Origin of the sequence: Pseudomonas sp. 91RF (genome assembly GCF_003576265.1) — a bacterium.
Classification (GTDB): domain Bacteria; phylum Pseudomonadota; class Gammaproteobacteria; order Pseudomonadales; family Pseudomonadaceae; genus Aquipseudomonas; species Aquipseudomonas kribbensis.
Genome location: NZ_QWFC01000038.1, coordinates 1 through 55,946, shown reverse-complemented (window position 1 = coordinate 55,946; position 55,946 = coordinate 1). Strand labels below are relative to the sequence as shown.

Genomic DNA, 55,946 nt, shown 5'->3' with positions numbered 1-55,946 from the left:
ATGCCGTTGAAGAAGCGTTTTTCGTGACGCACCGTCTGGCGGATCGGCACACCCGTGATCAGCGCCGATTTACGCTCGGCGGCGAAGGTGCCCATCATGTTCAGGTAGCCCTCGGCGGACTCCTTCAGCACCGGGACGGCGGTTTCCGGCCAGATCAGCAGATCCACCGGTTTCGAACGGAAACTCAGGTCGCGGTACAACGCCAGTTGCGCGTTGAGCTGCGCCGGGTCCCATTTCATGCTTTGTTCGACGTTGCCTTGAATGGCGGCAACGGTCAGCGGTGCGCCGGACGGACTGGTCCAGGCGTGGCCTTTCAAGGCAATGCCCGCTACCCACGGTCCAACCAGCAGCACCAGACCCGCGGCGATAAAGCCTTTGCGACCGGTTTGCAGCAGGCGCGGTGCGTTGTAGATCAGCGCAGCGGTCAGTGCCAGGACGAACGACACCAGCCACATGCCGCCCACCGGCGCGAGCCCGGCCAGCGGACCATCAAGCTGGCTGTAACCGGAATACAGCCATGGGAAACCGGTGAGGAACCAGCCACGAAACGCTTCCTGGCCAACCCACAACGCCGCGAAGGCCAGGGCATCGGCCAGCGGCGCCTCGTTACGGCGCAGCCAGCGCGCCCACAGCCATGCTGGCAGGGCGAAGAACCAGGCAATGGCCGCGGTGAAAATCAGCATCAGGAACCCGGCCAGCAGCACCGAAGCGCCGCCGAAGTGGTGGATGCTGTAGTAGATCCAGCTGGTGCCGGCGCCGAACAGGCCGAAACCGAAGCACCAGCCACGGCCGAGAGCCTGGCGCGGGCTCAGCTCGCGCAGGCCGGCATAGAACAGGCCGACCGCCAGCAGGGCCAGCGGCCAGAGGTCGAACGGTGCCAGCGCGAAGGTGGTAATTGCACCGGCCGCCACGGCCAGCAGGTTACCGGGCCAGCCGGGGCGGGTTGTCCAGCGCATTTCAGTCCTTAGAATTAACGAGCAATGGGCGTCAGTCGCAGCAGATGAATCCGACGGCTGTCGGCGTTCAGGATGCGGAAACGATAGGCGCCGATTTCAGTGATTTCGTTGCGTTTTGGCAAGTGCCCGAACGCGCTCATCACCAGCCCGCCGACGGTATCGAACTCGTCGTCGGAGAATTCACTGTCGAAGAACTCGTTGAAGTTCTCGATCGGTGTCAGGGCCTTGATCAGGAAATCACCGCTGGGCAGCGGCTTGATGTAGCTGTCTTCTTCGACGTCGTGCTCGTCTTCGATGTCGCCGACGATTTGCTCGAGCACGTCTTCGATGGTCACCAGACCCGCCACACCGCCGTATTCGTCGATGACGATGGCCATGTGGTTGTGGTTGGCGCGAAATTCACGCAGCAACACGTTCAGACGCTTGGACTCCGGCACGAACGTGGCCGGGCGCAGCAGATCCTTGATGTTGAAGCTGTCGCCGTTCTCCTTGAGGATCAGCGGCAGCAGATCCTTGGCCAGCAGCACGCCCATCACGTCGTCATGGCTTTCGCCGATGACCGGGTAGCGCGAGTGGGCCGAGTCGACCACGGCAGGGAGGAATTCGCGGGGTGTCTGGGTCGCCTTGATGCTGATCATCTGCGAGCGCGGCACCATGATGTCGCGAACCTGCAGGTCAGCCACCTGGATGGCGCCTTCGACGATGGCCAGCGCTTCGCTGTCCAGCAGTTTGTTCTGATGTGCATCGCGCAGCAGCTCCAGCAGCTCCTGGCGGTTCTTCGGCTCGTGGGCAAAAGCCTGGGTCAGTTTACCCAGCCAGGACTTCTGCCCGTTGCTCGATCGATCTTCGCTCATAGCGATTACTCTGAATCCTTTGTTGTAACGATAGGGGATGTTTCGGTTTCGTCGTCCGCGTACGGATCGGGATAACCCAATTCGGCAAGCAACTCGCGTTCCAGTGCTTCCATTTCCTCGGCTTCCTCGTCATCTATATGGTCGTAACCAAGCAGATGCAAGCAGCCGTGAATGACCAGATGTGCCCAGTGGGCCTTCAGTTCCTTGCCCTGTTCGGCGGCTTCGCGCTCAACCACGGCCACGCAGATCACCAGATCGCCCAGCAGCGGGATGTCGAGAAACTCGTCGGGCACCTCGGCGGGAAAGGACAGGACGTTGGTCGCGTAATCCTTGTGGCGCCAGGTGTGATTCAGTTCGCGGCCTTCTTCTTCGTCGACCAGACGAATGGTCATTTCCGAATCGGCGGTGCGCTGGCGCAGGGCCAGTTCGCACCACTGGCGAAATTCGGCTTCGGTCGGCGCAGACGCTTCGGTCGCGATTTGCAGGTCAAGCTCAAGCATCGTGGCGAGTGTCCTTTGGCGCTTCATCGGCCAAACGCGTCTCGAAGCGCTCGTACGCTTCGACGATGCGTTGCACCAACGGATGGCGCACCACGTCTTTGGGCTGGAAGTGGGTGAAGCTGATACCCGGCACATCCTTCAGGACTTCGATGACGTGATGAAGTCCGGACTTGGTGCCGCGCGGCAGGTCGACCTGGGTGATGTCGCCGGTGATCACGGCTGTGGAGCCGAAACCGATCCGGGTCAGGAACATTTTCATCTGCTCGACGGTGGTGTTCTGGCTTTCGTCGAGAATGATGAAGCTGTTGTTCAGCGTACGACCGCGCATGTAAGCCAACGGTGCAACTTCGATCACCTGACGTTCGATCAGCTTGGCCACGTATTCGAAGCCGAGCATTTCATAGAGGGCGTCGTAGAGCGGGCGCAGGTACGGGTCGATCTTTTGCGACAGGTCGCCGGGCAGGAAGCCGAGTTTCTCGCCCGCTTCGACCGCCGGACGCACCAGCAGGATGCGGCGGATCTGCTCGCGTTCCAGCGCATCCACGGCGCAGGCCACGGCCAGATAGGTCTTGCCGGTACCGGCCGGGCCGATGCCGAAGTTGATGTCGTTGCCGAGGATTTCCTTCACGTAGCGCAACTGATTCAAGCCGCGTGGGCGAATCATGCCTTTCTTGGTGCGCAGGGCGACGGAGGCTTCGGCGGGGGCGTGGTTGTCCAGTTGCTCGACGGCCGATTCCTGGAGGAACAGGTGAACCGTATCCGGCGACAGCTCTGAACCCTTGGTTTCCCGGTACAGGCGGCGAATCAGGTTTTCCGCGGAAGTGGTGTGCTTGGGTTCGCCGATCAGCTCGAACTGATTGCCGCGGTTGCGGATCTCGATGGCCAGGCGCTGTTCGATCAGGCGCAGGTGTTCGTCGAACTGCCCGCACAGATTGGCGAAGCGGCGAGCCTCAAAAGGCTCGAGGATGAAACGATGAGGTTCTATGGGTGCGTTCAAGGTCGTATTTAGCCGCCCTGGGGCAATTGGGATGAAATCAAGGATAACGCCAGTGGCGTGGGTGCGAAAGCTCTTAAATAAATGCAGTTCCTGTGGGAGCGAGCCTGCTCGCGATGGGCGTGATGCGGTTCATCTGACAAACCGCGCCATCGTTCATCGCGAGCAGGCTCGCTCCCACAGTTGAACATTAGTGTTACTGGATCAGCGAGCCGCGCAGCGAGTGCGGTTGCGCCGCATCGATGTGCACGTCGGCGAACTGACCGATCAGGGTCGGATTGTCGCAGCGGAAGTTGACGATACGATTATTCTCGGTGCGCCCTTGCAGCTCGCCCGGGTCTTTCTTCGAATAGTCGGTCACCAGAATCCGCTGGACCGAACCGACCATTTGTCGGCTGATCTCGAAGCCTTGCTGATTCAAACGGTGCTGCAAGGCGTTCAGGCGTTCTTTCTTCAGTTCTTCCGGGGTGTCGTCGGCCAGATCGGCCGCCGGAGTGCCCGGGCGCTGGCTGTAGACGAACGAGTAGGAAAAGTCGAAACCGACGTCGGCAATCAGCTTCATGGTCTGTTCGAAATCTTTCTCGGTTTCCCCCGGGAAGCCGACGATGAAGTCCGAGCTGATGCAGATGCCCGGTACGGCAGCGCGCAGTTTGCGCAGCTTGGATTTGTACTCCAGTGCCGTGTGGTTGCGTTTCATCGCCGCCAGGATCCGGTCCGAACCGGACTGCACCGGCAAGTGCAGGTGCTTCACCAGCTCCGGTACTTCGGCGTGGGCCTGGATCAGGCTGTCGGAGAATTCCAGCGGATGCGACGTGGTGTAGCGGATGCGGTCGATGCCGTCGACGGCCGCGACGACGCGGATCAATTCGGCCAGATCCGCCAGACGCCCGTCATGGGTCTGCCCGCGATAGCCATTGACGTTCTGCCCCAGCAGGGTCACTTCGCGCACGCCGTTCTCGGCCAGGTGAATGATCTCGGCGATCACGTCGTCGAACGGCCGGCTGACCTCTTCGCCGCGGGTGTAAGGCACCACGCAGAACGTGCAGTACTTGCTGCAGCCTTCCATCACCGACACATAGGCGCTCGGGCCGTCGATGCGTGGTTCGGGCAGGTGGTCGAACTTTTCGATTTCCGGGAACGAGACGTCCACTTGCGGCAGCTTGCTGATGCGCGCGGCGTCGATCATTTCCGGCAGGCGGTGCAGGGTCTGCGGGCCGAACACCACGTCAACGTACGGGGCGCGATCACGGATCGCCGCGCCTTCCTGGCTGGCCACGCAACCGCCGACGGCGATGACCATCTCCGGGTTGGCCAGTTTCAGTTCGCGCCAGCGGCCGAGCTGGGAATACACCCGGTCCTGGGCGCGTTCGCGGATCGAACAGGTGTTGAGCAGAATCACGTCGGCGTCTTCTGCCCGCGCCGTGACTTCCAGGGCCTGGTGTTCGCCCAGCAGATCGACCATGCGCGAGCTGTCGTACTCGTTCATCTGGCAACCGTGGGTTTCGATGTAAAGCTTCTTGGCCATGGAATAGGGTCGTCACGTGGTTCAAAGAACCGCGCATTATAGGGAACATGTCCCCAGGTTCCTACCGTTGCGCGTCCGGTGGCTATGCTATAGTTCGCGCCCTCATTTTTACCCCGATGTGTTGTCCGCCCGCCATGACCAAACGCGAAGCTCCAATCTACAAGGTGATTTTCCTCAACCAGGGCCAGGTGTTCGAAATGTACGCCAAGCAGATCTATCAAAGTGATCTGTGGGGCTTCCTGGAAGTGGAAGAGTTCGTCTTTGGCGAGCGTACCCAGGTGGTCGTCGACCCGAGCGAAGAGAAGCTCAAGGCACAGTTCGAAGGCGTGGTGCGCAGCTTTGTGCCGATGCATTCGATCGTGCGTATCGACGAAGTGGAACGCCTCGGCACGCCGAAAATCAGTGAAGCCCGTGGCGGTGTTGGCAACGTGATGCCGTTCCCGGTGCCGATGCCTGAGAAGTAAAGTCCAGACCTCATCGACTTCATCGCGAGCAGGCTCGCTCCCACAGTAGATCTCCAGTGTTCAGAGGATCTCTTGTGGGAGCGAGCCTGCTCGCGATGGGGCCAGTATGATCAGGGCAGTGGCGAGAACGGCGTACGCCCGTCGGCGCTCTGCAGTTCCATCAGGTATTTACGGAAAATTTGCCCGAGCACCTGGGTTGCGGTTTCCAGGTCTTCGCGGGACATTTTTTCAGACACTTCGTCGGCGGTGTCGAGTGCGTCTTCGGCGCCGTTGACCGCGGCCATCTTCAGCACGATGTAAGCCTGAATGTTGTTGGCCTGCACGCCTTCACCGTGGAAGAACATGGTGCCGAGCTTGAATTGCGCCTGAGCGTGACCTTGCAGCGAGGCCTTTTCGAAATAGCTCAGGGCTTGATTGAGGTCGCGCGGCGCATTCTTGCCGTCGTAGTAGAACTCACCCAACTCGTATTGCGCTTGCGCATCCCCTTCATCCGCTGCCTTTTGGCAGGCGGCGAGGGCCTGCGTGACATCTTGCGGCTGAGTATTGAGGGTGCAGCGACCCATCGCCGGGATCAACAACGAGTTGCCGCCTGCTTGTGCATGTGCGAGCAGCGGCTGAAGGAGCAACAGGCAGCCCAAGGCAAGGGTGCGGCCGGTGCGGTTCATGGGAATCGACTTACCTCTGAAGGGCGCGCGGACCCGTCGAGGGATCCAATAAGCGCGCATTATGAAATAAGCAGGGGCCACCTTACAAAGTCTTTACTCGATTTTCTGCTGTGTGGGGAATATATCACCCGGTTTGCGGGAGATTTTTGGCAGAAGCGTCGGAGAAAACGCTGGAATGTAGGTGAAAGCTGACGCTGGCAATGGCCAACGTCAGCGATCAAGCCATTACTTCAGTTTGGCGAACGCGCGCTCGGCGGCGTCGAGGGTCAGTTTCAGTTCGGCTTCGCCGTGGGCGATCGAGGTGAAACCGGCTTCGAATGCGCTCGGTGCCAGGTACACGCCACCTTCGAGCATCAGGTGGAAGAAACGACCGAACAGCGCCGCATCGCTGGCCATCACGTCTTCGAAAGTAACGATGTCGTCAGCGCCGCTGAAGTACAGACCGAACATGCCGCCAGCCTGGGTGGTCACGAACGGAATGCCCGCCGCGTCAGCGCGCTGCTGCAGGCCGTCGAGCAGGCGAGTGGTGTAGTCGGTCAGCTCGGCGTGGAAACCCGGACGACTGATCAGGCGCAGGGTGGTCAGGCCGGCGGCCATCGCCAGCGGGTTGCCCGACAGGGTGCCTGCCTGATAGACCGGGCCCAGCGGTGCGATGCGCTCCATGATCGAACGCTTGCCGCCGAAGCAGCCGACCGGCATGCCGCCGCCGATGATCTTGCCGAAAGTAGTCAGATCCGGAGTCACGCCGTAGTAAGCCTGGGCGCCGCCGAGGGCGACGCGGAAACCGGTCATCACTTCGTCGAAAATCAGCACCACGCCGTGCTTGTCGCACAGGCTGCGCAGGCCTTCGAGGAAGCCCGGTGCCGGCGGCACGCAGTTCATGTTGCCGGCCACCGGCTCGACGATGATGCACGCCACATCCTGGCCGACTTCGGCGAGCATTTTTTCAACCGCATCGATGTCGTTGAACGGCAGGGTCAGGGTGTGTTTGGCGAACGCTGCCGGTACGCCGGCCGAACTTGGCACGCCCTGGGTCAGTGCGCCGGAACCGGCCTTGACCAGCAGGCTGTCGGAGTGACCGTGGTAGCAGCCTTCGAACTTGATGATGCTGTCGCGGCCGGTGAAACCACGGGCCAGACGGATCGCACTCATGGTCGCTTCGGTGCCGGAGCTGACCATGCGCACCATCTCCATCGACGGCACCAGCGAGCAGACCAGATCGGCCATCTCGGTTTCCATCGCGGTCGGCGCGCCGTAGGACAGGCCGTGTTGCAACTGGTTACGCACCGCGTCCAGCACGTCCGGGTGGCTGTGGCCGAGGATCATCGGGCCCCAGGAACCGACGTAATCCACATAACGCTTGTTGTCTTCGTCGGTGACGTAGGCGCCTTCGGCGTGCTTGAAGAACAGCGGTGTGCCGCCGACGCTCTTGAACGCGCGAACCGGCGAGTTCACGCCACCGGGAATGTGTTTCTGGGCGTTGGCAAACAGGGTTTCGGAACGGGACATGATCGGGCTCTCAGACTTTTAGTAATTCGTTGAATGCGCGGGCGCGGCGGGTCACTTCGGCGGTGCTGTCGGCGCCGAACAGGCCATGGACCACGGCCAGCAGATCGACACCGTGGGCTACCAGCGGCGCGGCGTTGTCGAGGGTGATGCCGCCAATCGCGCAGATCGGCAGGTGCAGAGTGCGTTTAGCCTCGTCGAGCAGGTCCAGGCTGCAGGTCGGCGCACCGGGTTTGGTATTGGAATTGAAGAAACGGCCGAAAGCGACGTAGCTCGCGCCTTCTTTGGCGGCCTGTTCGGCCAGTTCGAGTTGGGCGTGGCAGGTCGATCCGATGATCGCTTTCGAACCGAGCAGGGCGCGGGTCGGCGACAGCGGGCCGTCGGTCTGGCCCAGGTGGACGCCGACGTTCAGGCGTGCGGCCAGTTCGGCGTCATCGTTGATGATCAACTGGGTCTTGTAGCGTTCGCACAGATCACGCAAGGCCTCGGCCTCACGCAGGCGCCGGGCTTCGTCGCTGCTCTTGTCGCGGTATTGCAGCAGGGTGACGCCGCCTTCCAGCGCCGCCTCCACGTACGGAAGAAACTTGCCGGCCAGCAATGGACCGTCGGTAATGGCGTACAGGCCACGTAGTTTCATCAGGCAGACCTCACGACGTTACGAGCAGAAATCCAGCGGCAGGCGACGCGGCACGAACTGGCCTTTGCCCAGCTGTTCGGCATCGCGCAGGGTGCGCCAGGTGTAATCCAGCGCGGTACGCACGGCGCTGGCCAGGTTTTCGCCCTGTGCCAGTCGACCGGCGAGGGTGCTGGCCAGGGTGCAGCCGGAACCGTGGTAGCTGCCGGGCAGGCGCTGGCACTTGAAGGTTTCGCGCAGGCCGTCACGGCTGTACAGGCGATTGTGGATTTCGGTTTCGTCGCCGTGGCCGCCGGTGATCAGCAGGTTTTTGATGAACGGCAACAGTTTTTCAGCGCACTCGTCCGCGGTGCCATCTGGCAGTTCGGCGAGGATCCGGGCTTCGGGAAGGTTGGGAGTGGCAATGATCGACAGCGGCAGCAGGCGTTCGCGCATGGCGTAGCCGACTTCGTCCTTGCCCAGGCGTCCGCCACCACCGGCGCGCAGCACCGGGTCGCAGACCACTGGCAAGTGCGGGTGCGCCTGGAGCAGTTCGACAATGGTGTCGACCATTTCCAGGGAACCGAGCATGCCCAGTTTCACTGCCGCGACTTCGGAGTCGTTGAGCACGGCATTGGCCTGGGCCAGTACCCACTCACGGTCGAGGACGCGAAAGTCAGTGACGTTGACGGTGTCTTGCACGGTCAGGGCGGTGACGGCCGGAGCCGCATGGCAACCCTGAGCGAGCAGGGCTTCGATATCTGCCTGCAAGCCGGCGCCACCACTGGGGTCGTGGCCGGAGAGACAGAGGACAACGGGGCGGGAGCTGTAGATATTCATGGTGCGCGAGCTTACCACCAAACCTGTTTTTCGGGTGTTGTGGCACAGCGTTCGGCCGATAACCTCGATAACCGGATCCGCAAGGGTTGTAACAATCTGACCAAGCCAACAGCTCTAGCTCGGCGTTTTGCTCTGAAATGCCCGTTCTAGAGCCTTTGTCAGAAAAATTTCCATGGTGCTCAATGGCCATCAACGGCTATGCTAGAGTGGATCCAAACCAATAACAGGTAATACCGGTTTTACGTCATCTCAAAGGGAATGGGGGGCTTCCTGACACAACCGGACAAGCCACGCTGGGGCTTCAATGCGCTATTTGTTGATGTTGCTGTTCTGTTTGCCCCTCCTGGCAAACGCCGTCGAGTTCGACGAGTTCACCCAGAGCCTCCCCCTGGGTCGATCCCTGCAAGTGTTCGAAGACCCGAGCGGTCAGGCGAGCATTGCCCACGTCCGCGCGCAGGCCGCTGCCGGACAATTCAAAAAACACGATAAAGCCACGCTCAATGCCGGTTACTCGCGCTCGGCGTTCTGGCTGAAGATCGACCTGCATTACCGCCCGAGCAATCCGGCGGCGCAGCGTACCTGGCTGCTGGAGCTGGCCTATCCGCCGCTCGATCACCTCGATCTGTATCTGCCCGATGCCGCCGGCGACTATCGCCTGGTGCGCCAGACCGGGGACGCGTTGCCGTTCGCCAGTCGCGAGATCCGGCAGAACAACTACCTGTTCAACCTCACGTTCAAGCCTGACCAGCAGCAGACCGTCTATTTGCGGCTGTCCAGCGAAGGGTCTATCCAGGCGCCGGTGACGTTGTGGTCGAGCACCGCGTACCTCGAAGACCAGCCGGTGCGCCTGTATGTGCTGGGCCTGATTTATGGCGTGCTGTTGGGGATGCTGGTCTACAACCTGTTCATTTACCTCAGCGTGCGCGACACCAGCTATCTCTACTACATCTTCTATATCGCGTCGTTCGGCCTGTACCAGCTGTCAGTGAATGGCGCGGCGGTCGAGTATTTCTGGCCGGACAATCCATGGTGGACCAACGCCTCGACGCCGTTCTTCATCGGTTGCGCGGGGTTGTTCGGCAGCCAGTTCGCCCGCAGCTTCCTGCAGACCAAAAACCACAGCCGCTGGCTTGACCGTCTGTTGATTGCCCTGATCGCCTTCGGCGCGCTGGTGATGGGGCTGTCGCTGATGACCAGTTACGCCCTGGCCCTGCGTCTGGCGACGACCCTGGCGCTGACCTTTACCGTGGTGATTTTCGCCGCCGGGATCCTCGCCTGGTGGCGCGGTCTGCGCGTAGCCCGCTATTTCATCATCGCCTGGTCGGCGTTTCTGCTCGGCGGGATCGTCAACACGATGATGGTTCTGGGTTTGCTGCCGAACGTGTTCCTGACCATGTACGCCAGTCAGATCGGCTCGGCCATCGAGGTGGCGCTGCTGTCGCTGGCGCTGGCCGACCGGATCAACGCGATGCGTGAGCAACAGGCGCAGACATTGTTCGACGCTGGCCAGAAACTTGAAGTGCTGAACCAGCAACTGGCCCACAGCAACAAGCTCAAGGACGAATTCCTCGCGACCCTGACCCACGAACTGCGCACGCCGATGAACGGCGTGATCGGCTCGCTCGAGCTGATGCAGACCGTCGAACTGGACCCGGAACTGGAGCAATACCAGCAGACCGCCGCCGGTTCGGCCCGGGACATGATGCGCATGGTCAACGGCATCCTGACCCTGACCGAGTTGCAGGCCGGCAAGCTCAAGGCAACGCCGGGAAGTTTCAGCTTGCGGGCGGTGGTCGAGGCGCTGCGCGTGCAGTTCGACGGCAATGCGTCGAGCAAGTCGCTGGACTTCAAGGTCGACGTGCTGCCGACCCTGCCGGACCGACTGCATGGCGACAGCGTCAAACTCGCGCAATGCCTGGAATGCCTGCTGGACAACGCGATCAAGTTCACCCGCGTCGGCGGTCTCGCCCTGCGGGTCACCGGCAAACCGTCGACGGACAATCGCCTGGCGTTATCCTTTGCGGTGATCGACACCGGCATCGGGTTTACCGATCTGGGCGAGGCCACGCTGTATCAGCGCTTCTTTCAGCTCGACGGCTCGATGACCCGTGAGTACGGCGGCCTGGGCGTCGGTCTGGCGATCTGCCGACAACTGGTGGAATTGCTCGGCGGCAAACTCACGCACCGTTCCGAGCCGGGACGCGGCAGCCGTTTCCAGCTGGACGTCGAGTTCGAGTTGCCCGCCGTCGAAGCCGCGCCGACGCTTGTTCGCGATGCCATTCGCGCACCCCAGGACTGCACGGTGTTGCTGGTGGACGACAACAGCGTCAATCAATTGGTGATGCGCGGGATGTTGCTCAAGCTCGGTTTCCGCGTGCGCACCGCCGACCACGGTGCCGCAGCCCTCGAATGCCTGCAGCGCGAAGCGTTCGATGCGGTGCTGATTGATTGCCAGTTGCCGCCGCTCGATGGTGCGTCGCTGTGTTGCCAGATCCACGACCTGCCGGGTTGCGCCAACCTGCCGGTGTTCGTGATCGCGCTGGGGGCGGATCGAGAGCATTGCGCCTCCGCCGGCTCGATCGATTACCTGAGCAAACCGGTGAAATTCGAAGACTTGCAGGTCGCCATGCAGCGGCGGGTATTGAGTTGCTGACAGGGTGAAAGCGCCGGTATTTAGGCCGATATGACACTTTGATCGGTCCGGGGGCGGTGCTTAACTGAAGCTCTGGCCGATCAAGGAGCCCCGTCATGAACCTGCACCAGTTCGCCGAAACCCACGAAGTGACCAACCAGCCACCGTCGCTGGACGGCACCAACCTGTACCGCATCGACCTGCCGCTGCAGGAGTGGTCGCGGCGGTTCGGCGCCGGCTGGGCCGAATCGCGGATCGATGCCTACGGCGCATTGGCCGGCGGGCCGCTGATGGAGGCCGGGTTCCTCGCCAACCAGAACAAACCGGTGTTCGCCAGCCATGACCGCTACGGTCATCGCATCGATCTGGTGGAGTTTCACCCGGCGTATCACGAGCTGATGCGCACGGCCATCGAACATGGCCTGACGTCGTTGCCCTGGGCTCATCCACAGGACGGCGCCCATGTTGCCCGCGCGTCGATGTCCTATCTGCACAGCCAGGCCGAGGCCGGCAGCGGTTGCCCGTTGACCATGACCTTCGCCAGTGTCCCCGCGATGCGCTTGCAGCCGGATCTGGCCGAACAGTGGCTGCCGAAAATCCTCGCCACCGAATACGACCCGCGCAATGTCGGCATGGCCCACAAGGCGGGCGTGACCATTGGCATGGCGATGACCGAGAAGCAGGGCGGCACCGACGTGCGGGCCAACACCACCAAGGCTTATCCGGTCGGCGCCAGTGGCCCGGGCCAGGCTTATGAGCTGGTCGGCCACAAGTGGTTCTGTTCGGCGCCGATGTGCGATGCGTTCCTCACGCTGGCGCAGACCGACAAGGGCCTGACCTGTTTCCTGCTGCCGCGCCATCGCCCGGACGACACGCGCAATCAGTTCTACATCCAGCGTCTGAAAAACAAACTCGGCAACCAGTCCAACGCCTCCAGCGAAGTGGAGTTCCGTGGTGCGCTGGCGTGGATGGTCGGCGAAGAAGGGCGCGGCGTGCCGACCATCATCGAGATGGTGGCCATGACCCGCTTCGACTGCATGGTCGGCTCCAGCTCGCTGATGCGACAGGCGCTGACCCAGGCCAGCCATCACTGCGCCCACCGCAAGGTCGGCGGCAAACTGCTCAGCGAACAACCGCTGATGCAGAACGTGCTGGCCGATCTGGCGCTGGAAAGCGAAGCCGCGCTGGCCCTGAGCCTGCGCATGGGCAAGGCGCTGGATCATCTGAATGATCGCCATGAAGCGCAGTTCGCCCGGCTGGTGACGGCGGTGGGCAAATACTGGATCTGCAAGCGTGCGCCGGCAATGATCAACGAAGCCGCCGAATGCATGGGCGGCGCGGGATATGTCGAAGAGAGCATCCTGCCGCGGCTGTACCGCGAAGCGCCGGTGAACTCGACGTGGGAGGGCTCCGGCAACGTGCAATGCCTCGACGTGCTGCGAGCGTTGTCGAAAGAGCCGGGCGTGCTGGATGTGCTGTTCAACGAACTGGGCGACGGCCATGGCGACAAACGGTTGGCCGCGCATATCCAGCAGTTGCAGGCGTCGTTCAAGGACACGGGCGACATTCAGTACCGGGCACGGCAACTGACCGAAGACATCGCTCTGGGGTTGCAAGCGAAGCTGTTGCTGGAGGCCGGGAATGCGGCGGTCAGTGATGCGTTTATCGCCAGTCGCCTGAACGGAGGCGGGCGGGTCTACGGCGCGTTGCCGCGCGGGCTGGATGTCGAAGCCATCGTCGCCCGCTCGACACCGCAAGGTTTCTGAAACACCCTGTGGGAGCGGGCTTGCTCGCGAAGGAGCCGGTACATTCAACATCAATGCTGGCTGTGCTGACGCCTTCGCGGGCAAGCCCGCTCCCACAGGGATCGCCTATACCTGTCAGATTGATGAATAGCCACAACGCCACTGTTTCCGTGACGCCACGATGCAGGCAAGATGAAGCTCTGCAAGTCAGAACACAGGAAGCTGATCGTGACCGAAGCGTTTATTGTCGTTCAAACCGCCGAACAAGCCGTGGATCGTCTGGCCGAGCTGCATGAGCGGGCCACCACGGCGCTGAATTCGGCGCTCAAGCGTTATCTCAAGGATCGCGTCGAGCCCGACGCCGAGCAACGTGCCCTGTTCCGTTATCCCGAACTGCGTCTGACCTACCACTGCCAGGGCGAAGTCCCGCAGACCACCCGCGCCTACGCCAAGGTGCAGTTGCCGGGCACCTACAGCGTGACCGTCACCCACCCGGCGGCGTTTCGCAAATACCTGCTGGAGCAGCTCACGCCGCTGATGCATGACTTCACCGTAACCGTGGAAGTCGGCGTCAGCGAGCAGAACATTCCATACCCGTACGTGGTCGAGCAGGGCGATGAACTGGCCGGCTCCGGCGTCACGGCCGCCGTACTGGCGCGAGTGTTTCCGAGCACCGACCTGTCCGCCGCCACCGATGGCATCGCCGACGGCCTCTATGACTGGGAAAACACCGATCCGCTGCCGCTGGCGCTGTTCGATGCGGCCCGCGTCGACTTCTCGCTGCGTCGTCTGGTGCACTACACCGGCAGCGACTGGCGTCATGTGCAGCCGTGGATTTTGCTGACCAACTACCACCGTTACGTCGACCAGTTCATCGTCCACGGTCTGGAGCAATTGCGCCGCGACCCGCGTTTCGTGCGCATGGTGTTGCCGGGCAACGTGATCATCGAAAAGGGCATGGATCACGGCGAAGCCTCGGCGATTGCCGCCGGCGTCGTCTGGCACCGCTACCAGATGCCGGCCTATCACCTGATCGCCAGCGATGGCCACGGCGTGACCCTGGTGAACATCGGCGTCGGCCCGTCCAACGCCAAGAACATCACTGACCACCTGGCCGTACTGCGTCCGCATTGCTGGCTGATGATCGGTCACTGCGGCGGCCTGCGTCAGTCGCAGACCATCGGCGACTACGTGCTGGCTCACGCTTACATGCGTCGCGACGGGATTCTCGACCGGGTGGTGCCGCCGAACATTCCGATCCCGGCTCTGGCCGAGGTGCAACTGGCGCTGCAGCAAGCGGCGGCCAACATCACCGGCGAGAAGGGCGAAGAGCTGAAGAAGCGCCTGCGCACTGGCACCGTGCTGACCTACGACGACCGCAATTGGGAATTGCGCTGGGCCCAGGAGCGACCGCTGATCAACCTGTCCCGCGCCGTGGCAGTGGACATGGAAAGCGGCACCATCGCCGCTCAGGGTTATCGCCTGCGGGTGCCGTACGGCACGTTGCTGTGCGTCTCGGACAAACCCCTGCACAGTGAAATCAAGCTGCCGGGTTCGGCCAACGCGTTCTACGAGCGCGCGGTCAGCCAGCACTTGAAGATCGGTATCGAAGCGGTGGACCTGCTGCGCACCGAACTCAACTCGCTGCACTCGCGCAAACTGCGCAGCTTCGACGAGCCGCCGTTCCGCTAACGGTTTGTCGTGGTCATTTGGCGGTCGGGGCACTAGCATTGTCAGCCCCGACCGTTAGATGTTCTTTTCGCCATGTCCCGTCCCCAACGTCCATCTTCCCGCCGCCCCGGCGCGAAGCCGTCCTCTTCAGCCCCGCGCCGTGTCGCCAAGGCACCGCCGGCCGAGCCGAAGCTGATCCTGTTCAACAAACCCTTCGATGTGCTGACGCAATTCAGCGACGGCGAGGGGCGGGCGACGCTCAAGGATTACATCGACGTTCCGGGCATCTACCCGGCCGGGCGGTTGGATCGTGACAGCGAAGGTTTGCTGCTGCTGACCAACGACGGTCAGTTGCAGGCGCGTATCGCCGACCCCAAGCACAAACTGGCGAAAACCTATTGGGTGCAGGTCGAAGGCGTGCCGACGGCCGAGCAGTTGCAGCGCCTGCGTGACGGTGTCGAACTGAATGACGGCATGACCTTGCCCGCCGAAGCGCGGCAACTGGAGGAGCCTGAACTGTGGCCACGCAATCCGCCGGTACGCTTTCGCGCAACCATTCCGACAACCTGGCTGGAGCTGGTGATTCGCGAAGGGCGCAACCGTCAGGTGCGGCGAATGACGGCGGCGGTAGGGTTGCCGACGTTGCGGCTGGTGCGGGTCAGGATTGGTGACTGGACGATCGAAGGGCTCGATCAGGGCCAGTGGAAAGAAGTGCCGGCGCGCTTATAAGGCGCCGGATTCGATCAGGCCGATCACCACACTCTTGATGATGAACGCGGCCACGCCCAGGCCCAGCACGAAGAACAGAATGAACGAGCCGAAGCGCCCGGCCTTGGACTTCTTCGCCAGATCCCAGACGATGAAACCCATGAAAATGATCAGGATGCTGACCAGGCCGGTCATCATCCACTCTTCAAATACTGCTGGATCCATCGGGCATCTCCGGCGCTGTGCGGCTGAAAGGGCGGGCGGGAGTATACGCCAGCGGCGAACGACGCAGCATTGACCTGCGTCGGTGTGCCGCAGTCATTCGTCGATTTCAGCTACGCAGATGAGTCAGCGGCAGTTCGGTGCTGTTGAGCACCTGATTCAGCACAAAACTCGAGCGCACGCTGGTCACGCCTTCGATGCGCGTCAGATGCCCCAGCAGCAGTTTCTGGTAGTGATCCATGTCCGGCACCACGACCTTCAGTTGATAGTCGGCATCGACCCCGGTCACCAGGCTGCATTCAAGCACCTGCGGCAAGGTGCGGATTGCCGCTTCGAAGTTCTCGAAACGCTCAGGCGTGTGCCGGTCCATGCCGATCAGCACGTAGGCGGTCAGGCTCAGGCCGAGCATCTTGCGGTCCAGCAGGGCCACCTGGCGCGAGATGTAGCCGTCGTCCTCCAGTTGCTTGACCCGGCGCGAGCACGGGGAGGGCGACAGACCGATGCGCTCGGCCAGTTCCTGGTTGGAGATGCGGGCGTCGCGCTGCAATTCCGCCAAAATGCTCAGGTCGTAACGGTCGAGTTTGCTCATCAATCGGTCCTTGGTTCTAACTATTGCGGCGGATTATCTATCCAGGGTTAAAAATTGCGCAAGTGGTGTTTAATTGAGCAATCTTCGCAATCATCTGTCGCGGCCTCAGGCCTATTCTTATCACCAGAATCACTGCTCGGTAACACAGTCCACTGCGGCCCGCCCAATCAGGCCCGCCGCGGCCGCCGCCCCCACCGGGGACGTGCCGGCCCCCGAGCTGCACACTGTCCAGAAGACGGCGTGAGGTGAGCCGACGTCAAAAGCGTCGAGCCAGGACGAAGTTCTCTAGAAGGGAGGCCGACGGGTCTCCCTTTTTTCTTGCCCGCGATTTGACCTCCCTCGCTCAATAAATAAATGGCGTGACTGATAACCTGTTGCAGAACCCGGTGTGCCCATTCCCGGTCTTAGCTACAAACCCTCTTAATTACAGGGTCCGGCCCGCAGTGAGGAATTTCATGAAGTCGCGTATCTGGCGTCTGGCCAGTGTAGGTTTGCTGTGTGTGAGTGTCTGCGCCCAGGTGCTGGCCGATGAGCCGCAGAATCGCGGCCCCGAGGGTGGCGGTCGCGAGCGTGAGCATCAGGGCCACAACGAAGGCCGTGAAGGCAACAACCAGCCACGTCCACAAAACCAGCCGCAGCAGAATCAGCCGCGGCCGCAGAACAACGAGATCATTCGCGGCGACAACAGCCGCCAGTTCGAGCACAACGGCCAGCAGCACAACAATGGGCAGTGGCAGAACCACGACCAGAACCGTCCGGCCTACAACCCCAACCCGGTCCGCCAGCCGCCACCGCCACCACAACTGCCGGCCAACAGCCTGCCGATCCAGCCGCGCCCCGACACCGTGCGCCAGACCCAGGAACCGCGCCAGGGCTACTACCGCGACGAGCGACCGCAGAATGGCTACCACCAGAACTGGCAGACCGGCAACCGACCCGATGACCGTCGCTGGCCGGGTCGCCCCGACGGGCATGGCAATGGCTGGGGCCCCGGCCCGCAATACCGGCCGGGCCACGTGATCGACCGCTTCCCGGATCGTGACTTCCGCGTCCCCTATCGTGGCCAGGATTATTTCTTCTCCGGCGGCTACTGGTATCGCCCGCAAGGTCCGCGATATGTCGTGGTTCAGCCGCCACGGGGCATCCGTATCCAGTATCTGCCGGATTACGCCCGCGAAGTGTGGATCGGCGGTTCGCTGTTGTTCCTGGCGGCAGGCTCGTACTACGCCTATCAGGAAGCGACCCAGGATTACGTAGTGGTCGAGCCGCCGGTGCAGCAACCGCCGCAACCGACCAACAACGGTTATGACGTGGAAGCCTATCCGGCCAACGGCCAGTCGCCGGAGCAGGTCCAGCAGGACGGCTACCAGTGCTATCAGTATGCGGTGCAGCAAAGCGGTTTCGATCCGCGTACCGCGACCTACCAGCCCGCACCCGAAGTGGTGCAGGCCTACCGTCAGGCCCAGGGCAATTGCCTGAGCAGCCGCGGTTATCAGGTCAACTACTGAGCCCGGGCGGCTTTCACCACTTCCTGCGGGTCGGCGTGCACCAGCACTTCGGCCCGCGGGTAGGCAGCGTGGATCGCATCGGCGGCCTGATCGCTGATGCCGTGAGCGACTGACAGCGTCAGCTCCCCCGGCAATTCCAGGTGCAACTGGACGAACCAGTGATTGCCCGAGATCCGCGTGCGCAGATCATGTGCGCCGAGCACACCCGGCACACCGCAGGCCAGTTCAAGCATGTGCTGACTGACATCCACCGGCAGCTCTTCATCCATCAACACGGAAAAACTCTCCCGGGCGATCTGGATGGCGCTCCAGAGGATGTACACGGCAATCCCCAGGCCGAACCACGCATCCAGTTGATGAAAGCCCAGACCCGCCAGGATCAGGGCGATCAGGATGCTGCCGTTGAGCAACATGTCCGAACGGTAATGCAGCGAGTCCGCGCGCACGGCGTTGGAGCCGGTCTGCTTGATCACCCGATGCTGCAGCATCAGCAGAGCCGCCGTCAGCAGCAGGGAAAACACGATCACGCCGATGCTGATCCAGGGCGCGCCGAGCGGTTCCGGTTGCTGGATGCGCTCATAAGCCTGAAACGCAATCAGCACCGCACTGCCGCCAATGAACAGCGCCTGCGCCATGCCCGCCAGGGATTCGGCCTTGCCGTGGCCATAACGGTGATCGTCATCCGCCGGGCGCAGCGCGTAGTGCACCGCCAGCAGATTGAGCAACGAGGTGACGCCATCGAGGGCCGAGTCGGTGAGGCCGGCGAGCATGCTCACCGAACCGCTCAGCCACCAGGCGATGGCTTTGGCGATGATCAGCGTACAGGCCACCGCCACCGAGGCGCGGGTCGCCAGCCGCAGCAGGCGGGCGTGTTCGGGGCTGGAGGTCATGGGGGCATTGATTCCTTATGCGGCAGGTTGCAGGCCGAACATCGCCAGTTGCTGGGTGCTGCCCTTGTGCTGGATCAGGCGCGGGTCGTCCAGCGGCAGGTTGCGGCCCAGTTCTGTTTCGAGAATAGCCTGCAACTTGAGGTTATCGACCTGACCGTCCGGGCCGACGGCTTGCTTGAGCTTGGCCGGATCGACCTGCGCCGTGCGGCCCGGTTCGAAATAGATCGCGCCGGTGGTGAAGTCCACGGCAAACGCGATCACGCCGGGAAGGATATAGAACAACAGGCCCACGGCATCGAGCACGGCAATCGCCGGGTCGATCTTGCCGTCGATCTGGCCGCGCCGGTCGGGATAGAAAATCGAACCGCACGCAGTGATCTGGGTGAGCAGGGTGGCAACCAGTACACCGCCGATCAGGCGAAAAGGTAAGCGCATGGGAATCTCCTGAGTCATCTGTTAACGAAGCGTCATCGTGTGAAGTTAAGACCCTGACGAACGCTCAGCAGTTCGCCGTTATACTCGGCCCGGCAGGGCATGCCCACAGTAAATTGCGGCCCCGTCTCACCCCTATCGAAATACGTTGAGGATTGAAGTTGTTTTCTCCAGATCCATACCGCGTGATGGCTACCGAATCCTTCCGGGGTTCGGCCCTCCGGGCTAAAGCTGTGAGCGCGCCATGCTGCGTTGCGGGACTTGGTAAGGAAACGACCCTTACCTGCGTCCCGCGCCTTGCCTGGCACGCTCACAGCTTTAACGCGACTCGCAATTTACTGTGGGCACGCCCTGGGGAGCCAGCATGATTTCTTTGCCGATCGATGACGTTTTACCCGCCCTGCGTGAAGCCCTCGCGACACGCCACGAAGCCGTGCTCGAAGCACCGCCTGGCGCCGGTAAGACCACCCGCGTGCCCTTGGCCTTGCTCAATGAAGCATGGCTGAACGGGCAGACCATTCTCATGCTCGAACCCCGTCGGCTGGCCGCGCGCGCAGCGGCGGAACGGCTGGCCAGCGAGCTGGGCGAGAAGGTCGGTGAAACCGTCGGTTATCGTATTCGCCTCGACAGTAAGGTCGGCCCCAACACACGCATCGAAGTGGTCACCGAAGGCATCCTTACCCGGCGTTTGCAGGACGATCCGGCGCTGGAAGGCGTGGGCCTGCTGATTTTCGACGAATTTCACGAACGCAGTCTCGACGCCGATCTGGCGCTGGCCCTCAGTCTGAACGGTCGCGAACTGTTTCGAGCTGAACAACCGCTGAAGATTCTGCTGATGTCCGCCACCCTCGAAGGCGAACGCCTGGCCGGGTTGCTCGACGATGCGCCGATCCTGCGCAGCGAGGGCCGGATGTTCCCGGTGACGATGCGCTGGGGCCGACCGTTCCAGCCCGGCGAATATATCGATCAGCGCGTCACGCAAACGGTGCTCGAAGCGCTGCACGATGAAACCGGCAGCCTCTTGGTGTTCCTGCCGGGGCAAGCGGAAATCCGCCGTGTGCATCAGCAACTGCCGGACGCCATCGGTGAGCGCAGCGACGTGTTGCTCTGCCCGTTGCACGGCGAACTCGACCTGAATGCCCAGCGCGCCGCCATCGATCCGGCCCCGGCGGGCCAGCGCAAAGTGGTGCTGGCCACCAACATCGCCGAGACCAGCCTGACCATCAACGGCGTGCGCGTGGTGATCGACGCCGGGTTGGCGCGGGTGCCGCGTTTCGATCCGGGAAGCGGCATGACTCGCCTCGACACTCAACGCATCTCCAAAGCCAGTGCCACCCAGCGTGCAGGCCGGGCCGGGCGTCTGGAACCGGGCGTGTGTTATCGCCTGTGGTCGCAGGATCAGCACGAACAACTGGCGGCCTATGGCAGCGCGGAAATCCTCTCGGCGGATCTCGCCGGACTCGCTCTGCAACTCGGACGCTGGGGCGTGGCGCCGAGTGATCTGATCTGGCTCGACGTACCGCCGGCTGCCGCTTATGCACAGGCTCAGGATCTGTTGCAGCGCCTCGGTGCGCTGGACGGCGAAACCCTCAATCGCCACGGTCAGGCCATGGCCGAACTGCCGGCGCATCCGCGCATCGCTCATTTGCTTTTGCGCGGTCAGGCACTGGGTCTGGCGAACATGGCGTGCGACGTCGCCGCGTTGCTCGGCGAACGGGATATCTTGCGCGGCGCGGGGGCGGATCTGCACAGTCGCCTGGTGCTGCTGTCCGGCGAAGAACGCGCGGCTCGGGGCGCTCAGGGCGGCGTGCAGCGCGCCCGGCAACTGGCGCGGCAATATCGCGGCTACCTGCGCGGCAAGGCGAGCGAGCCGGTTGCCGATCCGGATCATCCACGCTGGCTCGGCGCTCTGCTGGCGCTGGCCTACCCGGATCGCGTCGCCCAGCAGCGGCGTGCCGGTGGTGCCGAATATCGTCTGGCCAATGGCCGAGCGGCGTTGTTCGCCGAAGCCGACAGCCTGATGAAGGAACCATGGATCGTCATCGCCGACCTCGGCAGCCGCCAAGGTCAGCGCGAAGAGCGGATTTATCTGGCGGCGGATTTCGATCCGGCGCTGTTCGATTCGGTGCTGGCCGAGCAGGTGCACACCGTCGATCAACTGGACTGGGACGAGCGCGAAGGCGTGCTGCGTGCCGAGCGTCAGCGCAAGGTCGGCGAACTGATCCTCAGCCGCGAACCGTTGACCGGTCTCGACGAAAACGCCCGCAGCCAGGCACTGGTCAATCTGGTGCGACGCAAAGGTCTGGAACTGCTGCCGTGGACACCAGAGCTGCGCCAGTGGCAGGCGCGAGTCGCCTTGTTGCGCCAGCTCGATCTGGACGCCAAGGGCGACAGCCAATGGCCGGATGTCAGCGACGCCACGCTGCTGAAAACCCTCGAAGACTGGCTGATGCCGTACCTGGGTAAGGTCTCGCGCCTCAGTCATTTCGCCAACCTCGACCTGTCGAGCATCGTGCGTAATCTGCTGCCGTGGCCGCTGCCGCAACAGCTTGATGAACAGGCACCGCATCACCTGAGCGTGCCCTCGGGCTCGTCGATTCGCCTGGACTACAGCGAGCAGCCACCGATTCTCGCGGTGCGTTTGCAGGAGCTGTTCGGCCTCGCCGACACACCGCGCATCGCCGGCGGCCGGCAGGTGGTCAAACTGCATTTGCTGTCGCCCGCACGGCGTCCGGTGCAGGTGACGCAGGATCTGGCCAACTTCTGGCGCAGCACCTATGCCGAGGTGAGGAAGGATTTGAAAGGGCGGTATCCGAAGCTATTCCATAAGTTGGACCCATGGGTTGAATCGCTTAACAAGAGCAGGTTGACAGATAAGGAGTAATTTGAAATTACGTAACATATAGGCTTGACTACCTTCTGAGATGGAGAGGTAGCCATGTCCTATATTAATTCGCTTCACCAAGGCCGACTGATTCTTATCCCGCATCTGCGTGACGCCTTCGCCAGTCTATATGTCCATGAAGCCCCAACAGGTTCGGCCACCTTGGGGCTCGAAGGGGATGGGCCCAGAATCATTTTCCAGCTCGATGAAGTCGGCGGCGAGCATGACCGTGATTTGTTCAACTTCCCATTTCTATTTCATGCAAATGGCGATCCCTGGCACCAGGCGAACGATTATTTGCTCAGTCTCATGCGTGAAAACACTCCGTTAAATCGGCGCACTGATGACGTTCGGCGTCGTGCAAGCAAGCTGCTTGATTACCTCCTGTTTTGTGAAGATAAAAATCTAGATTGGGAAGACTTTTCCGGTTCTAGACCTCCGCATCGCCCTACCTATAAATACTTCTATCACCTAATTAACGAAGGTCATCGCAGTAATCAGGTGATCAATCAATATACCGCCGCTGTTTATCACTTTTACAAATACGTTTCCGAGCATTGGCTTGATCTCGACATCAAACGTGTCGACACGATTAAGCTGGTACGATTCACAGTGCGGGGTTCTAAAGGCTACAAGGTCATAGAAGCAGAAAAGCGCAGTCAAACGCGGCGCACGGCACCGGTTAGTTCAGTACCACTGGGGTACGTGCGGGAGGATGGCGATGATCTTAGGCCGCTTTCCAATCGTGAGTTAGGTGCGTTTCTTGCCACCATTCGCACAGAAAAAGAATGGTCTGTGGTTGAGCGATTGATTTTGATGACCGCGCTAATGACGGGCGCCCGCAAGCAAACAGTTCTGACCATACGCTTGAAGCATTTGAAGGGCTTTACAGAGGACAGGCTGCAGCCTGAGGGTGCCTATAAATTAAATGCCGGCCCCGGCACCGGCATTGATACGAAATACGACAAACCGCAAGTCCTGTACGTTCCGAAGCAACTTGCCGAAGAACTGGTCACGCTTTCCGAAAGCCCTATTATGAAAGCGCGGCGAAAGAAGTTCCGCGCTCAGTTAGAGGCCAGTCATCCCGGCCTGTCGGTGGCCGAGGACGATATGTATTTGTTTCTCTCCGATCAAGGCAACTGCTATTACATGGCCGAAAGCGATCCGCGCTATACGATTGTGAAATCGCCGCAGACAGGACAGGTAACGGAGACAATTAAGCGCAAATTGATCCAAAAAGCCTCTAGCCCATTTCCGAAAGACTTTACATATCACTGGCTGCGAGCGACCTATGGCTATCAACTCTACCAGCGCTTGCAGCCATTGGTTCAGGAAGGAGCGATAAAGCCTGGCGAAGACATCGACTTTATTCAGAAGCGCATGCACCACGAGTCCAGAGAAACGACGGAGAACTATCTAAAATTGTTCAAGATGACTCACGAAAAAGTCATTGCACAAGAGATTTGGGAGGGCAAGTTATTTAATGGCGGCTACGCGATGCTGAAGGTGGAGGTGCGCGATGAATAGCATTGAGCAATTCGAGCATCGTGTAAATACACAGATTATTAAGCTACGTGAAGTCCCCCATGAGTTTGCCGAACCTGAGCGTTTGCGCCTGCAACTGTCTCCGAAGGAGATGAAGAAGCCATTTGATATTGGCAGTTTCGCGTATGTCATTCGTGGCGAGAATGAAAACGTTTGGGATGATCGCGGCACGCCGGTAGTGATTGAGTCTTTTGTTGAAAGTCGCCGTGAACTCGTTATGAGATTACTGAAGTCCTTGGTCGGTCTGCGTGATTCGAGTGTCCGAGCGCGATTGAGAATTATCGAGTACTTTATCGATTGGCTGAATGCGCAAGGCTATAGAGAAGTGTTTGCCAGCGCATCGCAAGCTCAGGAAGCTTATCAAAACTATACTGCGCACCTGAATTATCAAATTACCCATCAGGCATGGAAGCCTAGAAGTGCTCTAAATTATCAGCGCAATGCTTCCATAGTTATTGAACTGCTTTATCCAGAAGACAGCCACTATATTCTCGCCGGCGCGGTCAGGATAATTGCGGAGAAGGGCTCTGAAACAGCCAGCGTTGCCCATGTTGAGGTGTACCGGGACGTTTGTTTGGCCATAGCCCGGCAATGCAGCGCTTTCGTGCTGAACAATCAGCCGTATCCCTTCGTTGTGAGTATCAGAGATTATGAGGTGGTTGGGTTTCCATCAAACCACGGTTGGGTTGGGCCATTCAAGGAGTCGCCGTCTTCATATAATGCCGGCGAGCGACGGATTGCGACTGTAGAAGAATGGCGGGCAGCTAGAGAAAAAAAAGGTCGAACGCGATTCTATAAATCGGAAGCAGAGCACGACCTAGGAGGCGCGAAGGCGAACTTGGATTCGGCCAACGAAGATGAGCGCCACTGGCACCGGCTTCAGGTGGCGGGTCTTGCCGCGAAAGCCTATGCGAATCTTTTCTTGATGATTACAGGCGCCACTCCGACCGAGTTTGACCAGTTTAGATATGCAGACGCGCTCGAGGTTGAGAAGTCTCCAATCACAAAAGAGCTGTCGGCTGTGAAGTTCCGGGCGGGCGGGAAAGCAACTCTATACAACATCGGGCGGGACACAGGTTTGCCGCTGCTCAAGGAGTACCTGAAGCTTCGTGAGTGGATTCTGAATGGAGCGACACATGATGGGTTGTTCTTTACGATGCTCACGACTGGAAAACGAGTAGGTCCCAAGCACGAATTTTCTTATTTTAAGACAACTGGAATGATGTCTGGGTTCTTTAGGACCGTCAGCGGCAACTTCCTCGACCCCCAGGTAAAGATTCTTTCGCCACGCAAGATGCGAAAGCACAAAAGCCTGGGGATGCACACCGCCGGCGTGTCGCCGTCCACGGTAGCTGCAAACTTGAATCACAGCGAGGCGGTGAATCTATCCACTTATTCGGACGCTACGCCTGAGCAGCAGGCAGCCGAGTTCGGAAAATTCTGGCGGGCCATTCATCATGCCGCTCAAGTCGTTCGTGATCGCAGCGAGAGGCTCCCAAAGGGCGAGATAGCAACGGCGACGGGGCACTGTGACGGGTTCAGCCAGCCCATCCCTGTGCGCGACTCTGGGGCTGTGATAATAGAGCCGAAGTGCCGTAGCCAATACGGCTGCTTTTACTGCGAGCACTATATCTGTCACAGCGATGAAGAAGACTTACATAAAATTGTGAGTTTGCAGTATGTGATCAATGCGGTGCGTAAAGCATCGCCCGATGCGGCACATGCCGAAGCGCTCTACAAAGAATTGTCGATCCGAATCGAGTTCATCCTTGAGGCGCTTGGCGAGCGTTCGAATGCGGTGAGCCAGTTGATCGAAGCGATCAAGGCTAAGGTGTTTGAATACGGTGAACTCACGCCGTTCTGGGAGAACCGCCTGAGCCGTTATGAACAAATGGGGGTGGTATTTTGAACGCTGTTGTCGAGTCCATTGGAAGTCTCTTTTCCAGCGGTCAGTTTCTGCCTGCCAGTGAGCCAGACAAAGCACCCCAACTTCTCGACAAGCCCGCGCCCGATTTCGTACTTTGTCGTGATGAGGAAGGCAACGCCACGGCAGTATACGGCGAGCCCATTTGGGACTTTAACCCTTACCGGCTGAGTGCAAACAAAATCAGCCGAATACTTTTTGATAAGGTGTTCGATGAAAGTGGGCAAGACCAGCAGGCACTGATAGAAGAAGCCAAATATCTGCTGTATTGCATTATCTATTTTGCCGGTGGCGGGCGAAAAGGTGGACTGAGTGCAAGCACATTGAACCAGTATTGGGTCGTGCTGCGCGTGGCCATTCAGTTTTGCTATCAGCAGAAACAGAAGCCCATTGTCGGCGTACTGTACTTACAGCAGCTCTTTACCGTGCCGGTTTATCTGGGGGCTTTTATTGGTAAAGTTAGCTTTAGCAAAAGGGTTCTTGCTGGGATTTTACAAGGATTGACCAGGGTAGGCGAAGCACGGCTGGGTTATGCCGTGCTTAATCCCGACAAATTTGACGGTGATCGACCCAACTACAAGCAGCATCCAGTCATTCCGACTCAAATCTATCTGAAACTCATCAATACTTCCGGCGACCTGCTCGATCAGCTTTATCTAGGTGTTGGACGTCTCGAGTCCTTTATCTCCTGCTTTGCTGATGAGTATTATGGCATCACTTATGACCGTCAGAGATGTCTGGGTATTGGTGGCCAGGCACGCTGGCGACCCGATATGGCGCAAGCGATCAAGGATCACGGTCTGACTTCAGTGTTTGCTGGTGAGTTTGAGTGCCCTTATTTAAGGAGCCTGCAACGCGGCTTAAGAAAGATGCAGGATTTGGTGAAAACGGTGATCCACCTCTACACCGGTATGCGCGATCAGGAGGTGATGCGAATTCCGTATCACTGTTTTTCCGAAAAAGTCGTCAGGCAGGCCGTTATCGATGACCAGGGCATTGAGCGTGATAAGCCGCAGTCAGTAAACGTGCTCTCGACCACGACGAAGTTCACCGGCTACAAGAAAGAAGGCACATGGTTCGCGCCGGGGGAGGTCATCAGGGCGGTCGAAGTCGCCCAGGCGATTTGTCGCGGTCTCGCCAAACTCTACAAGATCGAGTTGGACGCCCGCTGCCCGCTGTTTCTCAATCCGTCCATTCTCAGTTTTTCGCGGAAGAGAGCCGAGGTCGGCGTAGCGAATCTTAAGGATTCACGAGGAACTTTTCTGCGCCGGCCATTGATCGGAAAGGAAGACTTAGATGAGCTGGCGCAGAGCGATCCTTCTCGTGACTTTCACAATGAGCCAGCATTTGCTGTCGGCCAGCCCTGGCCGTTGACAAGTCATCAGTTTCGACGGTCGCTGTCATTCTATGGCAGCAGTAGCGGTTTTCTTTCGTTGCCGACGCTGCGGGTGCAGTTCAAGCACATGACGATTGAAATGGCACGCTATTACTCGAATCACTACGATAACCTGCGCACTGTTTTTGGCTATTACGACGACAAGAAGAAAGACTTTGTGCTGCCAAGCAATCACTTCGCTTTCGAGTATCAGATGGCCATGCCCATGTCGGTGGCGAACCAGTTGATTGCCGATCTGCTGTTTGATGAGGAACCGCTGTTCGGTGGCACAGGTTCGTACATGGCGAAACAGAAAGAGCGTATTAAGTCGGGTGAGATTCAAATTGAGGATGTGCGCGCTGACACCGAACAACGGGTGAAAAACGGTGAAATAAGTTACCGGCCGACGTTGCTAGGTGGCTGTACAAAGGTGGGCCGCTGTGACTCTTTCTTGCTCGGTGACTACACGGAATGCCTGGCTTGCGTGGGCGCGATCATCAAACCCGATAAGATTAATGCGGCGATTAAGGATGCGATGGATGAGTTGTGCAGCTACGCAGAAGGCTCCGGCGAATATCAAATTGTGAAGGGCGATATTGAACGTTTAACCACCTTCAAAGCCCGCCTGATTGACTCAGTAGAGGTTTAACGATGAAGTCTGGTAACGGAACAAGCAACGGGGTGAGCGCTTGCGAGGAAGCCTTACAGCGCCTCTTGGTTGGGAAGCCTGTTGTTCCCGGGCATGTGGGCTTAGACCTGTCGAGACTCACCGCTAGCATAGTTAGTCTGGAAGCCGGATTTGACCGTGGCTACTTGAAGAAGTCGCGTAAAGCGCATTTACCGCTACTGGCTCAAATCGAGGCGGTTCGGACAGAGGCCAGCAAAGGGGCGGTTTCATCGAGCGGCAAACAAATCCGGCAGATGGAAAGTCAGCTGGCAGCGCTGGAAAAAACGCTGTCAATAGTTCAGGTGCAGCGTGACATCGTGCTGGCTCAGAATATGAAGTTGTGGCAACGGGTGCGTGAACTGGAACGGTCGATGGCGTATAGCAGCTCGGACCGCTCATCGAAGGTCGGCCCCCTGCTGCGTGATAAAAATGACAGGTCCTTCACCTCGGCGTGAACTTACTCGAAAGTCTCAGTGTTAGCGGGGTAGAACCCCACCTGAGGCAGTAGGCCGCATGGATCGCATGCAAGCACGTTCGCGATGCGATATAGCTTCTCGACGGTGATGTTGACCTCACCACGTTCGATCCGCCCTACGTAACTACGGTCGATATTGCACGCCAGCGCCAGTGCATCTTGGGAAATCCGGCAGGCCTTCCTCTGCACTCGGATGCGTTCCCCTAACGCTTTCGCCAACTTATCCATGACCGACTCAATTAAACTTGAGGCGGCACTATCGTGCGTTTGCGGACCCACAAGCCACGGATTATAATCCGCATTTCTTCCGCGCTAACTCTTCTGGTACCTCAATGAAATCGGCCTTGTTTATCTTCGACAGGCGTCTGTATGAGCTGCTTCATGAGCCAGGGCGCACAAGCTTTACGACCCGTGAACTGCGAGATACCTATGCTGCTCGCCTAAACGGCCCACAATTTCGTCTCGCCGATGTGCGACGCTATGTGTATGAGCAGATCCGTCGATTGGTGCGCGCGGGCTGGGTTGCACTGGACGAGGATCGTCGTGTCCGAGGACAGGTTTACCACCTGCAGCCGGTTCCGGCGCACCTGCAATTGGAACTGATCGACAACGGTTTTGAGAACAGTCTCATGGCTGCCGCTGTTTCCGAACCAGACACTGCGTTGCGCGACGTGGAGGCTTTGCCGTTTAAGTCGTCAGCCAGTACGGATTTGCAGCTGGAAGCACTCCACAAAGAAGTCCGCTTGGACTTTCTTACTTCAATGGGCGAGGCAGAGCGATTCAAGCTGCTTCTGGACGAGATGCCTTATTTGCGCGACAAGGTTGAAGGCGATTACCTAGAGGCCAGGGATCGCAGTTCTCGTCTTCTGGGCCATTTACGTGCCATTGAGAAGACCCTCAAAACGCTTGCTGCGCCATGATGAGCAGATCGCTACGCAGCTGGCAGAACAGCTGCATCGCCAAGGCATTGGAGCACTTTACCGTCACGCCGCACTTCTTCTGCCAGGCAACACCGGGAGCCGGTAAGACGCGCATGGCCGCTGAATTGGCCAACCGACTGCTTGAGCAGGACCGAATTGATCTGGTGCTGTGCTTTGCACCGTCCTGCCAGGTCGTTGAGGGTTTTCGTTCGACCTTTTCGGAAGTGCTTGGCAGACGTCTCGATGGCCAGATAGGTGCCGTCGGAGGGTCCTACACCTATCAGGCAATGGAATACCGAGATGAGGGCTTCTGGCAGCTTCTTGATGAATATCGGGTATTAGTGGTTTTCGATGAGATTCACCATTGTGCCGGCCACGATCCGCTCCTTAGTAATGCCTGGGGTCAGCAGATACTACATAGGGTGCAGGATCGCGCTACGTTTACGCTGGCCCTTTCTGGCACGCCTTGGCGCTCGGACGACAAAGCCATCGCATTGGCGCGCTACTCGTCACCCGAAGGGCATTTGATCTGCGATTACCGTTATGGCTTGAAGGACGCCATTACTGACGGCGTGTGCAGATCACCTCGCATTGTTCTGCTCGACAATCAGAAGGTGAAACTCACGGAAGAACTGGGTGCGGACAGCTCCGTGAGGCTGTTTCCCAGCATCGCCAAACTTTTGGGGGAGTCACCTGTCACCTATGAGGAACTACTGCGCCATGACGAGGTGATCAACCCAATCCTGGACCTTGGCCGCAGCAAGCTGAACGAGCTACGTCAGGTCAAACCTGATGCCGCTGGTTTGGTGGTGGCCACCGATATCGAACATGCAAAGCAAATTGCACTGGCACTGGAAGCAATGGGGGAAAAATGTCTCATCGTGACTAACAAAACCCCGGATGCGCAGCAGGTGATCAATTCATTCCGGAGTAGCATCTGCCGCTGGATTGTGGCGGTGGGAATGATCAGCGAAGGCACCGACATCCCGCGCCTGCAAGTGTGCTGTTACCTCAGCCGTATCCGCACCGAACTGCACTACCGGCAAGTGCTTGGACGGGTACTGCGACGCACAGGTGAATGGGACCACCAGGCATGGCTATTCATGCTGGCAGAGCCGATGCTTCAAGGCTTTGCGGAGCGGATTGCAGATGATTTGCCGGATGACCTTGCGGTTTTGAGAGAGGCGCAGATACCTGGATTTAACCCAGTATCAAGGTCTAATCCAATGGATGCTTCGGGTCATGTCGAGGGTATCGAAGGTGCTGGGTTAGGTGGCGCAGAATTAGGTGTTGGGTTGCAGGCTGCGAACAGCATTTGGCTGGGTGGCGTTGCAACTGAGCCCATTTACCAGGTCACATTTTCCCAACATTACCGTCAGCAGCTATTGGCTTGTTTTTGATGCTCAGCCAATTGGGACGATCAGCTTAAAACAAAGGCGTGTTGGCGCTGATGCGATTTTGACCCAGGTTGCTGATTTTGACTGATCTATATGCGGCCTGTGAAATCCCGCGTAAACACATCGTTCGCTGAATATTTGGATAGATCAATGAATTCAGGCAGCCTGGGTCAAAATCGCATCAGCGGCAACACGCCGGTCAATGATTGAGAAAGCGACGGCGAATTATCGGCGGGCAGTTGAAGGCATGGGCCAAGGGACCTAAAGGTTATTGCGATTAAACTAATGTGGCCCAGTGGAAGTGCGAGGCCCATCGTCCGTTGTGACGACAGGCCCCATTCACACCACACACAGCGGCCGGCTCTAATATGCTCAGCTTCAAGCGACTGGAACCATTGGCGAAGTTTCATTGACGTCGGAGAGGGGGACGTCGGTGCTGCCGGGAGTCAGAATAACCTTGCGGCAGTTTTCCTGTTTTTTGTCGAAGATCCGGTAACCCTCAGCCGCCTGCTCCAGGGACAACCTGTGGGTGATAATGGCTTCAGGTTGCAGACGCCCTGTCTCGATGTGTTCCAGCAGTTCAGGCAGGAATCGCTGTACATGGGTCTGACCCATCTTGAACGTCAGCCCCTTATCGAAAGCGTCGCCGAATAGAAAGCCGTGAATGAACCCTGAGTACACACCCGGCACACTTACCACACCCCCGCGCCGCACGGCGGCTATGCACTGGCGCAGGGCTTTACCACTACTGCCTTCGAGCTTGAGCGTGGCCAGCACCGTTTCGGTCGTGCTGCCCTTGGCTTCGAATCCGACCGCGTCGATCACCCCGTCCACACCCCTGCTACCCGGTGTCTGGCGGATGATCGTGTCAGCCGGATCATCGTCGTCATCAAAATTGATCGGTATCACACCATAGGTACGCTGCGCGTAATCCAGACGATACGCATGATGGTCGACCATGAAAATCCGCTCTGCCCCGAGCATGCGTGCGCAGGCGGCGCTCAGCAGCCCTACCGGGCCGGCTCCGTAGATCGCCACGCTGGATCCTTGACGGATGTTGGCATTGAGGACCGCTTGCCACGCGGTTGGAAGAATATCGGAGAGAAACAGCACCTTCTCGTCCGCCAGCGTGCCTGGCACCTTGAATGGCCCTGTGTTGGCCTTGGGCACCCTCACCAGTTCAGCTTGGCCACCCGGAATTCCGCCATACATTCGGCTATATCCGAACAGCGCCGCCGGCGGCGGGATCAGCTTCTTGTTCAACGCGGCGCCTGGGCCAGCATTGGTGGTCTCGCACGCGGCGTAAAGCTCCTGCTGGCAGAAGAAACAATCACCATAGGCGATGACGAAGGGAATCACGACTCGATCACCTCGCTCCACGGCCGTGACAGCAGAACCGGTCTCTTCGACGATTCCCATGAACTCGTGACCGAAGATATCGCCATGTTCGACGGTCGGAATTTTGCCGCGGTACAGGTGCAAGTCCGAACCGCAGATAGCCGTCGCTGTAACACGCAAAATGATGTCGTCCGGAGCTTCTAGTATCGGATCCGGCACATTTTCGACTCTGACGTCATGGGTGCCGTGGTAAGTCATTGCTCGCATGTTGATGTCCTCGTACTTTGAGAGAAAGACACTTGTCTTCATACCGAAGGACTTGGGCCCATCTGAGTTCACTATGCTTTCACAAAGTCAGATCAATGGATCTGAGACCTGGGGAACCCAATGACACAAGCCCAGAAAAAAGATGAACAACAGATTTCTAGAGATCTGTCATGAGCCAGTTCGATATTGACTGGTTACAGTGGCCAGCCATGGTGGTGACCGTACTCGCTGCCTGGTGGATTGGGTCCCAGCGACCGAAGCGTCGAATGGCAGGATTTGTATTTTTTATCATTAGCAACGCATTGTGGGTTGTGTGGGGTTATCACACAGATGCGTATGCGCTGATCCTTCTTCAGGTGTTCTTGTTTGTGATGAACCTTCGCGGATTCAGAAAAAATGCGAAGGACGACTGTGACCACCCTGCTTAGCACACACACCAATCCAAGTATTGACCTGTTAATGACAAACGAGTGATGGACCTACAGGAAGTCACTTGGCCCTTAGCCTGATAGCGGATTTACGAGCCAGTTGAGCTACCGCCACTCCTTCAGCTTTACAAAGTCTATGCAGCTCCAAGCACTGGTTGGATGAACAACGGATCGTTGATCTGAATCTTTTCGGATGTAGGCCCCCTAAATTCATGAGCTTTGAGGAACCCACTGAATAAATAGGAGCTTACGTATGTCGCAGAACGGCATCATTCCTGACGGCCATAAGGTGATCGCCAACGGGAACGAAAAAACTCAGGACTTGCTCAGCCGCCTGCTCATAGCACGTGGTCCTGGTGGACAGGAAGACGAAGTACGCGCCATTTGCCTCGAATATCTTTCCCGCTACTGTGATGAATCTTGGGTCGACCAAGCCGGCAACTTGATTGGTCTGCTCAAGTGTCGAGTGCCCGACGCTCAAAGCCGCTCAACAGTACGTGTCATGGGCCATATGGATGAGATCGCTATGGTGGTTAAGCGAGTTGAACCAGACGGCACATTGCGGGTCGTGGCATTGGGCGGAGCTAACCCGGTGAATTTCGGCGTTTGTCCGGTCGATATCCTGGGCGACAGGGAAATACTCTCAGGCGTTCTTTCATTCGGTTCGATGCACGTAACCGGGGGCTCACCACAAGGCAATGATGTCCTGAACGGCGCTGTCCAATGGAAAGACGTCCACGTCATTACGCGAAAAGATCCGAAGACACTTCAACATCTTGGCATTCGGCCAGGAACACGCGTGGTCTTGAGCCAACACTGGAGAACGCCATTTCGCGTTGGAGACGCGACAGCAGCGCACTTTCTTGATGACCGGGCACCTGTCGCAGCCATGCTAAAAGCGGTTGCGCAACTCAGCGAACGCCCTGAGGGTCAGCTCTCTGACGCGTATTTCGTATTCACCACGCTTGAAGAAGAAAATAATGCTGGCGCCATGTACGCCGCCTCTCATTTGCCCGGAGACATCACAATTGCTGTCGAAGTCGGACCAGTTGTGAGCGAGTACGGTACCAAGCTCAGCGTGAATCCCATCATCAATACAGGCGATGAGAAGGGCTACTACTCTCGTGCGGTGGTAATGGCATTGGCAAATGCAGCCCAGCGGTGCCATCTCGATCCGCAATTTGCACTTCTCGTGGACTTTGCGTCCGACGCAAGTGCCGTTATGGGCGCAGGCTTCAGCGCGCAAGCAGGCTGTCTCGCCATACCGACGGAAAACACTCACGGCTTCGAGTTGGTGGTTGATGGCGCAATCGAAGCCTGTGCCGCAACACTGGTGGAGTACCTGACTTCGGTTTAGGGGGCCGCTAAGCTTGGGTAGTTAGCTTGGCGCCTAAAGTTTCCGGCTCTCGCCTATGGCCTCAGCGATCAGGGAAACTCTTTGCTCTATGTCGCCGAGCGCCAGGTGAAGCGACTCGAAGGACAGGTCAATGCATTCATCGTCATCTACGGTCTGATGCCCGCGTAGAGACGGATGACCAGCCGCATTCTCTAATTCCGTGATTAGGCGGTTCAAGATTCGAAGCTCGGAGAAGACTTCCTTGAACAGAGGAGCGAGTTGAGACTTCATCATGCTTAACTCCAACACGATCTCAGACAATCCTGATCACTTTCCGAGCTTTCTGCGCACGTCTGCCACCATCGGGCCTACGGCTTTTACCGCCGCCCTCAACTGATCGGTGCTTACCTCGAATTTATTGCTCCAATAATCCACCTCCCACTCTTCGGACGTATTGATACGCTCGCGGTCTTGGGGGCCACGGTTTTGAAGGTTGTCGGTCATGATGAACCCCTATTTATCTGCTTGATAAATGCTGCGACAACGAGCGTCCGAGAAGATTCTGAGGGTCTGACAGATAGAATAAAGATGTCAGCCGAGGAGCTTGTATCGGACCGTTAAGGACGGAATGCGCTCGGAATCATGTCCAAACTCGGGCTGCGGCGCTCCGTACAGGAGCTCTTCACCTTTCAACCCAGCTAAGTTTTAAGCGCTGGGCTTCTCGTATCGGCATCGGTGACAAGCTATAGGTCGAGGGGTTGCCCAGCATCGGTTAGCGGGTATGGATTGAGCCCGCTTGTCGCTGAGGATGAACACGCATGCATGCGCAGTCCTCTACCGTCATATTTGGAGGACGACGTCATGTATGAAGACAGAAAAGCCCATGCACTTGAAACTTGGCAGCGGCTACTCAATCACCCCGAAATTCGAATGAGTGCGCCCGAGCAGTACGACGAGCTATTGCGGCTTGCCGAAGAATATTGCGAGGAGGGATTCATCTCCCGAGAAGAGCGAAGAGCAATGATCGAGAAGGCGACTGATAACTATAGGCAGGCAGTAGAAAGCCCAAGCCTGGGGACGTAGCTTTATCGCTGGATAGAACGAGTCATAGCCATGCCAACACGGACGCTAATGTCGCGTCAGCGGAGGTGGCTGGCAGCGTAAACCGAAGGATGTTTCGACGCTGCCTTCACGCTTCAGGAAGGGCACACGCGTGCTTCGATTCCCGCACACAGGTTGATCTCACTGCTTCATTTTCGAAAACTATTTCTTAGGCGTCTACTGGCACGTGAATGGATGCCTCCCATCAGCTAAGGGAATTCGCCTAGGCTTGGAAGTTGTTGTTAGAAAGTCGGAACATTGCACCGGTCCGTCCCTCTACATGAAGTGACCCTGGATCAAGGACGACTAAATGGACATCTCCACTTACGCTCCTCTCGTTCCCTCACGCCAAAGTGCCGTGACTCGGCGATTGGCATTCGCGGTAGGGCTGCTATTTTTTGCAGGAGTCATAGCCGCAGCCGGTGTCCTGTTCACAATCGCGAGACATTTGGATAATGACGACGTAAACGATACTAAGTTTTACTCAGCTCGCGCCTTGGATAACCGCATCACCGCTTCCAAAAGTTACATTACCAGTTATGCCTATTGGACCACGGCTTTCGAGCACCTAAACGATCAAGTCGATGTGGACTGGGCCTATACCGATCAAAATATGGGCAAGACGCTGTTCACAACTGACAGTTATGACGGAGTATTTGTACTTGATAGGGAGCGAACGAAATACGCCCTCATCAGAGGCGAGTTGACCCACTCAGACATCGCAGCGTTCCTTGAAATGTCGTCATCCGCGCTGGTTGATCAAGTTCAATCACAGTCTGATCTGACCAAACCCATCAGCACCTACTCTCTCTTTGAGGGATGGCCTGCCATTATCACTGCCTCGGCGATTCTGCCGAACGACGAACGCACCTTGGGAGATCCCAAGACGACCTCTGTGCTTGTTTTCGTAGACAAACTGACGCCTACCAAACTACGCAAGATGGGTAGTGCGTATGGCTTGACCAATCTAACCCTGGCGCTGGACGGCACGCTTGCAGAAAGTCCTCAAAAAGTCGCATTGGACAGCACCGGATATAGCTTGATCGCTGATCTGGACCGTCCTGGCTATCACTTGCTTTGGTCTTTGCTCCCACCCTTGGCCGGCACACTACTAGTGCTGATGCTGCTGACGGCCCTCTTTTTCCGACATGCGCTCCGATCTTCCAGTTATGTCGACACTAGTTTCGAGGCGATGCAACGTTCTAATAAAGCACTTGAAGACGCTAACCACGCCCTTGAGGCCAGCGAAGAGCGTTTCCGAGCAGTAGCCGAGGCTGCGTCGGATTGGATCTGGGAGACAGATGAACGCCACTTCATCACCTACCTATCAGGTCGTTTCAGCACGGTGACGGGATTTGCGGCTCAGCAGTGGCTGGGGAAGGACATCGAGCTTTTACTGCATTGTGATACTACGCCGCTGGCTCTGTGGTTCAGCAAACTGACGGAGGATAGTCATGCGGTCGATCTCAGGTGCATCTATCGTGACCAATCTGGGCAGACTCGTTACTGCAGGCTTTCTGCTCGCCCTATAAGCGAAAAGAATGGCGTCATCGGTTATCGAGGGACCGCCAGCGACATCACCGACGAAGTCGCCGCTCACGCTCAGATTCAACACCTCTCCATGCATGACGCGCTGACCGGCTTACCTAACCGCAACAAGCTTAACCAATTTATTGAGGAAGCCTTACTGCTCAAGGAGCACTCCACACCGCTGTCTGTGTTGATGATCGATCTGGACAACTTCAAACCTATCAACGACTCGCTCGGGCATCCCGTAGGTGATGCCGTGTTGCAGGAGGTTAGTCAGCGCCTTCGTGACTGCACGCGAGCTCAGGACCTGGTCGCCAGGCTGGGTGGCGATGAGTTTGTGGTGGTGTTAAACGGGGTGGATACCCATCAGGAGATCGACAAGTTCTGTACGCGACTTATTGGTAGCCTGCATCAGCCCATCAACCATGAGGAACATGCGCTGCACATTGGTGCAAGCGTAGGGATCGCAGTCAGTCGTCGGCAAGGTTATGTAGGGAGCGAATTGATTCGTTGTGCGGACATAGCGCTGTATCAGGCCAAGGCGGATGGCAAAAATACCTGGTGCTATTTCGAGCCACACATGAGCGACCAAATACTGTCACGTCGACAAATGGAAGATGACCTGCGCTTAGCGATAAAGAACCAGGAGCTCGTGCTGCATTACCAGCCGCGCTACAAGGTCAACGGCCAAGATATCGTTTCTGTAGAAGCACTGGTCAGGTGGCAGCATCCAAAACGCGGATTGCTTGGCCCGGACTTCTTCATTCCGCTAGCAGAGCAGACCGACCTAATTGTTCGAATAGGAAGATGGGTGTTACGCGAGGCTTGTGAAACAGCCCTGACTTGGCCGAACGACGTGATGCTCTCTGTGAATATGTCACCCGCCCAGTTCGCTCACAGTGATGTTGTCGAGGATGTGCGTGAGACGCTGGTGAGTACGCGATTTCCAGCAAGCAGACTTGAGCTGGAGATTACTGAAAACGTCATGCTCAACGATACCGAAGGTGCCCTGGCGACCATGAACATGCTTAAGCAGTTGGGGGTACGTCTGAACATGGACGACTTCGGCACAGGCTATTCTTCACTAGGCTACCTGCGGGCTTATCCTTTCGATGGTATCAAGATAGACAAGCGCTTCATCGCCTCCATAAGCAACGGAGAGAACGATCGTGCGGTGGTCCAAGCCATCATTAGCCTGGGTAAGGCGATGGGGCTGACGGTGACAGCAGAAGGCGTTGAGACGGAAGAGCAACTCGCTATCTTGGGGAACGACGAATGCCATGAGGTTCAGGGCTATTTGATGAGTAGGCCCGTTGACAAAACCACCGTTGCATCTCTATTGGAGACGAAAAATACTCCCGCTTAGATGTAAGTTTCCTGGTCTTCTGATTTAATTTGCATTCAATAATTTATTGTATTCGCGATTGAAGATGTTCCGGGCTTCAAGCGCGCTCCCAAACTTGCCACAGGCTGTAGGCGAGGCAAGTTGGAGCGCGCATTATTTATGAAGCTTATTTGCCGCGACCTAGTTCTAAAGTGAGATTAGTGAATGCTTGCGCCTGATCGTGCGACAGGGCTTTTGAACGCTCAAGCTCCAGCAATATTGCTATAAAAGAATCTATCGAACTTGGAGTTGCACCGATCAAGTCGAAACTGTTTCTGATAAGAGCCGCGGCAACATCTTCTGAATTTTCAATAGCACCTCCGTCAATTTTTTCGATTATTCCAAGCGTTATGTCAGAAACGCGAGGGCTAAGCAGTACTATTTTTTGTAAATTATCATTATGTAGCGACTGAATAATTAATGGCATTTTCGAATCCTCCTTTTTTCAAAGATATCCTTCTAATACAAGGCAAAGGGCCATGTTTAATGCTTTTTTCTTATACATAGAATATCAATCTGTACAACTGTATAACATGTCAGACCTCATCTAAACGAACTGCGATCTTGCATTTCTTTGTTTGCTATAGATTTTTTCTCGAATTGACCACATATCCGCACAAGCGCATAAACCTTGAACTAAATAGCCTTCGCCACCGGTCGTGAATCTCATTATTTTGTACAACTTTAATTCTGGTTTTCTTCTCGTAATTTGGTGGGCAATGCAGCCCTCATTGAAGGTATCCAGGAGAACTGAGATGGCTAACAGCGGAAATAACAATCCAGGTAATTTTGCAAATGATCATGAAAAAGCCTCCGAGGCTGGGCACAAAGGTGGCCAAGCCTCCGGCGGAAATTTTGCAAATGATCCAGAACGTGCATCCGAAGCCGGAAAAAAAGGCGGCGAGCACAGCCATGGTGGCGGCCGGCAGGCCGGTGAAACAGCCTCAGGAGGAGAGAATCAGGGTTCAGGCCGTGGCGGGAATTTTGCCAACGATCCTGAAAAAGCTTCTGAGGCCGGCAAGAAAGGCGGTCAACAAAGCCATGGGGGAAACCATAAATCGTAACGCTGCGTAAGTCGTCAGACCTCGCGAGCATCGCGAGGTCTGACGCAGTTCAGAGGGAGAGAGTCCACGCGGATCTTCGACTGACCAACATTCGTTGACATTGAGCCAAAGCGAACAGATTCCTGCGGACGCTGAGCTTTCTACAGTTCATCCGAGCATGCTGCTGCACAGCGTTTCGATGGTTTCAACGAGTTCCTCGTACTGTACCGGCTTGCAGATATGTCGATCGAATCCAGAGTTTTTGGCTTTCTGCGCCTCTACCGCTACGCCGTACCCTGTTAACGCAATGGCCGGCGTAAATTTGTGCAATTTGGTCTGACGCAAGGACCGAATCAATTCATGTCCATCCATCACCGGCATGCCTATATCGGACAGGATTATGTCGTAATGCTCATCTTCGGCATTCTGCAAAGCAAGCAGAGGTTCGCTAAACGATTTGACTAGCGCATCCTCCATTTCAAGCAACATGCGCATCACTTCCACGACCTCTTCAGAGTCGTCTACCAACAGGACCTTGATCCCCTTGAGCCGACCTTTTTGTTCGGCTTTGGGGGTATCCAAATCAGCATCTGGGGTTTGATCCGAAAGTGGCAGCGAGACCGTGAAAGCACAACCGTGACCTATGCCGGCTGATTTGACGTTGACTGAGCCGTTATGAGCCTGCACAAGCTGACGGACGAGCGACAGACCGATGCCCAAGCCGTCTCGTTGATGAACGCCTGTCCGAGGCTTGGCTTGGTTAAAAAGATCAAAAACGTGCTCGATGTCCGCCGGCGCGAGCCCAATACCATTGTCGATTATTTGTAGCCGCGCCTGGCCCTCATTCACACCAAGGATGATCTGAATGTGAGCATTTTGCTGGGTGAATTTCAAAGCGTTGTGCAACAGATTCCAGATGATCTGCTCCAAGCGAGTCGCATCACCTTCGACGGGCACCGGGGTATCGGGAGACGGCGCGTCGAGAGTGATATCCGCGTGCGGATACTCTTCCACGACAACCAGATGTATGTCTCGCACGAGGGCCCCAAGATCCAGCAACCGGGTCTTGAGCTTAAGCTTACCGGTACGTATCCGGGCTACATCCAGAAGATCGTCAATGATGCGTGCTTGGCTAGCGACAGCGTCGCTAATAGTGGAAACCGCTTTGCTGGCTTTTTCCGCATTACGCACCGAAGGCAGACGGCGCAAGATTTCGGTGTTTAGCTGGATCAGGTTAAGGGGGTGTTTCAATTCATGAGACATGACAGCGAAGAATTCATCTTTCATATGGCTCGAAACCTGGGTTTCCGCCAGCTTCTTGCTTTGTTCTTCGTGCAGCCGCTTATGCCCGGTCAGGTCACGGGCAATCTTGACGTAGCCCATATCCGTTTCTGCTCGCAACAAAGTCACTTCGCCGCTGCAATAGAATCGGCTGCCATCTTTGCGCACGTGCCAGCGCTCATCCTCGCCCCGACCATGCTCTCGAGCTTGGCGCAATTCATTTTCCGGAACACCGGCTTTACGGTCCTCGGACGAGAACAGTAGGTCATAGTAGACGCCAATAACCTCGGTGCTCTTATAACCGAAGATCAGCTCCGCACCGGTATTCCAGTCGGTGATAAGACCTTGCTCGTCTAAAATAATGATCGCAAAGTCATGAGTGCTTTCAGCTACAAGACGCATGCGTTCTTGGCCGAGACGTAAATCTTCTTCCGCCTCGCGGCGCTTGGTGATGTCGATGAAGGTCAACACCGTGCCATCGATGTGGCTCTCGCTGGAGCGATAAGGCAACAAGCGCGCGATGTACCAACGGTGATCGATGCTATTAACCTCACGCTCCATCATATTCAGCGATTCAAATACCGAGGTCGCATCATCCGCCAACTGCGGATAGTTGAGTCTGTGAGTGATGTCGAGCAATGAGCGTCCTGTGTCCACCGGAAGCATGCTGAAAATGTCGGTTGCGCGAGGAGTAAACCACCGGATATGCATGTTGCGATCCACGAAAACAGTCGCGATATCCGTGGAGGCAATGAGGTTCGCAAGATAATCATTGATCTTGTCGGTTTCTTCGACCTTGGTCTTCAGCTCGTAGTTAACCGTCAGCAGCTCTTCGTTGATTGACTGCAACTCCTCCTTGCTGGTTTCCAGCTCTTCGGTGGCCGAACGCAGCTCCTCGTTAATGGCATGCATTTCCTCGTTAGAAGCCTTGAGCTCTTCACTGGAAGTCTCGGAATGCTCAATCGTTTCCTGCAAATGCTCTTTGGTACGTTGCAGCTCGTTCTCCAGGCTGGTGAGCACCTGGTTTTCGGTTTGAAGACTTAATTCCGTATTGTCCGGCCCCGTTAAAATGGGCGAGACACCGAAAACGATCAATCGCACGTCTAGTTCGGCAATCTCGTCCTTGTGCGGCTGAACCAGAATGTCGACGTAGTAGTCTCCCTGCGGATCATGAATTCGCACTTTCCTCGATACGGTTGGCTTACCACTTTGTTGCGCTTGAAAGAGCGTGGTGCGCAGCTCAAGGCGCAGCTGCGGCATAACGAGCCCCAGCACATTTCTACTCATTTCGCCGCCGATGTAACGCAGAAACCTTCCGGAGCTTTCGCTCATATGGAGAATATCGGCGTTGGCATCCACGATCAGGCTCGGCGGTAAACGTTGTTCCAACGCTCGCTGGTGGATGTCTGCATAAGCCACCTTTCGCGTCACGGGCACCATCGGCGGCGGAACCGACATATTGAAAGAGGTGAACCCCCCACGCGGCATTGTCGGCGTGCGGCGGCTCGCAGCCCCTGCCTTGGCGCGGAAAATACGATTGCGTTTATCGACGGGCGTGAACAAATCCGGGCACGCATCTGCGGACTCCGAAGAACCAAGAAACAAATACCCGCCAGGTCGCAGCGCAAAGTGAAACATTTGCAAAATGTCTCGCTGAATCTCGCGCTCTAGGTAGATGAGCAGGTTGCGACAAACGATCAGGTCAATTTGCGAAAAAGGCGGATCGGAGAGCAGGCTGTGATTGGCAAATAGAACCTTCTCGCGGATTTCTTTGCGCACCTTGAAACGCTCACCTTCTTTCAAGAAGTATTGGCGCAGTCGAGTGGGCGGAACATCTGTGAGTATGGCCTCGGGATACTGGCCTGCTCGTCCGGTGGCAATTGCACGCTCATCAATATCCGTAGCGAAGACTTGTACCTTCACTGGATTAGCTTCGAGCTTCTGATGCTCAGTGCATAAAATCGTGAGGCTGTAAGCTTCCTCTCCGGTCGAGCAGCCAGCTGACCAGATCCGAACCTCTTCGCGTTTTGGCTTTTCAAGCTCACTGCCCATCAGGGGCGTCAGCACATGACGCTCCAACGCCTCGAACGCCTCGCGGTCGCGGAAGAAGTTGGTGACGCCGATCAGCATATCGCCGAGCAGATTGCTGGCTTCTTCCGGGGTGTTTTCCAGATATGTGAAATAGGTCGGCAGATCAGGTTGTGCCGTGACTTGCAGTCGGCGTTCGATTCGCCGCAAAACAGTGGCGCGCTTGTAGTGCTTGAAGTCGTGGCCCGTGCGGTTGCGCAGCAGCAACAGAATGTCCTGCAGCGTTTGTTCGGCCAGAGCACGCTCCTTCTCAGGGGTGTCGGAAGGCACCTGCATATCATGTGGAGCAGGCAGCGTGATAGCTTGGGAATTGCGCCAGAGCTCAAGAATTTTCTGCGGGATTTCTGCAACTGGCAGCACCACGTCGACCATAGATGTCGCGATAGCCGCTTGAGGCATTCCATCGAATTCGGCATCCGACGGAGCCTGCACAATGGTAATGCCTCCCTGCTCCTTGATCCTCGACAGACCAACAGCCCCATCGCTGCCAGTGCCAGACAGGACAATGCAGAAAGCATGCTCCTTGTGTACATCTGCCAAATCCCTGAAAAACAAATCAATTGCTACATGGCTGCCAACCGGCCGACTGGTTGGTATGACTCGCAGGTAGCCATCGTTCATGGAAAGCTGATTTGCGGGCGATATCACATAGACATGATTGCGTTCAATGGGGCACGGATCATTGACTTGGCGCACCGGCATTGAGGTGCAGTCTTGAAGAATCTGGTCGGCCACGCTTTCGTGGTTGGGAGACAGATGCAGGACGATTACAAAGGCCATGCCGCTGTCGGCAGGCATTTGCTCAAAGAATGTTTTTAATGCGTTTAGGCCGCCCGCAGACGCGCCAATTCCGACGACTGGGAACGATAGATGACTGGGCGTAACGCCTTCCCGCTGCGGCAGGGAACCAGGTCGTTTCGGAGTCGACTTCATCTGCTATTCCTTCTATTCGCACGAGGTACTCAATCAATCGACAACATTGTATGAGTCATGGTGCAAGCACGATAGAAAGAATTTGAATACGTAGCCCTCTGTCACATTCTGAAAACGCTTAGCGCTACGCCTATCCCCACCGGTGCATCAGGTAATGAACGACGTCTCGGTGCGACTCTCGAACTGTCACGTAGCCCAGGCGCTATACGTTCAGTTTTCAAACTGCGCAACACGCGCGTCATCGGTTACCAAGACAGTTTTCATGACCGCTTATGCTCTAGCGCGTGAAGCCGCTGGCGAAACGGGCGACTGCCATTTTGCGATCCCTGATCCAATTGAAACCTCAGTCGTTGAGGTCTGAACCCGTTGGATCTCACTGATCCTTGGGGATCACTGAAATCTTCCCGTTTCGCTCCAATATCGCAAATTTGATCTCCTCCACTTTTTCGATGCCCTGGCTTGAACGTGCCGCCTCCATGAGGTCCGCTTCAATCAGGCGCGCATGACGCAAGCGTTCATACAGAATTTTGCCGTGCTCGACGAGAACCGTGGGTTCACCATCAATCAGTCGGGAAACGAATGAGGAGCGTCGTTTCAAAAGCGACAGTCCAACATCGACGGCTATCAACGTGACAATGACGACGATGGAGTTGGTCAGCGAAAAGTCATCGCCGAGCAACGCCTGCTGAGTAGCCTCACCGATGACCATGAGCAGCACGAAATCGAAGGTCGTCAACTCTGCCAAAGACCGCCGACCGGCAATCTTGAACAGGATCATCAACGCCACGTACATGGCGGCCGCGCGTAAAACCGAGTCCATAGCTCACCTACGGGAGAATGTATTGAGTAACGTTCACGGGCGAAGATCCCGGCACCGAAAGGCGGCAGGTGTAACCTCCGAGGCCATCACCTCGCAGCGTCAGATAAAGCGTTGCCCGCCCTTGAGGATCCGTTTGCACCCAGAGCTTGATCCCCCCCCCAGCGCTGACCGATTTAATGGGTTCAGGTTGCATGGACTCAATGCTGAAACCGTCGAGAAAATCACCCGAAAGTTCCATTTCTACTTGCGAATCAGGCCGACCGCTGACGGCAATCTTCATCGGGTTCGTCGAACCGTTGCGGTGAAAGATCTCGTAGTCTGCGGATAGCCTGCCGTCGGTGCTATGGACTTTCCGAGCGCTGAGTGGCCCGCGTGAAAACGCGCCTAACAGGGCCATCAGCACCACGACGACCAGGACATACCAGCCCCATCTCTCAAACCGCCAAACCTTCAGCTGATAGGGCATGTCTTCGCACACCGGATGCTTGCGGCTTTGGAAATCAGAATGCTGTTGCTCCTCCATGACCACCGTCCTTAAGCTTGCTCGCCGGTGAGCGCGCGCTGATGGAAATGAGCGATTGCGTCTAAGGCATGCTCGGCGGCCAGCAGCTGCACCTCACAGCGAGAGCCAAAAAATCTGAGCTGGCGGGTGAATACACTTTGGCCCTGTTTCGTTTGGAAGGCCCAAGCAAAACAGATAGTTCCAGCCGGAATACCGTCCACATCATCGGGACCGAGAATACCGGTGGTGGCCAGCGCTACGTTGGCAGGGCTGTCGCGCAATGCCCCAATTGCCATTTCTCGTACCACCTCACAGCTGGTGAGGTTGAACATCTCAATGGTTTTGGGGCTGACATTCAACAAGCGCTGCTTCGCCTCCGGCGAGTAGACCACGTAACCGCTCTCGATCAATTCGCCACTGCCTTCTACTTCAGATAGAAGCGTGATGATTTTGCCGGCGGTGCACGACTCCGCCGTTGTTAGCCGCAACGCGTTTTGGCGCAGATAGGAGACCGTGACGTCAGTCGTAGACATGCGCTTTTCCTTGCCTGTCATGATAGTCAGCACCTGCGACCGCTTGCAGATACGCCTTGTCTGCTGTCCTACGCAACTCTCGCCACTCGTGCCAGGTCACGACATTTAGCCGATCCATTTCATCAGCCTGTCTCAAGAGCTCCTCGTGGTACGCGTCCGGACAGTCCATCCGCAGCGGGCAATCATCCAGTGCCCTATGCCATTGCTCATAGGCACGCAGCTTGGCCTCCTGTGCTGTGGAAAAGACATTTCTGCAGGTGTACATAACAGAGCTCTCGGGCATGGTTTGAATGTTGAGCTTCTGAAATCAGAGACAGTTCACCAGAGTCGACCAGAGGGAGCGTTGACTGTCTTGATTCAGGTTTTCGGGTCAGCAGAGATGATCGCGACAAGAGGAGTAATGCGAGTTTTTTGGAATCATTCAGCCCGAGGTCACTCCTTAGCATATGCGCATTAGGAGGGCCTCATGAGTCAGAACGAGCTGTACGTCATTGAATACCTGCTGCATGGGAAGCCGAAATCATTCGTCATTCGTTCTCCCAAAATGCGCAACGCTGACGCTTGGCATTGGGCTTGCTGCGACGCGGACATAGCGCCCATACCAAAACCCGGAAAGCCGCCGCTCAAGGTATTCAGCAAACCGATGGCCGAGCGATTTGGCGTGACGGATGTTAGATGGCGTGAAACCACCAAATTGGAATGGACTGAGGCTGCCTCACCATGAACCAGACAATCCCATCCTTGGTTGACCAGAATGATGATGAGCTGGCACGTAATACTGCTCTTTTCTTCGAGGCCGACCGACTGGAAACGTATGCCTACAGCCTGATCGAGAGCGATTCGACCAGTGCCGTTTCGTGGGAGCGCTTTACGCAGGCGAAGTTGGTGGCAGATGCCAAAAGAAGCGAGGCGCAGCAAGACCTGTTGCGCATTCGCGGGCAGTTTTCGCCTTCTGCACCTACGTCATGAAGCGACATCCGAGAGTCTAATCCACCCGGCAACTTACAGTTGCTTAACCAAAGGGATCAGTAAGCTGGATCGCCACCGACCACAGACCCAGCACAAGCCAAAACGTCGCAAAAATCCACGGAGTGCGCACCGAAAACATCAGCGCCTTACGGTAGCCCTTATGGGTAGATTCCCGCTCGCAGAACAACGGAGATTCGTCATAGGCCATGCCCATCACCGGCTCGCTGCGCAGCAGCTCACTTTGCTTGTAATACCAGTGGTCAATGATGTCGTATGCCGCCCTGATACCCGGCCACGCGTTGAGCGTGCTTAGCAATCCCAATAGCGCGAGAAAGGGAGGCACAAACAGCGTGAACAACTTGCCCCATTCCGGGTTGAGGTTGCCCATACAGGACGCAAAAGCGATCACGAGAAAGGACTGCGCCGCCAAGTACGCATCGGTTCGATTGGCCAATATCGCCGTCTCGTAATGAATCTCCCGCCGGTAGAACTCCAATCGCTCCCTGGGTGATCCAAACATCTTGGCATTTTGTTCATTCGGCTCAGCTTCGCTGGTCTGTGAAGTCAGGATCCGTGGCAAAGTGCATTACCCCAAAATGACCTGAAGAGATCGGTCATCCTTTGCTGTGCTCAGGTGAAGATGGACCTTTAGTGACACCCCTTGGCCCGGCCACACCCCAGATCACGACGCCCAGCAATGGCACCAGGAAGATCAGAGCCGTCCAGCCGGCCTTGGTCCCAGAAGATTTGTCGCATCTCAGAACGCTGTTCATCGCCCACAGGTCGAGCAGCAAAAGAATGACTGCGCAAGCGATCCAAAAATATTCAGTTTGCATGATGCACCTCCGTTGTTCGTATAGCTTGGGCGAACAACCAATGGATAAGGTTCATACAACGTGACGGTCGGCTTAGTCTAAAAAAAGCTACGGCGTCCAAAGACGCCGTAGCCTGCATCCGACCTACGTTTCAAACGTTATTTTTCGAGAGTTGCCGCTTGGTTACCACCTTGCTCGGCGATCTTCGTCAGCTTCTCGTCCGCACCTTTCTCTTCCGCGAGGGTCGCCGCGAGCAGCGTTGCGGCGTCATCGAGCTTCAGGTGCTTGGCCATTGCGATCAGCGTGCCGTAGCTGGCGATCTCGTAGTGCTCGACTTTCTGCGCTGCACCGATCAGCGCCGCGTCCAGCACCGCGCCTTTTTCGATCTCATCCAGCAACTCTTTGGACTCTTCGACCAAACCCTCCATCGCCACGCACTTCATGCGTTTTAGCTTCAGGCCTGTTAGCTCGACCAACTGATCAATCCGCTCGATCTGGCCTTGGGTTTCTTCAAGATGTGAGGTAAACGCGTCGGCAAGAAGCGGATTGGTCGCGGCTCGGGCCAAACTCGGCAACGCTTTGGTGATCTGCTTCTCGGCACTGTAGACATCGGAGAGCTCATGAATGAACAGATCTTCAACTGTTTTCCTAGCCATTTTCTAACTTCCTTCTGGTCGTTAATTTCACTAAGGCGTAGTAGCCGGAAAGGCATCCACGTATGTGGTGTTCAAAGAAGCTGACCCGCCCCGTTGAGGAGGCGTTCAAAGAGTTTTCCCATCTACAGATGAAGGACACCCAGCTAACCCAACGCGGTATCGAGAAACATCATCACGCCAAAGCCGAGCATCAGACCCAGGGTCGCAGGCGTCTCATGGCCATTGCGGTGCGTTTCAGGAATAACTTCGTGCGACACCACGAAGATCATCGCGCCGGCGGCCAAGCCCAAGGCGACTGGATAGCCCAAGGCGAAACCGCTCGATACACCCAAGCCCACGATTGCGCCCAAAGGCTCCATCAAACCGGAACCAATGGCGATCAGCGCCGCCCGCCACGCCGATATGCCGGTGACCCGCAATGCCAACGCCACGGCAAGACCTTCAGGAATGTCCTGAATGGCGATGGCGGTGGTCAACGGCAGACCAACTTTCATGTCGCCGTTGGCAAAGCTGACGCCAATCGCCATGCCCTCGGGCAGGTTGTGCAGGGTGATGGCCAGGACGAACAGCCACACGCGATTGATGCGTTGGGAGTCAGGCCCCCTCCTGCCGCTTTCCTGGTGCTCGTGAGGTACGAATCTATCCAGCCCGATCATCAGCGCAACACCCAAGGCCAGACCGACCACGACAACACAGGCGGCCAGTAGCTGGTTATCACACAGCGCCTGAGCGGCTTCGATGCCAGGAAGGATCAACGAGAACGAACTGGCTGCCAGCATCATGCCGGCGGCAAACCCCAGCATGATGTCCTGAGTGCGCGAGGCAATATCACGCAGGACGATCGCCACCACGGCGCCGAGAGCGGTCGCCGAAAATCCGGACAATCCGCCTAATGCCGCCAGGCGCAGATTTTCCTTTTCAGCCCCGACCAGCGCTGAGTAACCGCTAATCAACAACAGGACGGTTACCAGCAGGAGGGTCACCCAAAACAGCACCGCAGGCCAGCCACCACTGGACGCCATCCCCCACCAGCTGCGCAGCGGGGTTGTTCCAGACGATTGGGAAAGTGACATGTCGCCTCCTATCGTCCCGTCGCAGATTTCCCATTGGTGCTCACTATGGACGGGCGCAATGTTCGGGCAATCCGCATAGCGGTTCGATCATAGGATGCAGCGGTTGCGTTGAATCGCTCAGACAGGGACTGCGCCAAACCATCGCTGAAAACGCCGGCATTCGAATTCATCTCGTGTACCTCAGATTGCTTGTAAAAAAGCCGCACGCCGTTGCGGCGTGCGGCGCGCTGGCCATCAGGCTTTCGGTTCCCCCTGAACACCCGCACCCAAATCGGCGCCGGTGATGGGGTTACTGTCCGGGTCGGACATGGTTCGAGCCTTCATCTCCAGCAGCAGTGCATCTTCCTCAGCACTGAGCTGAACACTGGCGGCTCCGTCACCACCGTCCACCGCTGGCGTAGGATTTTCCACAAACTCCCAATCATCTCCCTGATTCCATGGACCTCGGGTGCTGCCTTCGCCTTGGGACATGTTGAAGTACACGTTGGTGAACTCAGGCATGCCGGGCAACTTGCCTTGAGGGAAGTTCGGCTGAATGGCGTGCAACGCTTTCTCGAAGGACAGCTGATGGGCAATTTCACGGGTCATGAGAAAGCCCAAGGCTTCTTTAACGCCAGGATCATCCGTCACGTTAATGAGTCGCTCATAGACGATTTTTGCGCGGGCTTCAGCGGCAATATTGGAACGGAAGTCGGCCGTTGGCTCACCGATCGTATCGACATAGGCGGCAGACCATGGCACACCGGCGGAGTTGGTCAGCGGTACACCGGCACCGTACAACAGGCTGGTGATGTGTGAGTCATTGCCGGCACCATTGATGGCCCGGTACAACTCTCCTTCCTCTTCAACGCCTTCGGCCATTCGGCCTTTCGCGCCTTTGTTCAACATGACGATGATGGAGCCGACGATTTCGAGGTGGCTCAGCTCCTCAGTCGCAATGTCCATCAGCAGGTCTTTGCGACCTGGGTCATCCTCGGCCAACGCTTGGGTGAAGTACCGCGATGCTGCCGCGAGCTCTCCTTGGGCGCCGCCAAACTGCTCCAGTAATAGATTGGCCAAGCCTGGATTGGGCTCAGCAACACGCACGGTGTATTGAAGTCGCTTGTTATGTAGAAACATGACAAATCTCCTCAGGTCAGGCGAGGCTCGATGCTCATTCAAAAAATGTCGAATGCGAGCCCACAGACATCTGAAGCGAATCACGAACGAGTAATTGCAATTTGTTTGCACTGACAACGACCGGCGGTTCTTTTGGGGATTTACGGTGCGAATTGCCGCCAGTCGTCGACATTCCTGCATCGAATACAAACCTTTATGGGGCGGCGTGCTCAACCGCTATCGGTGTTCAGCGGATCGTCGGGGAGCACATCGAGGGGAGAGAGATCACCGAATGTAACAAAGAATTTCAGAGCACAGTCGCGGTCGAAAAGTTACTTCACCTCTAGGATTCACGGTCATGAAATTCGCAAAGTTCTGCCAAGCGCTATCGAACTGGTCGGGCAGCTCGAAAACCTTTTTGACGGCCATCCTGCTGATTGTCGCTTGGGCTTTAACAGGGCCGTACTTCCATTACAACGACACGTGGCAACTGATCATCAACACATCCACAACTATCATTACCTTCCTCATGGTGTTCCTCATTCAGAACACACAGAACCGCGATAACGACATCTTGCACCTGAAACTCGATGAACTGATTCGGGCCACGAAGGATGCACAAAACGCCTTCATGTCATTGGATCACTTGGATACCAAGGAGCTGCACGAGCTGCGTAAACGTTACTGCACGATGGGTGAAGAGGAAGAGGTGAAGCTTGACTGCACCGAAACTTCATCCGTTTCGGTGGTAGAGGTCCAGAAGCCGGCCGCACTGCCTCCGGCTGAAACACCAAGGCCGTAACAGACGCAAGAGGGCTTAGAATCAGCTAGGCCCTCGGCACATTTCGCCATCAGTGGAAGCCGGCGGCTCCTGTCAGATTCTTCTGTTTGTTCGTAGCCAGATCGTATCGCAGTTCAGCAATCAACTCAGAGATCGCTCGGGAACTTACTAACGTGTTCGTGGATATGCCGGTAACGAGCAAATCCACTCGTCCCGTTGCAGGGTCCGTCACCCTGACTTGAAGCGAGTTTCCAGGCGTAAGCGTGCATTGGCACTCCAATGGTTGGAAGCTTTCTTCAATGATCCGGCGCAGCTCCAGGGTTGAAATCATTCGTTCCTCCAGTGTCGTTTTCCCGAAGCAAGTTAGGTCAGTGTTGAGTGTCATACACAGGCTCTAGAATCCTTTCGAACCTTTGCGACACTTACGATACATTTCTGGCGACAAAAGTTTGACTTTCACAGCTGAAATAAATGACTGGTTCACGTTTTCATGGCAATTGACTGCTTGAGTCAGTGCCTGCCGACAACGCAGCGACTCCCGAAGCGCGAAGCCACCAGGGTAATTTTAGGCCACCTACGTGAGAGACGATTGAGGCTGATGCACGGGCATAGGAAAACCGAAATGGCGAAAGTGCATTCCCAGTGGGCGGCTCATATTGATTGTGAGTGTCGCCAATGGGCTACGTTGTGGCCCAGAATGTGGGATTAGCGTTCACACGCTTCTTTTCGTCGTGTGTTTGCTGAAGAAAATCGCGTATTGCATCGGCAGTTTGCGTAGCACGGGTCACCACAAAAAAATGACCTTCGCCATGCAGAACATGCAGTTCGGCACCGCGAATGGCACGGCGCAGAATGTGCGCGTTATAAAAGGGGCACCAAAGGATCGCAATCACTGGCGAGAATCAGCGTGCGCTGGCGAAGACGGAACAACCGATGCAGGCTGGTCCAGCCGACCAATGCGGCCAATTGCAGATAATAGGTTCGCGGATTGACGGAGAGCATGCCGTTCGCGACCCCGAAGGACATCAGCGACTTTACCGAACGGCGCGGACCCTTTGCCTCATACGATTTGAGGCTTTTGCCCATGCTCAAAAAATCCAGGACGTCGGCGGGCTTCACCAGCATTGCTGGGCCGGCTGATGTTGCTGCGAGTATCAGGCGACGCACCAGGGTGGGATAACGCAGCGCGATTCCTGTGCCAAAGCACCGCCCCAACTCACGCGGGATACGTCAACCTGGTCGAAACCCAATTGCGTAAGCATCTCGCAATCGTGTCGGCATGGCGTGGTAAACGCATCGGCCAAAGTGGCATTTGGGATTTTCCGACGCCGGGCACGTCCAGCGTGATGGTCGTGTAATCAGACAGCTCCTTCCTTAGGAGGTCGAAGGCACGGATCAAACCACCCAATCCGTTGATCAGGAGCAGCGGTAAACCGTCACCACGAATGGAAACGTTCACCTCCAAATCGTTGATGGATAATTTTTGCGTTGGCAGGACGTTCCCCTTTGCCCCTGTTCCTTGCGAACCAATGTACGCAGATCGCTTGTGAAAAAGGAAACCGTAATCCTGCACCCTTACCACGCGGTCTTCGCATCGTGCACGAAACGTGATCGAGGTTCGGGCCTTCTCTGGCGAAATCATTCAGCAAACGTCTGCCACTCTGTGCCAAGCGTCCGCTTTCGGCCAAAAGCGGACGTCCTGGAGCGACCGCTGTCGGCCAAAAGCAGACTTAGGAACGAGTCTAGAAAAATGAGGGGTGTTTCAATTCAGGGGAGGGATTCCAGCCCTTAGCTATTCCTTCGGTTATGGTTCTGCGCGATAGTGGCGTTGTGTTATCACTTTCAGGATGGACTACTCACCTGAAACCTCATCGGCAGTCCGTGCAAGGAAACGCAGTGAAGACAATTTTCACGATGGTTCTACTTATAGGGTTATACGGTTGCGTTTCCGACTCTCGCAGTTCTGCGCCTACGCTCTGGAAAGATGGCATCATGCTAGAGCAGAAGAAGGTCATCGTAGATGATCAACACGCTAAAGTGATCATGCAGGCATCAGGCGATGTGGCCAACCCAGTAGATTTCGAAGTGGTCCGAGGTAACGATCCGGATAAACGCCCCGATCAACTAGGGACAGTGGTCAAACCGTTTCGCAGTAAAGTCGGCGGATGGTTCAATCGCCTTAACAGCGCCATCTACAAGCATTTCCCCCAGCTAGAAATCCAGGCCGATCCCGGTGAAATTTTGCAAGTGGGGGGGGCATCGACGGTCAGTAGCCAGATTCCGGCGCCGGGGTATCGGACTCTCTACAACGAAGAGTATGTATTCAACCAGTCGAAAGGCAAGTATGAGAAAAAGGTAACCGCCAATCCGACCGTCTCGTCGTATTATTCCTGTGGGCCGATCACCAGTACCTTTATCCCCGAGAAGCAAAAGGTATATCTGGCGGAGTTTGTCTTCGTCGATCAGGGGGACGGGTGTGAACTACAGGTCTATGACATCACGCTGCCCGAACTACGCATCCCAGTCATCGCTATTAACGGAGGGCAGCCTTCGTCTGGCAGGTCGTACCGTTACCCCTAGTTTCTCTACGAAACTTGATAGCCGCTCGGTGAGTTGCGTTCAGACCCTATGCACCTAGATAGACGGTGATTCTTCTCAACGTCGGGGAAGCAGCCGGCAGTATTGCTTTTGGATCTACTTGTGCAAGGTATTGGCGTTGTTGCAGGATGATTGCCGAATAACTAACGGAAGGCCCGAAGCCTACCGTACGAACAAGGCACTTCAATTGTGAATGCACCAGAGACCCTGGCGAACGAAACAGACCTCGGCAATTGTATTATGAAGGTTGACCATGCCGGTGAGCATGGCGCGATCTGTATCTACAGTGGGCAGTTAATAATGGCCCGGCTATTTTTCCCGGATATGGTGGATCAGCTCGAGGAGTTTCTCTCCCACGAACGCCGTCATCGAGCAGTCTTCTTCGCAGAGCTGCAACGTCGCAGCTATCCTCGCTGTCGCAGTTACTGGCTATGCGGTATTGGTGGCTTGGCTTTGGGACTGATCACTGGCCTCTGTGGCCGGAAAGCTATTGTTGCCACCACCGTGGCAGTTGAAAGTGTGGTGCTCAAACACCTGGCCCATCAGCTTCAGGTTCTGGGCGATATCGATCCGCATGCGGTGGTGGCCATCGCATCGATCGTGCAGGAAGAACAGCACCACCACGATCACTCAGCTGCGCAAATCGATGTAAGCGATCCTTGGTTTAGAGTACTGTCACCGATGGTGATTGCTTGGACTGAAGCCGTGATATGGATGGGTATGCGTTCTTAGTAAAAGCACCAAATAGCTTGTCCACCAGCAATGCAATGAACGACCGTACTTTCTGGTCGTCAGCGAACGTAGTCACACGTTCACTTCTGGCCGAACGCAGCCGCTCATGAGAGACCGCTTTCGGCCAATTGCAGTCATTGACAAACGTGAAGCTATGAGTCCAGTTGCGCTCACCTAGATTGGCGAAGTGACGGTTTAGCCCCTGCTAAACGTTTCCAAACAGCTGGCTGTATAGTTCATTTATGGTTTTCAGCTTAACAAAGTTGCCTTTGTTCAATATGCGAATATTCGGTCTTTCCAGTTTAATGCCAGCAGCATCACCTTTCGTGTGTTTGGCGGTTTTTAAACCTTCTAGGCTAGGCAGTGGCTGACCCGGGCCAGCACCAAAATAATAAAATGGTCCAAGTTCAAGCGTGTCATTATCGAAGTAGATCAATACAACGCAGCCAGACGGTTTCTTTGCTAAAGAAATGTGAATCTTATGCGAGGCCGTAGCCGAGCCGGTAAATGTGGCTTTAAGTTGAATATGCCTAATAATGCCATTTGCTTCGGCAATGATGTCGTATCCGGATCTATCGACCTCTGGCTTAGAAATTTCAAGACTGAAATCTTTATTTTTCCATGAGAGCTTTAGTAATTCACCAACGAGCAAATGTTCGATTAGCTTCTCACGATATGAGGAGTGTAGTGAGTGTTCAGTCACTTTTGGCGGCCTGTGGTTGGTAATAATCGATAAATGGGATCTCTTATAAGCATAAAGTGAAGCCAGTTAGATTGATGGTTTTAAAAAAATCAGCGAGTCAAAAGTCCATTTTCGTTCCGGATCAAAGTCTGCAAGCAATCTCCTTCCACATATAGTCGTAGTTGTACTTCAACCATAGAACCAGCACCTTATCAAACTGCCTGCGTAGCCAATTATGCTCACGCGCCGCCAGCCTTTCCTCGATCGTAACTTTGAGCCAGTTGGGGTCAAATCCTGTCCAGACAGAGGGCAAGGCTGCTGCAATGTTGGAGAAGCACACTGGCGCTACCTCCGAAAAAAAGATTTCGCACAGCACGTCAGGATCTATGCCTTTGACTTGGCGCGCGACATAGTCGTAATCGGTCGGAAAATAGTTGAATGGCTCAGACAGTGCGGATCTGACCTCTGTCAGTTGTGGCTCGGTCAGAAAATGTCCCAATGCGAAAACTCCTCTAGTTCCTCATCAAGCGAGTCCGCTACCACGCCGCCCGCGACGCCACCGGCTACGGATCCAACCAAGACGACGGCAATTGCGCAAATCGGTGCTCCTGGACCACATAATGCACTGACGCCCATCCCAGCCAGTACGCCGCCTAACGCGCCTCCTCCGACAATGATGCCTTGTCGGGCCGTTTCTTTGGGTTTGTTTTCGGCATTCAGGATTTGATAAGTTGCCAGCGCAGCGGTTACGAGAACGCCAAGCTTGCCCATGATCAGCATTTTTTTAGTGCCTTTCGTGAACTTGGCATCATCCCGGCCAGCGGCTTCCAAAATGGTGTAATGAACCTTCTTTTGCTCTGCAGCTGAAAGGCTTTCATAATTTTTCTTGAAGAGATCGTTGGAATAACGATCCATAAGCCATTTCAGTGTCCTACCGTCTTTTTTCTTCCTTTGTACTACTGCCAGGCCCTGCGCAGAGGTCCACTTGCGATGCTCCACCAAAATTTTGTTTCGCATTTCATGGCTGAACGCTACACCTTCTTGCGCTGTTATCTTTCCTGCTTTCACGTCCTCCATCGTTTGCTGAGACATGCGTTTAATGTTCCTTAGATAGCTAGCCCTGATTTTTTCGTCAGAGATGGCATCCAAAGAAAATCTCAGTGCAGCGCCCTCCATAAGCTCTAACGCTCTATCGAGGGGGGAATCTCGCAAGGCATGCTCACGCTGAACAACATAGCTACCCGTGACAATGTACGGCTCTGTCATAGGATGATCCTTATCCTAAAATTGTATTCAAAAGACTCTCGGTCAGAGAGGAGGACTCTGCGATTGCTTGCTCTTCAAACTTGAGCATCACGCACGTCTTGCCTGATGGGTTAGAAAATTTGACCGCGTTGTCTTCATCAAACACACCGGGAAGCGAAGAACCGTCCTCGAAATGCGCAGTACACGATAAG

Annotated in this window: 55 protein-coding genes and 3 pseudogenes (1 of these 58 running past the window's edge); 24 read left to right on the top strand and 34 right to left on the bottom strand. The window is 56.6% G+C overall.

Annotation, left to right across the window (positions count from 1 at the left end; genetic code table 11):
* The 5 genes from lnt to miaB all read right to left on the bottom strand — a co-directional run.
* Positions 1–956, bottom strand: partial view of an apolipoprotein N-acyltransferase gene (lnt, locus tag DXT77_RS20040; RefSeq protein ID WP_119428886.1) — the 5' portion only. Its footprint begins 568 nt before the window's first position; only the first 956 of its 1,524 coding nucleotides appear in the window; the start codon lies at positions 954–956; the stop codon falls past the left edge of the window.
* 14 nt (positions 957–970) lie between these two features.
* Positions 971–1,810, bottom strand: a complete 840-nt coding sequence (locus DXT77_RS20035; RefSeq protein WP_007909641.1) for an HlyC/CorC family transporter — start codon at positions 1,808–1,810, stop codon at positions 971–973.
* A 5-nt stretch (positions 1,811–1,815) separates the two neighbouring features.
* Entirely contained in the window at positions 1,816–2,310 is a 495-nt protein-coding gene (gene ybeY, locus DXT77_RS20030; protein ID WP_085712270.1) for an rRNA maturation RNase YbeY, read from the bottom strand.
* Complete coding sequence (locus tag DXT77_RS20025; RefSeq protein WP_011336084.1) at positions 2,303–3,307, bottom strand: PhoH family protein; 1,005 nt, start codon at positions 3,305–3,307, stop codon at positions 2,303–2,305. Before DXT77_RS20025 ends, ybeY begins: the two co-directional genes overlap by 8 nt.
* A gap of 193 nt (positions 3,308–3,500) precedes the next feature.
* The gene (miaB, locus tag DXT77_RS20020) at positions 3,501–4,829 is read right to left on the bottom strand and encodes a tRNA (N6-isopentenyl adenosine(37)-C2)-methylthiotransferase MiaB (protein ID WP_119428885.1); all 1,329 of its coding nucleotides are present in this window, start codon (positions 4,827–4,829) and stop codon (positions 3,501–3,503) included.
* A gap of 134 nt (positions 4,830–4,963) precedes the next feature.
* On the opposite strand from miaB, the gene DXT77_RS20015 reads away from it, so the two are divergent.
* Positions 4,964–5,293: a DUF1820 family protein gene (locus DXT77_RS20015; protein WP_007958692.1), complete on the top strand. Its 330-nt coding sequence runs from the start codon at positions 4,964–4,966 to the stop codon at positions 5,291–5,293.
* Positions 5,294–5,403: 110 nt separating this feature from the next.
* On the opposite strand, the gene DXT77_RS20010 is transcribed toward DXT77_RS20015, so the two are convergent.
* From DXT77_RS20010 to DXT77_RS19995, 4 genes are all read right to left on the bottom strand, one after another.
* Entirely contained in the window at positions 5,404–5,958 is a 555-nt protein-coding gene (locus DXT77_RS20010; protein ID WP_003228518.1) for a tetratricopeptide repeat protein, read from the bottom strand.
* Between the two features lie 225 nt (positions 5,959–6,183).
* Positions 6,184–7,467 carry a glutamate-1-semialdehyde 2,1-aminomutase gene (gene hemL, locus DXT77_RS20005; RefSeq protein ID WP_085712269.1) on the bottom strand — a complete coding sequence of 428 codons (1,284 nt, stop codon included), beginning with the start codon at positions 7,465–7,467 and terminating at the stop codon, positions 6,184–6,186.
* 10 nt (positions 7,468–7,477) lie between these two features.
* Positions 7,478–8,101, bottom strand: coding sequence for a thiamine phosphate synthase (gene thiE, locus DXT77_RS20000; RefSeq protein WP_114885725.1), 624 nt, complete (start codon positions 8,099–8,101; stop codon positions 7,478–7,480).
* Positions 8,102–8,119: 18 nt separating this feature from the next.
* The gene (locus DXT77_RS19995; protein ID WP_119428884.1) at positions 8,120–8,917 is read right to left on the bottom strand and encodes a hydroxymethylpyrimidine/phosphomethylpyrimidine kinase; all 798 of its coding nucleotides are present in this window, start codon (positions 8,915–8,917) and stop codon (positions 8,120–8,122) included.
* A 304-nt stretch (positions 8,918–9,221) separates the two neighbouring features.
* Here DXT77_RS19995 and DXT77_RS19990 point away from each other — a divergent pair, with 304 nt between their 5' ends.
* From DXT77_RS19990 to DXT77_RS19970, 4 genes are all read left to right on the top strand, one after another.
* Complete coding sequence (locus DXT77_RS19990; protein WP_119428883.1) at positions 9,222–11,570, top strand: hybrid sensor histidine kinase/response regulator; 2,349 nt, start codon at positions 9,222–9,224, stop codon at positions 11,568–11,570.
* Between the two features lie 95 nt (positions 11,571–11,665).
* Positions 11,666–13,315, top strand: coding sequence for an acyl-CoA dehydrogenase family protein (locus DXT77_RS19985; protein WP_119428882.1), 1,650 nt, complete (start codon positions 11,666–11,668; stop codon positions 13,313–13,315).
* Between the two features lie 171 nt (positions 13,316–13,486).
* The gene (amn, locus tag DXT77_RS19975; protein WP_162130486.1) at positions 13,487–14,986 is read left to right on the top strand and encodes an AMP nucleosidase; all 1,500 of its coding nucleotides are present in this window, start codon (positions 13,487–13,489) and stop codon (positions 14,984–14,986) included.
* A 72-nt stretch (positions 14,987–15,058) separates the two neighbouring features.
* The gene (locus DXT77_RS19970; protein WP_119428881.1) at positions 15,059–15,694 is read left to right on the top strand and encodes a pseudouridine synthase; all 636 of its coding nucleotides are present in this window, start codon (positions 15,059–15,061) and stop codon (positions 15,692–15,694) included.
* Here the strand turns inward: DXT77_RS19970 and DXT77_RS19965 are convergent.
* Both DXT77_RS19965 and DXT77_RS19960 read right to left on the bottom strand, forming a co-directional pair.
* On the bottom strand, positions 15,689–15,898 hold the full coding sequence (locus tag DXT77_RS19965) for a DUF2788 domain-containing protein (protein WP_003228500.1): 210 nt from the start codon (positions 15,896–15,898) through the stop codon (positions 15,689–15,691). The two genes, DXT77_RS19970 and DXT77_RS19965, sit on opposite strands and share 6 nt — an antisense overlap.
* A gap of 106 nt (positions 15,899–16,004) precedes the next feature.
* Positions 16,005–16,484, bottom strand: a complete 480-nt coding sequence (locus DXT77_RS19960; RefSeq protein WP_007909658.1) for an Lrp/AsnC family transcriptional regulator — start codon at positions 16,482–16,484, stop codon at positions 16,005–16,007.
* 455 nt (positions 16,485–16,939) lie between these two features.
* On the opposite strand from DXT77_RS19960, the gene DXT77_RS19955 reads away from it, so the two are divergent.
* On the top strand, positions 16,940–17,992 hold the full coding sequence (locus tag DXT77_RS19955; RefSeq protein ID WP_119428880.1) for a DUF6515 family protein: 1,053 nt from the start codon (positions 16,940–16,942) through the stop codon (positions 17,990–17,992).
* On the opposite strand, the gene DXT77_RS19950 is transcribed toward DXT77_RS19955, so the two are convergent.
* Together DXT77_RS19950 and DXT77_RS19945 are read right to left on the bottom strand one after the other, a co-directional pair.
* Positions 17,986–18,882 carry a cation diffusion facilitator family transporter gene (locus tag DXT77_RS19950; RefSeq protein ID WP_085712262.1) on the bottom strand — a complete coding sequence of 299 codons (897 nt, stop codon included), beginning with the start codon at positions 18,880–18,882 and terminating at the stop codon, positions 17,986–17,988. The two genes, DXT77_RS19955 and DXT77_RS19950, sit on opposite strands and share 7 nt — an antisense overlap.
* Before the next feature lie 15 nt (positions 18,883–18,897).
* A complete protein-coding gene (locus DXT77_RS19945; protein ID WP_114885714.1) occupies positions 18,898–19,317 on the bottom strand; it encodes a polyribonucleotide nucleotidyltransferase in 420 nt (139 codons plus the stop codon).
* Positions 19,318–19,678: 361 nt separating this feature from the next.
* Between DXT77_RS19945 and hrpB the strand changes: the two genes are divergently transcribed.
* From hrpB to DXT77_RS19920, 5 genes are read left to right on the top strand one after another with little or no spacing between them, the layout of a single operon-like run.
* A complete protein-coding gene (gene hrpB / locus DXT77_RS19940; protein ID WP_119428879.1) occupies positions 19,679–22,198 on the top strand; it encodes an ATP-dependent helicase HrpB in 2,520 nt (839 codons plus the stop codon).
* A gap of 54 nt (positions 22,199–22,252) precedes the next feature.
* A complete protein-coding gene (locus DXT77_RS19935; RefSeq protein ID WP_119428878.1) occupies positions 22,253–23,725 on the top strand; it encodes a site-specific integrase in 1,473 nt (490 codons plus the stop codon).
* The gene (locus tag DXT77_RS19930; protein ID WP_119428877.1) at positions 23,718–25,652 is read left to right on the top strand and encodes a hypothetical protein; all 1,935 of its coding nucleotides are present in this window, start codon (positions 23,718–23,720) and stop codon (positions 25,650–25,652) included. Before DXT77_RS19935 ends, DXT77_RS19930 begins: the two co-directional genes overlap by 8 nt.
* Complete coding sequence (locus DXT77_RS19925; protein WP_119428876.1) at positions 25,649–27,691, top strand: integrase; 2,043 nt, start codon at positions 25,649–25,651, stop codon at positions 27,689–27,691. The genes DXT77_RS19930 and DXT77_RS19925 overlap by 4 nt, the downstream gene beginning before the upstream one ends.
* Before the next feature lie 2 nt (positions 27,692–27,693).
* Positions 27,694–28,164: a hypothetical protein gene (locus DXT77_RS19920; RefSeq protein WP_119428875.1), complete on the top strand. Its 471-nt coding sequence runs from the start codon at positions 27,694–27,696 to the stop codon at positions 28,162–28,164.
* A 2-nt stretch (positions 28,165–28,166) separates the two neighbouring features.
* Here DXT77_RS19920 and DXT77_RS19915 read toward each other — a convergent pair whose 3' ends face one another.
* Positions 28,167–28,412 (bottom strand): helix-turn-helix domain-containing protein, encoded by a 246-nt coding sequence (locus DXT77_RS19915; RefSeq protein WP_119428874.1) that lies wholly within the window; start codon positions 28,410–28,412, stop codon positions 28,167–28,169.
* Positions 28,413–28,516: 104 nt separating this feature from the next.
* On the opposite strand from DXT77_RS19915, the gene DXT77_RS19910 reads away from it, so the two are divergent.
* Together DXT77_RS19910 and DXT77_RS19905 are read left to right on the top strand one after the other, a co-directional pair.
* Positions 28,517–29,104, top strand: coding sequence for a hypothetical protein (locus DXT77_RS19910; RefSeq protein WP_119428873.1), 588 nt, complete (start codon positions 28,517–28,519; stop codon positions 29,102–29,104).
* Positions 29,104–30,504 (top strand): DEAD/DEAH box helicase, encoded by a 1,401-nt coding sequence (locus DXT77_RS19905; protein WP_119428959.1) that lies wholly within the window; start codon positions 29,104–29,106, stop codon positions 30,502–30,504. The genes DXT77_RS19910 and DXT77_RS19905 overlap by 1 nt, the downstream gene beginning before the upstream one ends.
* A 375-nt stretch (positions 30,505–30,879) precedes the next feature.
* Here DXT77_RS19905 and DXT77_RS19900 read toward each other — a convergent pair whose 3' ends face one another.
* Entirely contained in the window at positions 30,880–32,106 is a 1,227-nt protein-coding gene (locus DXT77_RS19900) for a zinc-dependent alcohol dehydrogenase (protein ID WP_119428958.1), read from the bottom strand.
* A 170-nt stretch (positions 32,107–32,276) separates the two neighbouring features.
* On the opposite strand from DXT77_RS19900, the gene DXT77_RS19895 reads away from it, so the two are divergent.
* Together DXT77_RS19895 and DXT77_RS19890 are read left to right on the top strand one after the other, a co-directional pair.
* The gene (locus DXT77_RS19895) at positions 32,277–32,534 is read left to right on the top strand and encodes a hypothetical protein (RefSeq protein WP_119428872.1); all 258 of its coding nucleotides are present in this window, start codon (positions 32,277–32,279) and stop codon (positions 32,532–32,534) included.
* Between the two features lie 253 nt (positions 32,535–32,787).
* Positions 32,788–33,891 (top strand): M42 family peptidase, encoded by a 1,104-nt coding sequence (locus DXT77_RS19890; protein WP_119428871.1) that lies wholly within the window; start codon positions 32,788–32,790, stop codon positions 33,889–33,891.
* A 33-nt stretch (positions 33,892–33,924) separates the two neighbouring features.
* Here the strand turns inward: DXT77_RS19890 and DXT77_RS19885 are convergent, their stop codons facing one another.
* A complete protein-coding gene (locus tag DXT77_RS19885; protein WP_119428870.1) occupies positions 33,925–34,164 on the bottom strand; it encodes a hypothetical protein in 240 nt (79 codons plus the stop codon).
* Positions 34,165–34,197: 33 nt separating this feature from the next.
* Positions 34,198–34,374, bottom strand: coding sequence for a DUF3606 domain-containing protein (locus DXT77_RS19880; RefSeq protein WP_119428869.1), 177 nt, complete (start codon positions 34,372–34,374; stop codon positions 34,198–34,200).
* Positions 34,375–34,731: 357 nt separating this feature from the next.
* On the opposite strand from DXT77_RS19880, the gene DXT77_RS19875 reads away from it, so the two are divergent.
* Positions 34,732–34,953 (top strand): hypothetical protein, encoded by a 222-nt coding sequence (locus tag DXT77_RS19875; RefSeq protein ID WP_119428957.1) that lies wholly within the window; start codon positions 34,732–34,734, stop codon positions 34,951–34,953.
* 328 nt (positions 34,954–35,281) lie between these two features.
* On the top strand, positions 35,282–37,867 hold the full coding sequence (locus DXT77_RS19870; RefSeq protein ID WP_119428868.1) for an EAL domain-containing protein: 2,586 nt from the start codon (positions 35,282–35,284) through the stop codon (positions 37,865–37,867).
* Positions 37,868–38,012: 145 nt separating this feature from the next.
* On the opposite strand, the gene DXT77_RS19865 is transcribed toward DXT77_RS19870, so the two are convergent.
* Positions 38,013–38,312, bottom strand: a complete 300-nt coding sequence (locus tag DXT77_RS19865) for a hypothetical protein (protein ID WP_119428867.1) — start codon at positions 38,310–38,312, stop codon at positions 38,013–38,015.
* A 328-nt stretch (positions 38,313–38,640) separates the two neighbouring features.
* On the opposite strand from DXT77_RS19865, the pseudogene DXT77_RS30160 reads away from it, so the two are divergent.
* A pseudogene (locus DXT77_RS30160) lies at positions 38,641–38,805 on the top strand (general stress protein); the annotation flags it as partial.
* A gap of 63 nt (positions 38,806–38,868) precedes the next feature.
* Positions 38,869–38,949 (top strand): annotated as a pseudogene (locus tag DXT77_RS30155) (KGG domain-containing protein); the annotation flags it as partial.
* Positions 38,950–39,096: 147 nt separating this feature from the next.
* On the opposite strand, the gene DXT77_RS19855 reads toward DXT77_RS30155, so the two are convergent.
* From DXT77_RS19855 to DXT77_RS19840, 4 genes are all read right to left on the bottom strand, one after another.
* Positions 39,097–43,230, bottom strand: coding sequence for a CheR family methyltransferase (locus DXT77_RS19855; RefSeq protein ID WP_119428865.1), 4,134 nt, complete (start codon positions 43,228–43,230; stop codon positions 39,097–39,099).
* Positions 43,231–43,603: 373 nt separating this feature from the next.
* Entirely contained in the window at positions 43,604–44,050 is a 447-nt protein-coding gene (locus tag DXT77_RS19850; RefSeq protein WP_119428864.1) for a DUF421 domain-containing protein, read from the bottom strand.
* A gap of 7 nt (positions 44,051–44,057) precedes the next feature.
* Positions 44,058–44,573, bottom strand: a complete 516-nt coding sequence (locus DXT77_RS19845; protein WP_119428863.1) for a hypothetical protein — start codon at positions 44,571–44,573, stop codon at positions 44,058–44,060.
* An 11-nt stretch (positions 44,574–44,584) separates the two neighbouring features.
* Positions 44,585–45,085: a CinA family protein gene (locus tag DXT77_RS19840; protein ID WP_119428862.1), complete on the bottom strand. Its 501-nt coding sequence runs from the start codon at positions 45,083–45,085 to the stop codon at positions 44,585–44,587.
* Between the two features lie 466 nt (positions 45,086–45,551).
* Here DXT77_RS19840 and DXT77_RS19830 point away from each other — a divergent pair, with 466 nt between their 5' ends.
* Positions 45,552–45,809 carry a DUF6555 family protein gene (locus DXT77_RS19830; RefSeq protein WP_119428860.1) on the top strand — a complete coding sequence of 86 codons (258 nt, stop codon included), beginning with the start codon at positions 45,552–45,554 and terminating at the stop codon, positions 45,807–45,809.
* Entirely contained in the window at positions 45,806–46,054 is a 249-nt protein-coding gene (locus DXT77_RS19825) for a hypothetical protein (protein ID WP_119428859.1), read from the top strand. The genes DXT77_RS19830 and DXT77_RS19825 overlap by 4 nt, the downstream gene beginning before the upstream one ends.
* Positions 46,055–46,097: 43 nt before the next feature.
* On the opposite strand, the gene DXT77_RS19820 is transcribed toward DXT77_RS19825, so the two are convergent.
* From DXT77_RS19820 to DXT77_RS19800, 5 genes are all read right to left on the bottom strand, one after another.
* Positions 46,098–46,634 carry a hypothetical protein gene (locus tag DXT77_RS19820; RefSeq protein WP_119428858.1) on the bottom strand — a complete coding sequence of 179 codons (537 nt, stop codon included), beginning with the start codon at positions 46,632–46,634 and terminating at the stop codon, positions 46,098–46,100.
* Between the two features lie 34 nt (positions 46,635–46,668).
* Positions 46,669–46,890 (bottom strand): PLDc N-terminal domain-containing protein, encoded by a 222-nt coding sequence (locus tag DXT77_RS19815; RefSeq protein WP_119428857.1) that lies wholly within the window; start codon positions 46,888–46,890, stop codon positions 46,669–46,671.
* Between the two features lie 137 nt (positions 46,891–47,027).
* Positions 47,028–47,525, bottom strand: coding sequence for a ferritin-like domain-containing protein (locus DXT77_RS19810; RefSeq protein WP_119428856.1), 498 nt, complete (start codon positions 47,523–47,525; stop codon positions 47,028–47,030).
* 143 nt (positions 47,526–47,668) lie between these two features.
* Entirely contained in the window at positions 47,669–48,547 is an 879-nt protein-coding gene (locus tag DXT77_RS19805) for a ZIP family metal transporter (RefSeq protein WP_256662992.1), read from the bottom strand.
* A gap of 285 nt (positions 48,548–48,832) precedes the next feature.
* On the bottom strand, positions 48,833–49,717 hold the full coding sequence (locus DXT77_RS19800; RefSeq protein ID WP_119428854.1) for a manganese catalase family protein: 885 nt from the start codon (positions 49,715–49,717) through the stop codon (positions 48,833–48,835).
* A gap of 337 nt (positions 49,718–50,054) precedes the next feature.
* Here DXT77_RS19800 and DXT77_RS19795 point away from each other — a divergent pair, with 337 nt between their 5' ends.
* Complete coding sequence (locus DXT77_RS19795; protein WP_119428853.1) at positions 50,055–50,498, top strand: low affinity iron permease family protein; 444 nt, start codon at positions 50,055–50,057, stop codon at positions 50,496–50,498.
* 49 nt (positions 50,499–50,547) lie between these two features.
* Here DXT77_RS19795 and DXT77_RS19790 read toward each other — a convergent pair whose 3' ends face one another.
* The 3 genes from DXT77_RS19790 to DXT77_RS30140 form a co-directional block, all read right to left on the bottom strand.
* Positions 50,548–50,808 carry a DUF1652 domain-containing protein gene (locus DXT77_RS19790; protein WP_119428852.1) on the bottom strand — a complete coding sequence of 87 codons (261 nt, stop codon included), beginning with the start codon at positions 50,806–50,808 and terminating at the stop codon, positions 50,548–50,550.
* Between the two features lie 530 nt (positions 50,809–51,338).
* Positions 51,339–51,602: a hypothetical protein gene (locus DXT77_RS30145; protein WP_256662987.1), complete on the bottom strand. Its 264-nt coding sequence runs from the start codon at positions 51,600–51,602 to the stop codon at positions 51,339–51,341.
* Positions 51,603–51,693: 91 nt separating this feature from the next.
* Positions 51,694–52,119, bottom strand: coding sequence for a hypothetical protein (locus DXT77_RS30140; RefSeq protein WP_256662986.1), 426 nt, complete (start codon positions 52,117–52,119; stop codon positions 51,694–51,696).
* A 350-nt stretch (positions 52,120–52,469) separates the two neighbouring features.
* On the opposite strand from DXT77_RS30140, the gene DXT77_RS19780 reads away from it, so the two are divergent.
* Positions 52,470–53,057, top strand: a complete 588-nt coding sequence (locus tag DXT77_RS19780) for a hypothetical protein (RefSeq protein WP_119428956.1) — start codon at positions 52,470–52,472, stop codon at positions 53,055–53,057.
* Positions 53,058–53,264: 207 nt separating this feature from the next.
* Entirely contained in the window at positions 53,265–53,807 is a 543-nt protein-coding gene (locus DXT77_RS19775) for a demethoxyubiquinone hydroxylase family protein (RefSeq protein ID WP_256662985.1), read from the top strand.
* A gap of 205 nt (positions 53,808–54,012) precedes the next feature.
* Here the strand turns inward: DXT77_RS19775 and DXT77_RS19770 are convergent, their stop codons facing one another.
* The 4 genes and pseudogenes from DXT77_RS19770 to DXT77_RS29995 all read right to left on the bottom strand — a co-directional run.
* Positions 54,013–54,510 carry a hypothetical protein gene (locus DXT77_RS19770; RefSeq protein ID WP_119428851.1) on the bottom strand — a complete coding sequence of 166 codons (498 nt, stop codon included), beginning with the start codon at positions 54,508–54,510 and terminating at the stop codon, positions 54,013–54,015.
* A gap of 121 nt (positions 54,511–54,631) precedes the next feature.
* A complete protein-coding gene (locus tag DXT77_RS19765; protein ID WP_119428850.1) occupies positions 54,632–54,988 on the bottom strand; it encodes a hypothetical protein in 357 nt (118 codons plus the stop codon).
* Positions 54,973–55,755 carry a hypothetical protein gene (locus DXT77_RS19760; RefSeq protein ID WP_119428849.1) on the bottom strand — a complete coding sequence of 261 codons (783 nt, stop codon included), beginning with the start codon at positions 55,753–55,755 and terminating at the stop codon, positions 54,973–54,975. Before DXT77_RS19760 ends, DXT77_RS19765 begins: the two co-directional genes overlap by 16 nt.
* Positions 55,756–55,765: 10 nt before the next feature.
* Positions 55,766–55,946: pseudogene (locus DXT77_RS29995) on the bottom strand (hypothetical protein); the annotation flags it as partial.

Excerpts from the sequence above, each read along its gene's own strand:
- DXT77_RS20035 (WP_007909641.1), bottom strand. The coding sequence starts at position 1,810 with ATGAGCGAAGATCGATCGAGCAACGGGCAGAAGTCCTGGCTGGGTAAA.
- ybeY (WP_085712270.1), bottom strand. The coding sequence starts at position 2,310 with ATGCTTGAGCTTGACCTGCAAATCGCGACCGAAGCGTCTGCGCCGACC.
- miaB (WP_119428885.1), bottom strand. The coding sequence starts at position 4,829 with ATGGCCAAGAAGCTTTACATCGAAACCCACGGTTGCCAGATGAACGAG.
- DXT77_RS20015 (WP_007958692.1), top strand. The coding sequence starts at position 4,964 with ATGACCAAACGCGAAGCTCCAATCTACAAGGTGATTTTCCTCAACCAG.
- DXT77_RS20010 (WP_003228518.1), bottom strand. The coding sequence starts at position 5,958 with ATGAACCGCACCGGCCGCACCCTTGCCTTGGGCTGCCTGTTGCTCCTT.
- hemL (WP_085712269.1), bottom strand. The coding sequence starts at position 7,467 with ATGTCCCGTTCCGAAACCCTGTTTGCCAACGCCCAGAAACACATTCCC.
- thiE (WP_114885725.1), bottom strand. The coding sequence starts at position 8,101 with ATGAAACTACGTGGCCTGTACGCCATTACCGACGGTCCATTGCTGGCC.
- DXT77_RS19995 (WP_119428884.1), bottom strand. The coding sequence starts at position 8,917 with ATGAATATCTACAGCTCCCGCCCCGTTGTCCTCTGTCTCTCCGGCCAC.
- DXT77_RS19990 (WP_119428883.1), top strand. The coding sequence starts at position 9,222 with ATGCGCTATTTGTTGATGTTGCTGTTCTGTTTGCCCCTCCTGGCAAAC.
- DXT77_RS19985 (WP_119428882.1), top strand. The coding sequence starts at position 11,666 with ATGAACCTGCACCAGTTCGCCGAAACCCACGAAGTGACCAACCAGCCA.
- amn (WP_162130486.1), top strand. The coding sequence starts at position 13,487 with ATGAAGCTCTGCAAGTCAGAACACAGGAAGCTGATCGTGACCGAAGCG.
- DXT77_RS19970 (WP_119428881.1), top strand. The coding sequence starts at position 15,059 with ATGTCCCGTCCCCAACGTCCATCTTCCCGCCGCCCCGGCGCGAAGCCG.
- DXT77_RS19965 (WP_003228500.1), bottom strand. The coding sequence starts at position 15,898 with ATGGATCCAGCAGTATTTGAAGAGTGGATGATGACCGGCCTGGTCAGC.
- DXT77_RS19960 (WP_007909658.1), bottom strand. The coding sequence starts at position 16,484 with ATGAGCAAACTCGACCGTTACGACCTGAGCATTTTGGCGGAATTGCAG.
- DXT77_RS19955 (WP_119428880.1), top strand. The coding sequence starts at position 16,940 with ATGAAGTCGCGTATCTGGCGTCTGGCCAGTGTAGGTTTGCTGTGTGTG.
- DXT77_RS19950 (WP_085712262.1), bottom strand. The coding sequence starts at position 18,882 with ATGACCTCCAGCCCCGAACACGCCCGCCTGCTGCGGCTGGCGACCCGC.
- DXT77_RS19945 (WP_114885714.1), bottom strand. The coding sequence starts at position 19,317 with ATGCGCTTACCTTTTCGCCTGATCGGCGGTGTACTGGTTGCCACCCTG.
- hrpB (WP_119428879.1), top strand. The coding sequence starts at position 19,679 with ATGATTTCTTTGCCGATCGATGACGTTTTACCCGCCCTGCGTGAAGCC.
- DXT77_RS19935 (WP_119428878.1), top strand. The coding sequence starts at position 22,253 with ATGTCCTATATTAATTCGCTTCACCAAGGCCGACTGATTCTTATCCCG.
- DXT77_RS19930 (WP_119428877.1), top strand. The coding sequence starts at position 23,718 with ATGAATAGCATTGAGCAATTCGAGCATCGTGTAAATACACAGATTATT.
- DXT77_RS19920 (WP_119428875.1), top strand. The coding sequence starts at position 27,694 with ATGAAGTCTGGTAACGGAACAAGCAACGGGGTGAGCGCTTGCGAGGAA.
- DXT77_RS19915 (WP_119428874.1), bottom strand. The coding sequence starts at position 28,412 with ATGGATAAGTTGGCGAAAGCGTTAGGGGAACGCATCCGAGTGCAGAGG.
- DXT77_RS19910 (WP_119428873.1), top strand. The coding sequence starts at position 28,517 with ATGAAATCGGCCTTGTTTATCTTCGACAGGCGTCTGTATGAGCTGCTT.
- DXT77_RS19905 (WP_119428959.1), top strand. The coding sequence starts at position 29,104 with ATGAGCAGATCGCTACGCAGCTGGCAGAACAGCTGCATCGCCAAGGCA.
- DXT77_RS19900 (WP_119428958.1), bottom strand. The coding sequence starts at position 32,106 with ATGCGAGCAATGACTTACCACGGCACCCATGACGTCAGAGTCGAAAAT.
- DXT77_RS19895 (WP_119428872.1), top strand. The coding sequence starts at position 32,277 with ATGAGCCAGTTCGATATTGACTGGTTACAGTGGCCAGCCATGGTGGTG.
- DXT77_RS19890 (WP_119428871.1), top strand. The coding sequence starts at position 32,788 with ATGTCGCAGAACGGCATCATTCCTGACGGCCATAAGGTGATCGCCAAC.
- DXT77_RS19885 (WP_119428870.1), bottom strand. The coding sequence starts at position 34,164 with ATGATGAAGTCTCAACTCGCTCCTCTGTTCAAGGAAGTCTTCTCCGAG.
- DXT77_RS19880 (WP_119428869.1), bottom strand. The coding sequence starts at position 34,374 with ATGACCGACAACCTTCAAAACCGTGGCCCCCAAGACCGCGAGCGTATC.
- DXT77_RS19875 (WP_119428957.1), top strand. The coding sequence starts at position 34,732 with ATGTATGAAGACAGAAAAGCCCATGCACTTGAAACTTGGCAGCGGCTA.
- DXT77_RS19870 (WP_119428868.1), top strand. The coding sequence starts at position 35,282 with ATGGACATCTCCACTTACGCTCCTCTCGTTCCCTCACGCCAAAGTGCC.
- DXT77_RS19865 (WP_119428867.1), bottom strand. The coding sequence starts at position 38,312 with ATGCCATTAATTATTCAGTCGCTACATAATGATAATTTACAAAAAATA.
- DXT77_RS19855 (WP_119428865.1), bottom strand. The coding sequence starts at position 43,230 with ATGAAGTCGACTCCGAAACGACCTGGTTCCCTGCCGCAGCGGGAAGGC.
- DXT77_RS19850 (WP_119428864.1), bottom strand. The coding sequence starts at position 44,050 with ATGGACTCGGTTTTACGCGCGGCCGCCATGTACGTGGCGTTGATGATC.
- DXT77_RS19845 (WP_119428863.1), bottom strand. The coding sequence starts at position 44,573 with ATGGAGGAGCAACAGCATTCTGATTTCCAAAGCCGCAAGCATCCGGTG.
- DXT77_RS19840 (WP_119428862.1), bottom strand. The coding sequence starts at position 45,085 with ATGTCTACGACTGACGTCACGGTCTCCTATCTGCGCCAAAACGCGTTG.
- DXT77_RS19830 (WP_119428860.1), top strand. The coding sequence starts at position 45,552 with ATGAGTCAGAACGAGCTGTACGTCATTGAATACCTGCTGCATGGGAAG.
- DXT77_RS19825 (WP_119428859.1), top strand. The coding sequence starts at position 45,806 with ATGAACCAGACAATCCCATCCTTGGTTGACCAGAATGATGATGAGCTG.
- DXT77_RS19815 (WP_119428857.1), bottom strand. The coding sequence starts at position 46,890 with ATGCAAACTGAATATTTTTGGATCGCTTGCGCAGTCATTCTTTTGCTG.
- DXT77_RS19810 (WP_119428856.1), bottom strand. The coding sequence starts at position 47,525 with ATGGCTAGGAAAACAGTTGAAGATCTGTTCATTCATGAGCTCTCCGAT.
- DXT77_RS19805 (WP_256662992.1), bottom strand. The coding sequence starts at position 48,547 with ATGGCGTCCAGTGGTGGCTGGCCTGCGGTGCTGTTTTGGGTGACCCTC.
- DXT77_RS19800 (WP_119428854.1), bottom strand. The coding sequence starts at position 49,717 with ATGTTTCTACATAACAAGCGACTTCAATACACCGTGCGTGTTGCTGAG.
- DXT77_RS19795 (WP_119428853.1), top strand. The coding sequence starts at position 50,055 with ATGAAATTCGCAAAGTTCTGCCAAGCGCTATCGAACTGGTCGGGCAGC.
- DXT77_RS19790 (WP_119428852.1), bottom strand. The coding sequence starts at position 50,808 with ATGATTTCAACCCTGGAGCTGCGCCGGATCATTGAAGAAAGCTTCCAA.
- DXT77_RS30145 (WP_256662987.1), bottom strand. The coding sequence starts at position 51,602 with ATGCTGGTGAAGCCCGCCGACGTCCTGGATTTTTTGAGCATGGGCAAA.
- DXT77_RS30140 (WP_256662986.1), bottom strand. The coding sequence starts at position 52,119 with ATGATTTCGCCAGAGAAGGCCCGAACCTCGATCACGTTTCGTGCACGA.
- DXT77_RS19780 (WP_119428956.1), top strand. The coding sequence starts at position 52,470 with ATGCTAGAGCAGAAGAAGGTCATCGTAGATGATCAACACGCTAAAGTG.
- DXT77_RS19760 (WP_119428849.1), bottom strand. The coding sequence starts at position 55,755 with ATGACAGAGCCGTACATTGTCACGGGTAGCTATGTTGTTCAGCGTGAG.